Genomic DNA, 55,310 nt, shown 5'->3' with positions numbered 1-55,310 from the left:
CCGGTGTCCAGCGCCTCGGCCTCGTCCCACTCGCCGTCCTTGGCGGTGAGCATCAGGATGCCGGCGTCGCTGCCGGCGGCCCGCAGGCGCGAGCACACCCGGTAGCCGTTGAGGCCGGGCAGCATGATGTCCAGCACCACCACGTCGTAGGAGTGGTCGGTCGCCCGGGCCAGGCCGGAGAGGCCGTCGTGGGCGACGTCCACGGTGAACCCTTCGGCGGTCAGCCCGTGCTTCAGCGCCAGGGCCAGCCGGCGCTCGTCCTCCACCACCAGTACGCGCATGCCTCCAGGGTGGCAGGTCGCCGGACCGGACAGCTGAAGGCACCTTCAGGTCTTCAGCAAGCCTTCAGCTGCCCCGGGCCATGCTGGGCCTATCGGCACCGGGCGCACGGCCCGGGCCTTGCCGGACGATCGGGGTGGGTGCAGTGAGCGAGCCCATGGAAGGTACGCAGCCGCCGGAGCAGCCGGGCACCGGGAGCCCTCGCAAGGGGCTCGCCGGACGGCGGTGGCTGCGCGGGCGGCCGGCGCGCTGGGCGGTGGCCGGTGCGGCCGCCGTGGTGGTGGTCGGCGGGGGTGCGGCCGCGGTGGCGGTGCACCACGAGGGCGAGGGGCACGACAGACGCGCGGTGGCCTCCGATGACGGCCGCCAGGACGGGCCGGACGGGCGCTCCAGGAAGGGCCACGACGGCGGGCACGAAGGCGGCGGGCATGAAGGCGGCGGGCGCGGCGGCCAGCAGGCCACACCGGCGCCGCTGCCGGCACTGGACGCGGCGGACGCGGTCGTCAAGGCCTCGTCGGGGGTCGCGGGCGGCAAGGTCGAGTCGCTGACCCCCGTCACCGAGCAGGGCGGCGGCCGGGCGTGGCGGGCCGTGGTGCTCGGCCCGGACGGCGTGCGGCACCTGGTGACCGTCGACGGGGCCACCGACACCATCACCGGCAACACGGTCCTGGGCGGCTGAACCATCGGGTCGGCGCGGCCGGGCCGCGCCACGCAGAAAGGAGTGCCGCCGTGACGGGCAGCACCACCGCAACGCCTCCCGCGGCCCGCCGCCGGACCGGGCCCGCCCGGCCGCTGTGGAGCAAGGTCCCGCAGGTGACGGCCGCGTTCTGGGCCGTCAAGATCCTCACCACCGGGATGGGCGAGACCACCTCCGACTACCTTGCCCGCGCGCTGGGTCCGATTCCGGCGGTCGGCTCGGCCGGCCTGCTGCTGGCGGCGGCGGCGCTGTACGCGCAGGCCCGTACCCGGCGCTACGTGCCGGCGGTCTACTGGGCGGCGGTGGTCATGGTGAGCGTGTTCGGCACCATGGCCGCCGACGTCGCGCACGTCGCCCTCGGCGTGCCGTACGCGGCGTCCGCGCTCGCCTTCGCCACTGCTCTGGCCCTGGTCTTCCTGCTCTGGCACCGCAGCGAGGGCACCCTCGCGGTCGAGAGCGTCTTCGGCGGGCGGCCCGAGGTCTTCTACTGGTCGGCGGTGATGGCGACCTTCGCCCTCGGCACCGCCGTCGGCGATCTGACCGCCGCCACCTTCGGCTGGGGCTACCTGGCCTCCGGGCTGCTGTTCACCGCCCTGATCGCCGTACCCGCGCTCGGGCACCGGCTGGGGCGCGTGCCGTCCGTGCTCGCCTTCTGGTGGGCCTACGTCCTCACCCGCCCGCTCGGCGCCTGCTTCGCCGACTGGGCCGGTGTCAGCCGTCAGCGCGGCGGCCTCGACCTCGGCACCGGCCCGGTGAGCCTCGTGCTCGCCGTCGTCATCGTGGCCGCCGTCGGGCTGCTGGCGGCCGGTGCGCGGCGTGCGCCGCGCACCGCGCTCTGACCACCCCCGTTCCGGCCCCGTCCGAACCGCTTCCAGGAAAGGCGCAACCGTGATGCTCTCCTCAGCCGCTCTGCTGGCCGTCAACCCGCTGGACGCGGGCTCGCTGCTCGGGGCGTTCGGCGCCCTGGGCATCGCCGTGGTGCTGTTCGCAGAGACCGGCCTGCTGGTCGGCTTCTTCCTGCCCGGCGATTCCCTGCTGTTCACGGCGGGCCTGCTGTGCACCACCGGGGCGCACAGCGGACCGCATCTGGACCTGGCCCAGGTGCTGGGCGCGGCCGCGCTCGGGGCCCTCGCCGGCGCGCAGGTCGGCTACCTCATCGGGCGGCGTGGCGGCGGCGCCCTGCTCGCCCGCTCCCGCAACCGGCACCTGCACGAGGGCGCCGTGCGCGCGGAGGAACTCCTCACCCGGTACGGCCACGGCAAGGCCGTCGTCCTCGCGCGGTTCGTCCCGGTGGTCCGCACCGTGCTCAACCCGCTCGCCGGCGCCCTGGGCGTCGGCGTCCGCACCTTCACGCTGTGGCAGGTCGTCGGCGGGCTCGTCTGGACCTTCGGGCTGGTGCTGGCCGGCTTCGCGCTCGGCTCCTCCGTGCCGAACGTCGACCGCTACCTGCTGCCGATCGTCGGCGTGGTCATCGCGCTCTCGCTGCTGCCGCTCGCACTGGAACTGCTGCGCTCCCGGCGCCGCGCGGGGGCCCGATGAGCGCCGCCGGCACCGCGCTCGCCCTCGACGGCCGCCCGATCGACGGCGGCCTCTACCTCCGGATCGACCACTGGGTCCACCAACTGCCCGCTCCGGTCCAGCACGCGATCGCCGCGTTCTCCGCCTACGGGCTGGGGCTGCTGGCCGTCCTGATGATCTGGGCCTGGTGGCGTGCCCGCGCCGCCGACGGCGCCACCATGGCCCGGGCCCTGGCCGCTCCGGCGGTGGTGATCGTGGCCTTCGCCGCCGACACCGCGTTCAAGGCGCTGCTGCGCGAGCCGCGGCCGTGCCAGGTCCTGGACGCCGGCTCCACGCTGGAGGCCTGCCCGGGCGCCGGTGACTGGTCGCTGCCGAGCAACCACACCGTCATCGTGTTCGCGGGCGCCGCGGTGCTCTGGCAGGTCGACCGTCGCATCGGGGCGCTCGCGCTGCTGCTGGCCGCCGCGATGGGCGTCTCCCGGGTCCTGGTCGGGGTCCACTACCCGCACGACGTGGCGCTGGGTGCTCCGCTCGGCGCCATCGCCGGGTACGGGCTCGCGCTGCTGGCGGGCCGGGGGCGGGGCCTGGTGGAGCGGGCCCGGACGCGCGGCCCGCGCCGGTGGCTGCTCTCGCCCTGAGCACCGATCGCCTCGGCCGCCTGCCGCGGGACCGCCCGGCTCAGCCCGAGCGGTCCCGCGGCAGGTGGGCCGAGGCGCAGACCCGTCGCAACAGGGCGTTCAGCTGGGCCCGTTCGCCACGGGTCAGGCGGCTCAGCAGGTCGTCCTGGACAGCTGCGACATCGGCGTAGAGGCCATCAAGTGCCGACCTCCCGGCCGGAGTTATCAGCACCACCTCCTGCCGGGCGCCGAACTGCACCTGCATCCGGTCCACCAGGCCGGCCGCCTGCAGATCGTCGAGTGCGCGAGCCGCGTCGGCGGGGTCGCCGTCCGTCCGGGCCACCAGGTCGGGCCGCGCGTGCGGGCCCAGCTCGGCGAGCGTGGAGAGGATCGACAGGTGGGCGAGGCTCCGGCCCTGTCCCTCGAGCCGCTCGGCCAGCCGCAGGCGGGCCTGGCCGCCCGCCAGTGACAGCAGATGAACCGTCTGCTGGAGCGGACTCGATGAACCCTTCCGCCCGTCGTACATCCGAACTCCGTCCACCGGCCGAACCCCGCGTTGCTGCCCCCGGCCGTGCGCCGGCCGGTCGGCACGAGCGCCCGCCGGCCTCAGCGGTGGCGTACCGACCCCTGGGGCACCCCCATGCCGGTCGACAGTACTGTAGACAATTGCGGCAGGGCCAGCCGGAGCCGGCCGTACCCCGCCGCGGTTCGGGGCGTCCGCCCCGCCGGCCTGGGGCGGGGCGCAGGGTGCCGGGGTCGGTCAGAGGCCGGCGGTGTACAGCAGCGCGTTGGGCGAGCTCTTGCCGACCTCGGCCAGGACGTCCTTGGTGGATTCGGTTTCGATCCAGTCGGCGATGTCGGCGGGTGTGGAGTCGAGGTGTGCGGCAAGGTAGAGGGCGGCGGCGCCGGTGACGTGCGGGGCGGCCATGGAGGTACCACTCATGCTGATGCCGCCGCCGCCGAGCTTGGCGGAGGTGATGTCCTCACCGGGCGCGTAGAGGTGCACGCAGGTGCCCCAGTTGCTGAAGTCGGTCGGCGGAGGCGGGGGAGACACCACACGCGCTCTTGGCGCCGTTGCCGGCGGCGATGACGGGCAGGATGCCCGCGTCGGAGAGCGCGGTGGCGGCCTTGTCGAGTGCGTCGTCCTTGTCCCCGCCGAGGGAGAGGCTGGCGACGGCGGGCTTCTTGGCGTTGGCGGCCACCCAGTCGCGGCCGGCGATGAGCTGCTCGACGGTGCCCTTGCCGTCGCAGCCCAGGACGCGCACGCTCACCAGGTTCACCTTGCGGGCGATGCCGTAGGTCTTGCCGCCGACGGTACCGGCGACGTGCGTGCCCTGGCCCTGGCAGTCCGCGCCGTCCTTCCCGTCGCCGATCGTGTCGGTGCCGAAACTGGCGCGACCCTCGAACTCGTCGTGGGCGTAGTCGATACCGGTGCCGATCAGGTAGGCGGTGACACCGGCCCCGTCGCCCTTGACGGTGAAGGACCCGTCCAGCGGCAGCTGCTGCTGGTCGACGCGGTCCAGCCCCCAGCTGGAGGCGGCCTCCCGCTTCGCCGAGGCGGGCGTCCTGGTGGCCTCCGGCGCGCTCGCGCGTTCTCCTGCACGGCCTGCACCCCGGGCAGGGCTCGCACCTGCTCCAGCCGGGCGGCGTCCAGCCGGGCGGGGAACCCGTTCAGGACGCTGCGGTAGGTGTGCAGGGGCTCGACGCCCCGGAGCTTTCGGGCCGTGGCGGCCGGGTCCAGGCCCTTGTGCACGCTGACGATGTACTCGCCGGGTACCGCTTTGGCGGCCCGGTGCAGCGGGGCCGGAGCGGACCGCCCGGATGCTCCGTGGGCCACCGCGCCCTAGCGGCGCACAGGGGAGCGATCAGGACGAGTGCGGCGGACGCGCAGCGCGCAGCCAGTCGCATGGGATCTCCGTTCACGAGGTGACCGCTCCCAGCGCCGGCAGGCCCTGCAGATGGCGGTCACCTGAGACTTCGTCCGTCGACGCACGTTCCTTGAGCCCTGGCACGGTCGTGCCGCGGAGCGGCCCGGCCGTGCTTCACCCGGCTGGCCGCTCCTCCGCTCGGGTCAGGCTCGGAGCCCGCGGTCGCTCGATCGGGTTGTCATGGCCCGCACCGGCGAGCGCTCCGGGCGGGGGCGCGAATGAATGGGTGCCATGTGCTGGAGCGCCGGCCCCTGGCGGGCGGCGCCACGACCCCGAGGCAGGTTTCGCATGACCCACAGCACCCGTACCCGCACGCTGCTCGTCGCCGGCGCAGTCCTGGTGACGGCGATGGCACCCGCCATGGCGGCCCGAGCGGCGGCCCCGTCCCGTTCCGATCTCACGGTGGTCCGGCTCGATCCCGATCCGGCGCCGCCCGGCGGCGGGACCACCGTGCACGGCTTCGTCGCCAACAACGGCCCCGACACCACTGCCAACGCCTTCGCCGTGACGATCGAGATGCCGCCGGGCGCCCGGGCGGTCGGACCGTTCTTCCCCGACAACTGCCAGGCCGGCCCCCTCGGCCACACCGTCCGCTGCGTCTTCCCGGCCGGACTGCCCCAGGGGCGCACGGCCACCGCGCTGATCCCGGCGCGGATCTCGGGCCTGCTCGGCAGCGGAACGGTCCTCACCGGAGGCAGTGTCACGGTGACGGGCCCGGACGACACCGACCCGGCGAACAACCGCGCGCCCTTCACCATCACCGTGGCCTGACCGGCCGACGAGCGGCTCGGCGATCACCGCCGGGCCCCCTGCTCCAGTGGTCAGGGCCGTTCAGGGGCGCAGGCGTTCGAGCTCGTCGGCGCGACGGTGGTCCTTCGGGCGGCCGATGGCGCGCCGCATCCGGATCAGGTCGTCCAGCGCGACGTAGCGGATGGTGATGCCAGAGCGATCCACGGTGCTCAGGGCGCGGGCCAGGCAGGCCGCCGTGTCGAGGCCGCCCCACGGCACGGCCGGGGTGCACAGGTCGCCGCTGACGCCGCTCACCCGGTAGCCGGCCTGGGGAAGGTCGAGGTCGGGCAGGTCGGTGCAGCCGGCCGCGGTCAGGGCGGCCCGCAGCGCGCCGGCCTCGGTGACGGAGCCGTCCCAGAGCAGGTCGAGGTCGCCGGTCAGGTCGGTCGAGCCGTGCAGGATGCCGGCGACCTGCCCGACCACCGCGGCGCGCGAGCCGGCCTCGTGCAGGGCCCGCAGGAGCGGGAAGGGGTCGAAACCGAGCGCCCCGTCGGAGGCGAAGGTGCCCTCGCGGTCGTCGGCCTGCTCGGGGCGCAGGCCGGTCGGTACGCGGTCCCGGGTGGCCTCCGCGATCCGGCTGACGGCCTCGCGGAGCCGCTCGGCGGCAGTGTCGGTCATGCGGCCATCCAACCGCAACCGGCGGGCCGGCGGAGTAGCGGGGTGGCGGCCCGTGAGGTGCCGGGCCGCGAGCCGGGACGGCTACGGTCGCAGTCCTCGTAGGAGCAGGTCGACCAGCCTGCGCGGGTCGTAGCGCGGGTCGCCGTCCCGCCCGATGCAGAGGTTGCCGATGCCGCGCATCAGCTCGTAGGCGTGCGTCCCGGGCCTGATCTCGCCGGCCTCCTGCGCAGCCTCGAGCAGGTGCGCGCAGACGGGCACCAGCCGGTCCAGGAAGTAGGCGTGCAGCGCGTCGAATCCGCTGCTGTCCGACTGCATGGCGTTGGCGAGGCCGTGCTTGGTCACCAGGAAGTCGACGAAGAGGTCGGCCCACGCGCGCAGGGCCGCGAACGGGGAGCCGGTGTCGGCCAGCAGGCGCGGGCCGGCCTCGGCGCACGCCTCGACCTGGTGCCGGTAGACCGCGACGACGAGATCCGCCCGGGTCGGGAAGTGGCGGTAGATCGTCCCCATCCCGACGCCGGCACGGGCCGCGATCTGGCGGATCGGCGCATCGACGCCGGAGGCGACGAAGACCTCGGCGGCGGCGGCGAGCAAGGTCTGCTGGTTGCGCACCGCGTCGGCCCGCTTGCTGCGGGCCGGCACCTCCCCGGAGGGGCTTGCAGCGGGCACCACGTTCTCCTTCCGGCGGTCGTTGACAAAGCGGAACAGCGCTCCGTATCGTAATCGGAACAACGCTCCGCTTGAATCGTAGCGGACGCCGCCCACTCCTGCCCGCCTCGCCCGCCACCCGCAGAACGCGGCCGGCGCTCGGCAGAGGCCGCCGAACGGAGACCCACCCCATGAGTGCATCGATCCGCCCCGCCGACCCCTGCGGCGCACCCGCTCCCGTCCTCTCGATCAGCCCGGTGGTGCTGCCGATCCCCGGTCGCGCCGTCGACCTGGAGATGCGGATCTCCGCGCCCGCGACCGGGAGCGACCTGCCCATCGTCCTGCTCTCGCACGGCCAGGGCTTCTCGCACCACCTCTCCTCCCTGAACGGCTACGCACCGCTGGTCGACCACTGGGCGGCGCACGGCTTCGTCGTCATCCAGCCCACCCATCTGAGCTCCACGACCCTGGAGCTGCCCCCCGAGACCCCCGGCGCACCCATGTACTGGCGGTCGCGGGCCGAGGACATGACGCACATCCTCGACCGCCTCGACCTGATCGAGGCCGCCGTCCCCCACCTCCGCGGGCGGCTGGACCGGAGCAGGATCGCCGTGGCCGGGCACTCGATGGGCGGGCACACCGCGAGCCTGCTGCTGGGCGCCCGACTCACCGATCCGCTCGACGGCGCGGTCGCGAGCCTCGCCGAGCCCCGGATCAAGGCGGGCGTCCTGCTGGCCGCGCCCGGCCGGGGCGGCGACGCCCTCACCGGGTTCATCGCCGAGCACTACCCCTTCCTCCTGACCACGGACTTCAGCGGGATGACGACACCCGCCCTGGTGGTCGCCGGCGACCAGGACGCCTCCACCCACCTGACCGTCCGGGGCCCCGAGTGGCACGCCGACCCGTACACCCTCTCCCCCGGCCGCACGTCGCTGCTCACCCTGTTCGGCGCGGAACACGGGCTCGGCGGGATCTCCGGGTACGACGTCGCCGAGACCACGGACGAGCACCCGGAGCGGGTCGCCGCGGTCCAGGAACTCACCTGGGCCTACCTCCGCACCGAGCTCTACCCCGGGGATCCCGCCTGGCGGACGGCGTGCGACCGGTTGGCGGCCGGGCCCGACCCGCTCGGCCGGGTCGAGTCCAAGGAGGCCGACCGGCTACCGGCCATCGGCGATTGACGCGCTCCCGGTGATTCCCGTGATTCCCGTGATTCCCGCGAGGATCAGGTCGATCCCGGCCAGGAACTCCACCCGGTCGTCGTGATCGCGCAGCCGGCCGGCGACGCCCCGGGTGAACGCGTACTCCTCGGGGTCGAGCTCGGCCCAGGCGGTCGCGGTGGCGTCCAGGAACGCGGTCCGGTTCGTACCCGGCCGGGCCCCACGGGCGTTGGCCGCGTTCTGGCCGCCCACCCCGAGGATGTAGTTCAGCAGCGCGGACGCCGCGGTGAACCGGGCGGCCTCGGGCACTCCGAGCGCTTGGACCTGGCGGCCGATGTGCTCGAAGACCCGCAGCATCGGTGACCGCGCCGGGGCGCGGGCGATCTGGGTGCCGATCCACGGGTGGGCGTCGATCGCGTCGAACACGCCGAGCGCCAGGGCGCGGATCGCCTCCTGCGGCGTCGCCCCGGCGGCCGCTGCGGCCATGCCGCCGGCGATGACGGCGCCGGTGGCGGCGTTGAGCAGCTCGTCCTTGCCGGAGACGTGCCAGTAGATCGCCCCGGGCCCGGTGGCGAGGCGCTCGGCCAGGGCGCGGAACGTGAGCCCGCCCTCACCCGCCGCGTCGAGGATCCCGATCGCGGCCTCGACGATGCGCTCCCGGGAGAGCGGTTCCTCCCGGCGCTCCGGTCGACGCGCCCTGGTTGCCATCCGGCCATCCTGCCACAGCAGTGGAACCCCGTTCCAGCTTGACATCGTTGGAACGCCGCTCCAGGCTGGCACTGGAACGCTATTCCAGAGTGTTCCGGAACGGTCCATAGCCGCAAGGAGCCCCCATGACCACACCCGTCACGATCATCGGCGCCGGCCTCGGAGGCCTGACCCTCGCCCGCGTCCTGCACGTCCACGGCATCCCGGCAGCCGTCTACGAGGCCGAGGCCTCCCCGACGGCGCGCTCACAGGGCGGGATGCTCGACATCCACGAGAACAACGGCCAGGCGGCCCTCCGGGCGGCGGACCTGATGGAGGAGTTCCGCGGCCTCGTCCTGGAGGGCCGCGAGGCGACCCGGGTGCTCGCCCCGGACGGGAGCGTGCTGTACGAGGACGACAGCGAGCGCGGCCGTCCCGAGGTACTGCGCGGCGAGCTGCGGCGGATCCTGCTCGAATCGCTCCCGCCCGGCACCGTCCGGTTGGGCCACAAGGTCAGCGGCGTGCGCGCGCTCGGCGCGGGCCGCCACGAGGTGGCCTTCGCGGACGGCAGCACGCTCGCCACCAGCCTGCTGGTCGGCGCGGACGGCGCGTGGTCGAAGGTCCGGCCGCTGCTCTCCGACGCGGTGCCCGAGTACCTCGGCCGATCGTTCGTCGAGACCTACCTGTTCGACGGCGACACCCGGCACCCGGCGAGCGCCAAGGTGGTCGGCGGCGGGTCGATGCTCGCGCTCGCACCGGGGAAGGGGATCCAGGCCCACCGGGAGAGCGGCGGCACCTTGCACACCTACGTGGCGCTCTCCGCGCCGCAGGACTGGTTCGCCGGCATCGACTTCGCCGATCCCGCCGCGGCCGCCGCGCGGATCGCCCGGGAGTTCGACGGCTGGGCGCCGGAGCTCACCGCGCTGATCACCGACGGTGAGACCGCACCGGTCCTGCGCACCCTCAGCGCCCTGCCCGCCGAGCACCGGTGGGACCGGGTGCCGGGGGTGACCCTGCTCGGCGACGCCGCCCACCTCTCGGCCCCGAACGGCGAGGGCGCCAATCTGGCCATGTACGACGGCGCCGAGCTCGGCCGCCTCCTCGCCGCGCACCCCGGCGACCTCGAGGCGGCGCTCACCGCGTACGAGCGGGAGTTGTTCCCCCGCAGCGCCGCGGCCGCCGTCGACGGCAACCTCCTCCAGGAGCTCCTCTTCGGCGACAACGCGCCCCACAGCCTGGTCGAGATGTTCACCGGGCACGAGTAGCCGCCACGGAGCACTCGCCGGACGGCCTACGCGATCTCCTCGGCGGCCGCGGCGACGAATGACTCGACCGTCTGCCGGCACGCGGTGGACAGCGCGACCGACTCCGCCTCGTCGGCGGCCTCGCCGAGCGGCCAGTGGGACTCGAACGCGGCCCGGGCCGCGTCCTTCACCCGCTCGCTCCCGGCCACCAGCTGCACCCGGAACAGCGCCTGACGCGCCGTCGAGCGGTGCTGGAAGACGGACAGCCGCGCCGACTCCGCCTCCTGGCCCGGGCTGTCGCGCTGCTGGTGCCAGCGGTTCAGCTGGGCACGGGACAGCTCGGCCATCGCCGCCGCGAATCCGCTGTACGCCTCCACCCGCTGGCTCCTGATGTAGCCGGCCCGGCCGTTGTTCTCGGTGCGCTCCGCCAGGCGGAACTGCAGGAAAGCGGTCAGCCCGACCCCCAGCAGCGTCCCCAGCACGGCCACCGCCGCAGTCCCGATCTCCCCCACGGCCCCATCGAACCACGAGCCGCGGCACCTTCGCACACCCGTACGCCGGCCGGGCCGTCCGCCGTCCGCCGTGCGCCGTGAGCCGTGCGCCGCCGCGAGCCGGGCCGGAACTGCGGCAGCAGGCGGAATGGCGACGCCGGACGGGATCGTTGGTCCTACCGATGGGTGATTCGGGCCGCGGTGCCGCACTCCTCCTCGCGGAGGAGCGGGCCCGCACGCTCGCGCGGATCTCCGGACTGGGCCGCGAGTACGCCGAGATCGTCGAGGCGAACGCCTTGGTCGCGATCGACGACGAGCACGATCCGGAGGGCTCGAACACCGCCTTCGAGCGGGCCCATGTGGCCGCGCTGCTCGCCGAGGCCCGGGAGCAGTTGGCCGATCTGGAGCTGGCCGCGGAACGGCTGCGCCGCGGCACCTACGGACGCTGCGAGCGGTGCGGTGAGCCGATCCCGCCGGAGCGCCTGGAGGTCCGCCCGGCGGCGAGGACGTGCGTCGGCTGCGCCGCTCCCCGCCCCCGCTGACCACGACCGAGCGCTCGGGTCGGCTCCGCGGCGGGCCTGCCGAAGGCGCGGGGCCAGGAGCGGCGTGCTCCTGGCCCCGCGCCTTCGGTGTCAGGCCGAGGTCGCCTCCGCAGGGCTCCGCTCGGGGGCCCGCAGGTACGGCGGCTCCTCGAACAGCTCCTGGTACCGGCTCTGCTCGCGAAACCAGGCCCAGGCCAGCACCCCGGCCGCGGCGAGCGCGGCGATCGCCGCCACGGAGCCGGCCCGGCGCCTGCCGCGCTGCCTGCGGGCCTGCTCGATCTCCGCCGCGCCGACCTTGCCCCGCAGCGCGGCCAGCGCGGCCGCGCTGCGGCCGGGGACGGTACGGGACGCGGTGACGGCGGTGCTGCGGGCCCGGTCGACGGCGTGGCCGGCCTCGGTCGCCAGTGCGTCGAGGTGCGGGGCGATCCGCTGCCAGGCCTGTTCGGCGCCGTGCACGGCCGCGTCCTTGGTGCGGTCGAGGTCGGTGTCCAGGACCTCACGGAGCTTCTCGGCGGCGCGTCGTGGTGCGGTGCTGCGGTTCACGTCTACCTCCAGGTCGATGCCGGCGATCGGTCCGACCGCCGGGGCTGGGCGCGGCGGCCCGTCCTACCAGCGGTACCAGCGGTGGCGGCTGCCGGAGGAGTGCGTACCCCGGGCCACGAAGCCGAACAGCCAGACGACCAGCACCACGATCGCCACCCACCAGAGGATCTTCACCGCGAAACCAACCCCGAACAGGAGCAGTGCCAGCAGCAGGACGAGGAGAAGGGGAACCATGGGAACCTCCGTGGTGATCGGCAGTGTCGAGGAGCGACTGCCCCGGATCCCGGAACACATGCGCGGCACCGGGGACTTGCACCGCCGTGTGCTCGATGCAGGACGCCGGCCGCACGGGCGATCACCAGCGGCGAGGCCGGATCGTGGATCAGCACGCCCAGGGTGATCAGGTTGCCGGCCCCGATCGGCAGGACCAGCAGCCGGCCCGGGCCGGTCACCTCGTGCGCGGCACCGGGGTCGCCGATCTACGTCGTATGCCTACGGTGAACTCCTGGACTACACTGGTGTCTACAGCGCAGGTCTACGAACTTGTGGGTCGCCGGCACCGACCCCGGCGAGAGAAGGCGCAGACATGACCCCGCCCCCGGTCGATCCGGCCCTCGAGGACTGTGACCCACCCACGGGCGGGAAGCTCAGCCGGGAGCGGATGCTCGCGTGTGCGCTGGAGATCATCGACCGCGAGGGCATCGAGAAGATGTCCATGCGCCGGCTCGCCCGCGCGCTCGGTCACGACCCGATGAGCCTCTACCGGTACGCACCCAACAAGGCGGCCCTGCTCGACGGCGTCGCCGAGACCGTCCTCGACGACCTCACCGTGGACCCCACCGACCCCGACTGGGCCGCCCAACTCCGCGCCGTCGCCCGCCAGTACCGCCGAATCGCGCTGGCTCACCCGCACGTCGTGCCGCTGCTGGTCACCCGCCCGCTCGCCACCCCGCTCGCCCTACGACCCCTGGGCACCCTCCGCCCCCTCGAAGCCATCCTCGCGTTACTCACCCGGGCCGGCTTCAGCAGCTCCGACGCCCTGCACATCTACCGCGCCCTGTTCGGGCTGCTGCACGGCCACATCCTCAACGAACTCCAGGAACTCGTCGACAACCCCGAGGAGACCGACGACCTGCTGCGCCTGGGCCTGCACCGCCTGCCGATCGGTGAATTCCCCCTCCTGCGCGGCCTCGCCACCACCCTGGCCACCTACGACGGCGCCGCCGAGCTGGAACGCGGCCTCGACATCCTGCTCACCGGCCTGACGACCACACTCACCCCGACCCCGTAGCGCCGACCCGGGCGGCGCCACCACCTCCGCCACGGGCCGGGGACCTGGCCGTCGCGGACAGCGCGACACCACCCGCAGGGCTTCGGCGGTCACCCGGCCAGCGCGTCGAGGTCCTGAAGGAAGTCGCCGAATCCGCCGCGGACGTGGGAGCCGCGCCGCGCGGACGTGGCCACCGGGCACCGGGTCGTGCGTTTGACCCGGTGCCCGGTGGCCTCCAAACCGGCGACCAGGGCTCGGTCCTCACCGACGGTCAGCGGCTCGAAGCCGCCGGCCGCCCGGTAGGCGTCGGCCCGCACGGCGAGGTTCGCACCGTGGATGTGCGGATGCCCGGCGAACCACCCACCCTGCCGGTAGTGCCGTCGGAAGGCGGCGGCGGTGCTGTCGGGGTGACCGCTCCAGTCCGTCACCCGGACGGTGCCCACCACGGCGTGCCAGCCGGCGGCCGCATGGGCGAGCTGCTGGGCGAGCCAGCCGACCGGGACCAGGGAGTCCGCATCGGTGTGCGCCAGCCACACGCCGTCGGGGGCAAGACCGGGCCGGGACGCGAGAGCGGCGTCCAGGGCATGGTCGCTGCCGGCCGCGCGGGCCGCGCCGACGTTGCCCGCGGCCAGTTCCAGCGGTTCCGCGCCGTGCCGGCGGGCGATCGCCGCGGTGCCGTCCGTGCAGGCATCGGCGACCACCACGACCCGCACCGGCAGGTCCCGTACCCGCGGATGCCGGGCGGCCCGGTGCACCGCCTCCAGACAGCCACCCAGCAACTCCTGCTCGTCGCGGGCCGGCACGACCACGGCCAGCGCGCGGATCACGACAGCCCCTCGCCGGCGGCGACCGACAGCAGCTCCGCCGGGGTGCCGGGCCGCTCGGGCCGGGTGAACACGTCGAGGAGGAAGTCCGGCTCGGTGTGCGCGGCGATCCGCACCAGGGCCGGATGGGCGCGGGCCTGCCGGTGGACGGCGTCGGCGCTCCGGACGTGCTCGGCGACCTCGTGGCGCCAGTGGACCAGGAGCAAGGTCCCGCCCGGGTCCAGGGAGCGCACCGCGCGGTCCAGCAGGTCGGCGCAGTCGGCCGCGGCGAAGTAGTACAGCAGCTCGGAGAGGACGACGAGGTCGAAGCGCTCCTCGGGCCAGTCCGCGGGCAGCACGCGGTGTTCCACCCGGACCTGCGGCAGGTGCGCGAGGCGTGGGCGCGCCTGGGCGAGGGCGCGTTCCTCCCGGTCGCAGCAGAGCAGCGCCCGGCAGCGGTCGGCGAGGAGCGCGGACAGCACGCCGACCGAGCAGCCGGGTTCGAAGGCGCTGCGGTGGACCGGCTTCGGCAGGGCCGCCAGCGTGAGGGCGTACTTGCGCCGCTCGTACCAGCGGTCGGCGAGCTGCCACGGATCGGACCGTGCGGCGTACATCCGGGTGAAGTACTCCCCCGGCGTACCCGCGGGCTGCTGCGCGCGGCGGCGGGCGGCGGTCATCGCCAGATCGTCTCGAAGTCGCGGCGGAAGTGGGCGAGTTCGGCGGGCGGCAGGATCGCCTCGTCGCCCGGCCCGGCGCCGAGCGGCCGGGTCTGGCTGCGGAAGCACTCCAGCGCGGCGTGCTTGCGGGCCAACGCGCCGGGCGGGAGCTGGATACGGGCCGCCCGGTGCCAGGGCAGCCGGGCATCACCCGGTGCGGCCCAGTGCCATGCCCACACCGGGTACTCCCACACCGGCACGTCCCGTGCCGCGCCTGCCGCCAGGGCTGCGCGGCCGGCGGCCTCGTGGTCCGGATGCAGATCCTGGCCGAACGGTGCCACGCACAGGTCGCAGTCCCGCAGTTGGCCGGCCAGCAGGCCGGTCAGCTCGTGCTCGTACCGGGCGACCCGGCCGTCGGGGATCCCGAGGCTCACCGCCTGTACGTCGGCGCCCAGCCGGCCCAGGGCCTGGCGCAGCTCGCGGGTGCGGACCGGCGCCAGGTCACGGGCCACCGGGGTGTCGCTGTGCGGGTGGGAGGCCTCCCCCTCGGTGACGGACACCAGGCGCAGCCGGATACCTGCCGCCGCGAGCAGGGCGATCGTGCCGCCGAAGCCGAGCACCTCGTCGTCGGGATGGGCCGCCACGACCAGGACCCGCGGTCGCCGGCCCGGGCCGGCCGGCAGCCGGCTCAGCGGGTCGAGGACGGGCAGGCTGCGGAATCCGGGCCAGGCCTGCCACTCCTGTTCCGGTGTGCCGGCCGCCTGGATCGGATCGGCCGGGTACGGCGGCGGGGAAGGCCGCGGTGCCGGCTCGGGAGCGGGACGGGGCCGGGCCGGGCGGCTCCTCACCGGTCCTCCCAGTCCAGGTGGGCGGCGCGGGCCGCGGCGCCGAGGGCGGCGAGGTCGCGCTCGGCGTGGTGCTGGCGCAGGTAGACGGTCAGGTCGGCGACGGCTCGCGCGTGGACGGCGTCGTGGCCGAGCGGTGCCGCCCCGAGCGCCCGGCCGACCCGGCCGAGGACCTCGCCGGCGGCGCTCTCCACGGCGGCGCGCACCCGCATCGTGCGCAGATGCGCCGCGCCGGCCGTGTCGTGGGGGTCGGCGTCGACGGCGGCGGCCGCGCCGTCCAGCAGGGCGTCGACGGTGGCCAGCCGGGCGTCGACGGCGCCGAGGTGCGCCAGGGCGTGCGGATCCAGCTCCCACGTCCGGGCGGCGGACAGCAAGGTGCGGGCGACGGCGCGGGCACCGCCGAGCCAGCACGCGGCGACACCGATCCCACCGTGGTGGAATCCGGGGCGCTCCAGGTAGGCCCCGGGCTCGCCGACCGGGACGGCCCGGACTGCGTCGAACTCGACGTCCAGGGTGTCGCTGCCCGCCATCCCCGGGCCGGGCCAGCTGTCGGGCAGCGGCGCGATCCCGGGCTGCGCGACCTCGACCTCGAACAGGCGCCGTCGCTCCCCTTCACGCGCGGTCACCAGCGCGTGCGTACACACCCGGGCGCCCGAGCAGAACGGTTTCACCCCCGACAGGCGCCACCCGGCCGGGACCTTGCGTGCCTCCAGCCGGTAGCCGGGCGGCTCGGCCGCCCACACCCCCCACCGAGCGCCGTCCCGGCCCGCCGGGAGATCCGCCGGGCCCCGGGTACCGAGTTCGGCGAGGATCGCCACCGCGTCCGTGTGCCCCTCGGCGAGCCGGGCCAGCGAGAGGTCCCGCTGGGCCCAGCGGGTGAGTGCTTCCCAGCGGGCGCGGGTCCGACCACCGCCGGGCATCGGCAGCTCCAGGTCACCACGGACCGCCATCCGGGTGAACGCCTGAGCGACGCTCCGGCGGTGGTGCTCCGCGTCGGCGCCGGGACCGCGGAGCTCGCTCGGGTCGGTCGGCGTGTCCGTGGGCGCGGCGCCGGTGCTCACCGGATGTCCGCCGGGCGCGGGTCGGGCCGGCGCGGATCGGGCTGGCGCGGCAGGCGCACGGGCCACGGCGGCAGGGTGGACGGTCGGAAGGACGGCCCAGCGGTCACGATCTGCTCCTCGCTTCGGGCCGGGTGGGCCCACGGAACAGGCACCCGGCTGCCCTCCGACTCTGCATCGCGAGCAGGCCCGCCGCACGCCCAGCAGCACCGCCACGCCGGGGGCGGTCGGCCCCTGCCCCCGGGGCCGCAGCGGAGCGGTGCGGGTGAACTCCCGTCGCCGGCCGCCGGATCCCGATGGATGCGCCCGGCGAGCACGGGTGCCCGTGCCCGGTCTTGCCCCGCCCGACATCGCGACGACAGGAGCGAGCGGCTGCTGTTCGGCGACCCGATGAGATACGACTACGGCTGGGCCGAGCACGAACTGGCCGGCGGGATGTGACGTTCCGGGCGGTGGCCCGGCAGATGCCGCGCTTCCTGCGGCTGGCCGGGCAGGCCGACCCGCAGGGCTCTGGTCGTCCTGGTCGGCGCCGAGGTGCTGCGCGGCCTGGCGGCGGCCCTCCTGGGGATCGACCGACCCGACGCCCCGGGCACCCCGGGCGGCGGATCGAGCATCCTCCAGCCGTGCGATCCCACCATACTGGCGGCGACCGTCGCTCAACTCGCTTGGGCACGACGGACCTTCCACCCTGATCCGCCGGAAGATCCTCGCGCTCCTGCGCGGCGCCGATCCGCACCCGATCGGGGCGAGGATCACCGAGCTCCGGCGAGCCCGGGCCACCGCACCGGCCGCGCTCCGGGACGTCATCCCGCTCGCTTCGGCACCACTAGCTGGCACACCTCCGAGGGCGTGTCCTGAATGGACCATGCCCCGGCGGAGCGCGCGCGAGTCGCTCAGCCCCCGATGTATGACCCGGAACCGTACTGCTCGACGTCGCGGCGGTACTGGTCCTGCCAGTGCAGGAATTCGTGGCTATTGCTGTCGAACCTGCATTGCAGTTTGCGGGGAAGACCTCCCGTACAGGCTCTGGCCAGGAATTCAACAATGCCGTAGGGCAGGACCGTCATTTCTCCCTCCTCGTACACGCACACCGGCCACTCGGCGCTCGACTCGCCCTCGACCCGCCACAGATAGGAGACAGCGCCGTCGTCCAGGCCCCATTGGATATACGCCTCGGCGTCACCCACCACTTCGGCGACGTGCGACTGGACGGCGGCCCGGCGGAACGCCTCGGTGGTTTCCATCAAACTGGTGCTGTACCGATGGCCGGTCGCTTCTGCCGGAGCCGCGATCAGCAGGAAGTCGTCAAGCGACCCGGCGCCGTAGACCGCGAGGAAGTCCAGGTAGTCCGGCGGCAACCGGACCCCCAACGCGGCCTCGGCCTCCGCGACCCCCTGCAGGTCCAGTGCCGCCCCGGCCGCGCTGGCCGGCGATGGGGGGAGAACCCGCAGTAGACGTTCGAGCGCATCGCTTGCCGTCATGCTTCTCTCCACTAATCTGTCGGGCCCGTCGGAACGGGGCTCACCGGCTTCATGCGGTCATCGAATACACGCCCGAGGTTGTACCACTGACTGTTCTTGCTACTCCATATCTTGTTCTCAATCAGGACGCTCTCCTTGTCGATTCCCCGAGTTCCGTCGCGGTAGACCCCTCGGGCGGTGATCACGAACTCGTACGGGACTGTCCTGTTCCCGGCGTAGTGCGGTGTCACCGTATAGCGGACCACCTGGTCCTCCTTGGTGATCGCGTTGAAGACCTCGCGCTCAAGGTCCTCCATGTGCGGAGTCATCCCTGGGTCCTTGGGCGTGCCAGGGGCGGCGTTCGCCGCCCTGGAACAGGTGGCGAGGTTGTCCAGGTCGGTGCCGCTCCCACTCAGCCGGTTGGCGAGCAGGTGGCAGTTGTTGATCCAATACCGCGGATCGCCATTTCCCAGGTAGCGGCTGTAATTCCTGGCCCAGTTGTACCCGGGCGGGCGGGGGTCCTGTTGGACACTGCTGCCCTCGTGCGTGTCGAGGTAGTCCTGGTCGAGGCAGGCGTTCATCTGTGTCGCCCGGTTCCCGTTCGCGCTGTCGCGCTTGCCGTAGTCGACCCATCCCTTGCCGGCGCGTCGGCAGTCTTCGGGGTCCGGACGCTCGTCTCCTGCCTGCGGATCGGCGCTCGGTGGGGACTCCGAGGAGGCGGCTGCTTCCTGGATTGTCGTGATCCCGTCGATGGGGAGCTGTTCGCCGTTGCGGTACGCGACGAGCCCTCCGGATGCGAAGACCTCTGGTGCCGGGACCGCGGCTGCGGTGGGCGCTTGTAGCCGTAGCGCCGTGTAGTGGCCGTTGGGCTTGCGGGCCAGCCCGTCGTAGGTGACGGCCGGGCTGCCGAGGGTGGCTGCCTGCGCGGGGGAGAGCCGCCGGACGGCGTCGGGCGTCAGGTACGCCGTGCCCGGGCGGGTGTCGACGGTGGTGTCGTGTTGCTTGGCGTACTGCGTCAGTGCGGCAGTCCGGGGCCGGCGGTAGGGGCTGTCGCCGGTGTCCTGGTCCTGGCCGGCGAGCCGGTTGCCGGTTTGTGGAGGCGGAGCGGGCGCGTCACCGCCCTGGTCCATGGCCGCTGCGGGGTTCGACGGAACGGAGGCGAAGCTCTGGATCGCCTGCGCCATCTGCGCGAGCAGTTGCTGGCCCCGGGATTGGAGCTGCTGTTTCTTCGTCTTGAGATCGGAGGCCTTCGAGTCGTTGGCTTTGGAGGCGGCGTCGAGCTGGGAGGACCTGGCATCGACCTGGGACGCCTCCTGCCGGATCTGGCTCTCCTCGCCCTGGATCTTGTCCTCCACGGCGTTTTCCTGGTTCCTCCTGGCCTCCAGTTGGCGTGCTTCGTCGTTGAAGGCGGCGGCTTCGCGTGCCTCCGCGGGCATCTGGAACGTGTGCTGCCTGGCGTTGTGGGCGGCGATCTCGTCGTCCACGGCCTTCGCGTGCTCGTTGTGGCTGCTGATCTCCTGGTTCATCGCGGCGACCCTGGCGTTGAGGGCTGCCTTGCTGTCGCGGATGGCGGCGGACTCCTTCGTGATCCGCTCCGCCTCGGCGACCACGTCCTTCTCCTGCTGCGCCAGCTGCGCCGCTTGTCGGTTGGCGTCCTCGACCTCCACCAGCAGGGTCGCCAGGGCGGCCTCGAAGCCCCGGGGCGCCACCAGCGGAACGGGGGCGAGCGTGCCCGCCTGCGCCGTCACCGCCACAGCAGCGGTCGCCGCAATCGTCTGCGCTCCGATCGCGACAATCGGTGCCAGGAGGGCCACCAGTACGAGGTGGACGACGCGGGGCAACGTCCGCCGGCGGCGCGCAGCCGCCATGCGCGCGGGCGCGGTCATCCGGTCACCTTCCCAGCGAGCTCGTCGGTGATCTTCGAGGCGGTCGACGTGCCGTCGCCCTCCTGGCAGACGGCGACCTGGACCAGGGTTGCGCCCTTCACTCTCGCCTGGTGGACGCAGGCCCAGCCGGCGGCTCCTTCCTGCGCCGCGGCCCACACCAGTGCGTTCTCTGCAGCGGGGCGCGCCGTGTAGGCCCATTTCGAGCTGCGGCCGCTCTGGTTGGCGACCGTGGCGGACGGGCACGTGGAGAGACCGTCGGTGAGCCTTTGGAAGGCGGTGCCGGCCGTGTCGGTGTCCGGGAAGACCCCGAACGTCTGGTTCACGGTGTAGGCGCCCGTACCCCCGGCGTCTTGGTAGGTCGCCGAGAGGAACGCCTTCCACCCCTGCCCGAAGACCGACTGCGTCGTCGGCCCCGCCGCGATGGCGCAGTCCGACGGCGCCACGTTCAGCGCGGTGTGGGGCCGGTCCGACTGCGGTCCGGCGACCACTGTCGTTCCGGCAAGCCGGCTGACGCTGTCGGCGCTGAGGAGGTCCGCCTGAACCGTCCCAGCAGCGACGTGTGGTGGAAGACCTGTGGGCTGCTGCGGCCACACCCACCATCCGATACCGGTCAGCCCCAGGCAGGGCACCACTGCGGCCACCAGCAGCTGCCAGTGACGGACCCCGGTTCCCCGGCGCGTTCCCCGCCCCGCCGTTGCCGGCTGCGTGCCCGGCCCGGCACCCGGCTGTCCGGGCACCGACGGCGCCGCAGCAGACGGGGTGGCGGGCGCAGGCCGGCTCGGAGCCGGTGCCGCAGCCGGGCCGCTGCGGCCGAGCTGGGGCGGCACCGCGCGTGGTGTCTGCTGCCAGGTGGGCGGGGCCGGTGCGGCCGGGTCCTGGTTCCGGTAGTGCTTCGTCATGACGTCCTCCTGGTCGCGGTGTTCGGGGCGGTGCCGTTCATCGGCCGCACGCGGCGGCGAGGACGAACAGCAGGAACAGCACGGCGAGGGCGCCGAGGCAGCCGAGGCAGCCGCCGCCGTCCGGGTTCTTGGTGTTGGTCTCGACCGTTCCGCCGGGGTGGAGGCCGGGGTGTCGGCCGGCGTAGTGCGCGATCTGCGCCCGCTCGCCCTGGGACTCGGGGCCCCAGGAGGTCTTGAAGCCGCACTCGCCGCACCGGTAGCGGTATGCCATGTCAGGTCCTCGGACTGTGTCGGTGGGATGGTGGATCGCTCGCCGCGCGGCGGGTCAGCGCCAGCGCCAGCAGACGGTGTAGCCGACGTCGGGGAACTCGTTGGAGCGCCAGTAGACGGAGGCGTCCTGTCCGCAGAACGCGGGGTAGTTCGGCGTACTGGTGCGTCCGGTGACGTAGACGTTGGAGCGGTCGCAGCTGCCGACGTTGGTGAAGGTGGAGCCCGACTTGGACAGGCATTCGCGGACGGTGGCGTAGCCCGCGTCGTCGGGGAACACCATGGACAGGCACTGCAGGACGTCCCGGTCGGCGCCCTGGGGGCCGGAGGCGGTCCGCCACTGGTTGTAGTGGGGCCAGCTGTCGCACTTGGAGTGGTCGCCGGTGCCGTAGTAGACGGCGAGGACCTTGAAGGCGCCGGTTTGGCAGGACTGCAGCGACCACGGGCCCGCGCCGTTCGGCCCGAAGACGCAGTCGCCCTGCCGGGCGTGGTAGGAGTCCCCGCCCGGGCTCTGGTAGCTGAGGCACAGGACCCGCGAGTAGCGCTTGGAGCTGACGCTCTCGTCGTTGCCGGGCACGTTGGCGCAGCCGTCCAGGTCGGTGCTGCCCTCGTTGGTCCGGACGACCTCGAACGTCCCGGTGGTGCAGGTGGTCGGGGTGAGATCGGGGTGATCGGTGGTCCCGGTGACGAGAAAACAGTCGCCGACGCCAGCGGTGGCGACCGGATCGGTCGGACTCGGGCTCGGGGTGGGCGTCGGGGTGGGCGTGGGCGTGGGTGTCGGGGTCGGTGTCGGGGTCCTCGGGCGGGTGCTGCTGATGGTCGGATCGGGTTGCGGGGGCCGGTACGAGCTGCCGACGGAAGGCGGCTGGTAGCTGCCGGCGGGTTGGGGATCGTCGGGGTGGGCCGCGTACAGCAGCACTGCCACGATGGCGGCCACGGCGGCGAGTACCTTGCCGACCCCGGCCGCCGCCCTGCCCGCTGCCGCGCCCGCCGAACCTGACCTGCTGTTGACGTGCGGCCGCGAGGTAACCGACCCGGTCGGCGGCTTCTGCTGCGAGCGCCCGCCCGGTTTCGTTCCCCCGGCGGCTTTCGGCCCGGGGTCGGGCTTCAATTTCCCGGAAGCGGAGGCCAGTTGCTCGGCCCAGGCGGCGGGCGTCGGCCGGGCGGCCGGGTCTGTTTCGAGCGAGGCGCGGGCCAGGGCGCCGAGGGCCGGGTCGATGGCCGCCAGCGCGGCGGGGTCGGTCGTGTTCTGGTGGCGGGCGAAGAGGCGGACGGCGAGCAGGGCGAGCTTGTAGGTGTCGCTGTGCCGGGTCGCTCGTTCCTCGCCCGCGGGGACGTGCCAGTCCGGGGTCTCGGCCTGCGGCAGCACCGTCGCGCCGTCGGTGCGGGCCGCGTCGCAGTCGATGAGGAAGCACTCGGGCTGCGGTGCGAGGGCGAAGAGGAGGTTCTTCGGCGAGAGGTCGCCGACGGCGACGCCGAAGCCGTGCAGCCGGTCGAGGGTGGTCGCCAGGTCGGCGAGCAGCAGGAGCCGGTCCCGGTCGGTGACGGTCAGTCCGATTCCGGCGACGTAGGCGTCTTCGTTGAGGAGGTACTCCAGGGTGGCGAGCCGGGGCGGGCCCTGGTTGCCGCTCGCCAGGGTCCGGAGCGTGAAGTGGAAGCGGTCGGGGACGGCCCGCATCAGGAACCCGCAGGTCTGTCCGCCGCGTTGGACCACGGCGGCGGGCCAGGCGGTCTTCTCGCACAGCCACCGCGCCTGTTCGCCGGTCAGCCGCGCGGGCAGCGCGACCGCGGCGGCCAGCGCGGCGGTGTCCACCCGCGGCAGCACCGCGGGGGTGTACTCCTTGTGGACGACCTCCCAACCGCCGTCGGCCGCCGACTCGTTGATGCGCTTGTTGCGCACCCGGTGGACCGATCCCTGACCCCCTCGGCCGAGTTCCCCGTCCAGGGTCAGCGCGGCGAACTCGACCGGGGCGGCCGACCCCGCGCTCACCCGTGTCCCTCGGCCCGGGGCCAGACCGCCAGCAGGGTGCGGTCGTCGTCGAAGGTCTCCCGGGTGAAGTCCAGTACGTGGGCGAGCCACAACGGCGGCGGGGCCGAGGCTAGTTGACTGGCGAACAGTTCTCCGACCCGGCCGTCTCCCTCGCCGAGCGGGTCGCCGAACCCGTCGGTGCCGACCAGCAGCGTCCACGGCTCGGCCAGCCGTCCGACGGCGGTCTCCGGACGGTCGGGGACCAGGGGGAGCGGGGAGACCTCGTTGCCGACCAACGGCGTGCCCGGCACGGCCTTGCCACCGAACAGCGGGCGATAGCCGCCGCCGGCCCGGTCCAGGAGCCACGCCCCGGAGTCGCCGATCCGGAACACTTCGACTTCCAGGGCGTCGCCCGCGGCACGGACCGCCCCCGCCACCAGGGTGGTCGCGTACAAGCGGGTCACCTCGGCCGGCTGCGGCGCGGCGGTGCCGAGCCGCCACCGCGCCAGTTCACGCAGCCGTTCCGCGGCGTGGGCCGCGACGTCGGCGCCGTCGAGCCGCTCCGCGCCCCGGTCGAGCAGGTGCAGGATGCGTTCGACGGCGGCCCGGCAGGCCTCCAGCGCGCCCTGGTGGGACTCGGTGGCGCTGGACACCCCGTCGGCGACCGCGAAGACGACGCTCCCGGTGGCCTCGTGCACGGCGGCGCGGGCCGCGTCCTGGCGGGGCTGCCGGTAGTAGCGGTGCTTGGCGCCGCGCACCGAGGCGAACCGCAGGGTGAGCCGGTCGGTGGACCAGCCCTCGCACTCGCTGTCGGGGAAGTCGAAGGCGTACTGGCTGGGCGGCCGGGCCTCGAACTCCAGGCCCGGCACGTCCACCGTGATCCGCCGCCACGGCACCGGGTCCGGCCCGGTCGCCGGGGGCGGCCCGGCGGGCTTCGGAAGCGTCGCCGGCGGCGCGGGGTCCGGGTCGCCCCGGCGGGCGGGCGTCACCGGCCGACCTCGTCGATGGCCATGGTGAACTGGTCGGGCCGGTTCACCACCAGCTGCGGGTCGGCCGAGTTCAGGGCGTGTCCGGAGGCGACCAGGCTCATGGTGAGCGAGTGGAAGAACTCCGAGATCGCCCGGCCGACGTCCGTGCCGGACTTGGCGAGGAAGGCGAACTCGGGACGGGTGGCGACGTCGACCATGGTCTGCGCCCGGGCGTCGCCGAGACCGCAGGCGATGATGTTCGGCGCGGTCGGCGTGCGGTCCCGGTCGGTCAGCTCGGCGTGCGGCGCGTGCCAGGACGAGCCGTCGGTGGGCTGGCCGTCGCTGAGCAGGAAGACCACCGGGCGGTGCACCCGGTAGCCCTCGCCGCGCAGCCACTTCACGTCGCCGGGTATCCGCCGCAGCAGGTCCTCGAAGACGGCCCGGTAGTTGGTCACCCCCCGGATCACCAGCCGGGGCACCGCGGTCTCGGTGCGCATGTCGGCCACCGCGAGCCGGACCTGGACATCGTCGGAGAAGCCCAGCACGGCCAGCCGGAGCTTGGCCGCGACCATCGGCTCCGCCCGCAGCCCCTCGCACAGCGACGCCACCCCCTCCCCCAGCTCCCGCTGGTACGGCGCCATCGAGCCCGACTCGTCGGCCACCACGTAGGCCGGCAGCAGGACGCCCCTCGCCTCCGCCATCGCAAACACCGCCTCTCTCAAGTTCACGCAACCGGTGTCGCGGACGGGTGTGGGCCAGGGCCTCGTGACGGGGTGCGCCACGGGGCCGTGGAACCGGTTGTCCGCACCGCCGATACTGGCGTCGTGCCGGGCGAGTGCACAGGTCACAGCACCGGTCATAGGTGACCGGTCGTCAGCGGTAGGCTCGCCCCTGCATGCGGAACCCAGGGGAGGGGCGGGGCGTGGCGGAGACGCTTGGAGGCGTGGTGCGCCAGTTACGCAAACAGGCCGGTCTGACGCAGTTCCAGCTCGCCGAGCGGGCAGGGCTCGGCGAGAGCACCGTCCGCCGGATCGAGACCGACCGGACCTTCGACCACCGGCTCGGCACCATCCACCGCATCGCGGAGGCGCTCGACGCCGCCCCAGAGGACCGCCGGCGGTTGAGCGCCCTCGGCGGCGGCACCGTCCAGGCCGTGCCGGAAGCCCCGGCCCTCCCACCGGAACCACCACCGCCGCCGCCCCGGGACCACGGCCCGCTCGCCGACGCCGCCGAGGAGCTGGCCCGCGAGAGCCGGCGGCGCTGGCGGCGCGAGGAGGCCCAGCACCGGGTCCACCACCCGTTCGCGCTGCCGGTGCGCTGGCAGCACGTGTCGGCGGGGGTGGCCGACCAGTCGGCGAACGCCCACCTGCTGGCCCCCGGCGAGACCCGCACCGCACCGGACCTCAGCGGCGACCTGCGGCGGGTCGCCGAGGTCTACGGGCGAATACCGTCCGGGCGGCTGGTGGTCCTCGGCCGGGCCGGCTCCGGCAAGTCCATCCTGGCGGTCCGCTTCGCCCTCGACCTGCTGGACGCCCGGACCCGCGCGGACCGGGTGCCGGTGATCTTCAGCCTCGGCTCCTGGGACCCGACCGGCGTCACCCTCCGCGACTGGCTGATCGGCCTGCTGCTGCGCGACTACCCGCACCTGGCCCGGCGCGTCCCCAGCGGCAAGACCCTGGCCGCCGACCTGCTGGACGACGACCTCGTGCTGCCGGTCCTGGACGGGTTCGACGAACTCGCCGAAGGCCTGCGCGCCCCGGCCCTCGAAGCGCTCAACCTCTCCCCGCTGCCGCTCGTCCTGACCAGCCGGCACACCGAGTTCACCGCCGCCGTCCGGACCGCCCACGCCCCGCTGGCCGCCGCCGCCGTCCTCGAACTCCGCGACCTCGACCTCGCCGACCTGCGCGACTACCTGCCCCGGACCGACCCGACCTTCCCCAAACCCGCCGGCACCGACGGGCAGGACACGACCTGGGAAGCCGTCCTCGACCCCGCCCGGACGGCGGAGAACACCGGCCGCACCAACATCGCCATCGCGCTACGCACCCCGCTGATGATCGCCCTCGCCCGCACCATGTACAGCGACCACCCCGAACGCCGACCGGGCGAACTCCTCGACACCGCGCGCTTCCCCACCCCGGACGCGATCGAGGAACACCTGCTGGCCGGCTTCGTCCCCTCCGTCTACCGGCCCCGCCCCGCCGAACGGACCGACAACAGCTCTCGGCGGCACCGTACTTGGGACGCCGAGCGGGCCGAACACTGGCTCGGGCACCTCGCCCGCCACCTGGCCCGGCTCGACCGCGAACAGCAGGACCTCGCCTGGTGGGAGATCGGCACCAGCATGGGCCGCACCCCGCGCACCCTGATCGTCGCCTTCCTGGCCGGCCTCGCCTTCGGCGTCACCACCGCGGTCGGCAACCTGCCGGTCGACCTGGTCGCCACCTCGCACAGCCTCCGGTTCGCCGTCGTCCGCGGCCTGCTGGTCGGCCTCCTGCACGGCTCCGTCGCCGGGGCGCTGTTCGGCCTCGTCTACTGGCACGCCCGCGCCCGCGCCGCCCTCCGGCCCTCCCCCGTCCGGCTGCGGCTGAGCGCCGGCACCCGGCGCACCCGCCGCAACGCCCTCATCCGGTTCCTGATCGGCCTGGGCTGCGGAGCAGTCGGCATGGCGCTGCTCATCCTGGTCGACGAGGGCCTGGTGGCCCCGATCGGACTCGCCGACGGACAGGGCGCCGACCTCGCGGCCGGACTGCTGTTCATTCCGCCGATCGCCCTCGCGACCGGGCTGGTCTTCGGTCTGATCGCCCTGTTCGAGGCCCCGGTGCGCACCGAATCCGTCGTCAGCCCTGCCGACCTGCTGCACATCGAGCGCCGCAACGTCGTCTTCCACATGATCACCTGGGCACTCGTCCTCGGCATCGGTGTCGGCCTGCTCAACGGCCTCGTGTACGGGCCGCTGCGCGGCTTCGAAGTCGGCCTGGTGTTCGGGCTGGAGGCCGCGTTCGGCGCGGGGCTCAGCTACGGACTGAGCCTGACCGCCTGGGGCCAGTGGGTGGCACTGGCCCGCATCTGGCTGCCGCTCACGGGGCAACTGCCCTGGGCGCTGATCGCCTTCCTGGACGACGCCCACCAGCGCGGCGTGCTCCGCCAGGTCGGCGCGGTCTACCAGTTCCGCCACGCCCGGATCCAGAGCCACCTGAGCCGCAGCCACCAACGGCGCCACGGCCGCGAACAGCACCGCCACGACCACTCGACGGAAGGGACACGATGAGCGCCGAACCCCGTACGCACCGCCCGAGCAGGCGCACACGGCGCGCAGCCGTCGCCGCGACCGCCACCGCCCTCGTCGGCACCCTCGCCGCCGCCCCCGCGGCCGCCCGGCCCGCCGCCCCCACCCTCCACTACACCTGCGTCTTCCCGACCATCGGCGGACAGGCCGTCACTGCCAGGATCTCCGCCGACATCCCGGCCACCCTGCCGGCCGGCGAGTCCAGCCCCGCCTTCGCCATCCAGGCGGCCGCCACCGTCGAAGCGGCCTTCACCCTCGGCCTGCGCTACGTCCTCGGGGTGCGCACCATCGAGGGCTCGGTCGACGCCGAGACCCGCGTCCTCGCCCCGCAGGGCGAGACCGCCGTCCCCGTCCACCTCGCCATCACCCGCACCCCCGTTCCCGCCTCCGGCGCCTTCGAGATCCCCGCCACCGGCAACGCGCCCCGGCTCTCCTTCACCCGCTCCGGCACCGGGCGCGTGACCGCCGGCAACTTCACCCTCCACCTCGTGCCCAAGGACGCCGACGGCAACCTGGCCGGGCCCGGCCGGGTCGACGTCCCCTGCACCCTGAACGCGGGCCAGGACAACACCGTCGCCCCCTTCGAGGTCACCGCTGCGAAAGCCTCTCCCACCCCGTCCCCCACCGCCGCTCCGTCCACCCCACCCCCGTCCTCCGCAAGCCAGGCCACCACCCCGCCGGGAACAGACGCCCCCGCCGTCGCGAGCACCGCCTCCGCCAGCATCACCCCGCTGGCTCCCCCACCGCCAGCGTCCGCCCCCACCACGACCGCCCCCACCACAACCGACGCACCGCAGGCGCCGACTGCCCACCTCCAGGCCGCCGGCCCGCTCGCCGCAACAATCGCCGCAGTCCTGGCCGCCATTGCCTCAGCCGCCGTCCTCTACCGGCGGTCGAAGCGCCGTGGAGCATCCGACACCTCAGCCTGACCATCCGCGATGCTCGGCCAAGCCCGGCCCGACGAATGCTGCCGCTGTCAGAGCGCGCCGATTGCCCACGCGGTATCGACAGAATCAGTGCCCATCGGGCGTGGAAGCTCGCATTCCCACAGGACCCAGCGCCCATCGAAGCGCGGAGCCCACAATCCCGCACCAGGGCGGGGCGCCGGACGGCGCCGCCGCGCATCCGACTACGGCGCAGTCCCGTACGCACGGCATGTTCCGCCGCGGGTCCGTGACCTCCGCCGGCGCCGTTCGATCGTGCCCGGGAGCTCGCCCAGCTCGCCGCCCCGGGTCCGCCGTACTCACCGGACAAGGACGATCGACATGCCCGCCCCTGCCCTTGACGCAACTCCGCCACCGGCCGGCTACCTGCGGTACTACCCGTACAGCTGCTCGGAGTTGAAGCGCCACTGCGAGGCGCTGCGCGGTTTCGCCGCCCGGCTGGGCCTGCCCGCCCCAGCCCTCTACCTCGACAACGGCTATCCCTCCACCGCGCCGCGGCCGGGCCTTCGCCGGCTCGCCCGCGTGCTCACCGGCATCGGTGGCCTGCGCGTACTCTGCCTGCCCCGGCATGACCTCACCCCGCTGCGCGACGCCCGCAGATCATCTGATCGATATCCCGACGATTGATACGATCCGATCCAGCACGGCCACCCGCCCCATGCCGTCGACCTGCGGCCCACTCGCCCGTCCGGCAAGCCAGGAAGACCGGCCCTGCCCTCCGTCAAACCCTCTGGAACCTCTCGATCATTTGATCATTTGATCCATTGCTCTTGACTCTGATCCGCGGCCGACCCACGATGTCCGGTACCCAGCTCCGGCCGGCGTCCCCGATATCGGACGACCGCCCCGAGTCTGCATGGAAACGGCCGCATTCCTCGGTATCGGAGCACTGCGCTCACCCCCACCCATCTGTGGAAAGGCCCCCCGATGAAAATCCTCGGACGCACCACGACCAGCCTGCTCGGCACCGCTGCCCTGGTCGCCGGCCTGGTCCTCGCCACCGGCACCACCGCCTCCGCCACCGGCACGGCGTACTTCCTCGACTGCTCGGCCGGCTCCGCCGGCGCCGGCACCCAGGCCAGCCCGTGGAACTCCCTGAGCAGCGCCAACGCGCACGTCTTCGGCCCCGGCGACACGCTCGGCCTCAAGACCGGCACCACCTGCACCGGCACCCTGCAACCCAAGGGGTCCGGCGCCTCCGGCCAGCCGGCCACCATCACCTCCTACGGAGGCGGCGCCGCGCCGGTGGTCGACGGGGCCGGTGCCACCTCCGCCGTGCACCTGGTCGACCAGTCCTACTGGACCATCAGCAATCTGCACATCAGGAACACCGCGAGCGACCGCGCCCTGCGCGACGGTGTGCTGGTGGAGTCCACCGGCAGCGCCCACAAGGCCGGCATCGTCATCACCGGCCTGGAAGTGTCCGACACCTCCGGGTGGGGCGACAAGACCGGCGCCAACGCCTCCTGGTTCTCGGCCTCCGCCGGCATCGTCGTGAAGGTGGTCGGCGGCAGCGGCCACTTCGACGGCATCACCATCACCGACAACGACATCCACGACACCGGCGGCGGCGGCATCAAGCTCGCCGGCGACACCAGCACCAAACACACCGCCGTGTACATCGCCCGCAACACCATCGACCGGGCCGGCGGCGACGGCATCGTCGTGCACAACTCGGCCTCGCCGCTGGTGGAGCACAACACCGCCACCGACCTCGGGCTCGGCAACTACCCCTTCGTCGCGGGCAACTTCGCGGGAATGTGGCCCTACAACAGCAGCAACCCCACGTTCCAGTACAACACCGTCGGCGGCAGCAAGCCCTCCACCTTCGACGCCACAGCCTGGGACTGCGACATCAGCGTCACCGGCACCTGTACGTACCAGTACAACTACTCCTACGGAAACGCCGGCGGGTTCTACCTCAACTGCGTGTCCGGCTGCGTCTTTGACCCGGGCAGCGCCGGAACGAGCAGCACCGACGTCGTCCTGCGCTACAACGTCGCCCTCGACGACTGCCGTCTGGTGCTCAGCAGCGGCACCCCCGGGACGCACTACATCTACAACAACACCTTCTACTGCCCGTCCCGGCCCATCGTCGACACGATCGGCAACAACAAGGTCATGAAGAACAACATCTTCGTGGCCCCCTCCGGCTCCTTCGCCACGGGCAGCGGCGTCGTCCTCGACTCCAACGTCTACTACGGCGGCATCGCCGCGCCCGCCGGGGACGCCCACGCCGTCACCACCGACCCGAAGCTCACCGGTGACCCGGCCACCGCGGGTCTGCGGCTCAGGTCGGGCTCACCCGCCCTGGGCAGCGGCGCCGTGGTGGCGAACAACGGCGGTCAGGACTTCTTCGGCAATCCCGTCTCCGCCACCGGCGCCCCCAACCGCGGTGCCTACAACGGCGCCGCCGCCGACGAGGCCCTGCCGATCACCAGCCTCTACAACGAGATCGGGGTCACCGCGGACAACAACGCCACCGCGGGCGGCCTGGCCTCCGCCACCCTCAGCGGCCGCACCTTCTCGGGCAACGCCCTGGAGGCCGGCGGCCTGGCCCCCGGTCAGCGGGTCACCGCCGGCGGGGTCACCTTCACCTGGCACCCCGGCCGCTACGGCACCCCCGACAACATCCACGCCACCGGCCAGACCGTCGCCGTCGGCGGTACCGGCTCCACCCTCGGGATCGTCGGCTTCGCCACCAGCAACGCCCCCTCCGCCCAGGGCACCCTCCGCTTCTCCGACGGCAGCTCGCAGGCCTTCACCCTCGCCCTGACCGACTGGTGGAACACCACCGCCACCAACGGCAACACCCTGGTCAGGCAGGTCTCGTACCAGAACCAGCACGACGCCCCCTACAACGACGCCAGCACCCCCGCCTACGGCCACACCGCCTCGCTGTGGCTCACCAAGGTGGCGCTGCCGGCCGGAAAGCAGCTCACCTCGGTCACCCTCCCCGCCGGCACCGGCACCTCCGGCACGGCGCAGCACATCTTCGCCATGGCCGTCGCCCCCTGACCGGCCCTGCCCGCCGCCTGCCGGACGCCCAGCGCCCGGCAGGCAGCGACTCATGCCCGGGCCTCAGGAGTTGTCGACGGCCGTGGGGGAGAGTTGGTCGCCGTAGCTGCGCCGCCCGCGGGGGGCGGGGCGGTCGAGGCCGAGTTCACGCAGGGCCTGCTGGCAGCGCGCGGCGATGGCGCCGAGGGCCGTGTAGGTGGCGGTGGCTTCGGTGAACTGCCGGGCGGCGGTGTGCGGTTCGGCGGGGGCGAGCGGCCCCGGCCTCGGCGCCCTCGGCCTCGCCGATGTGCCGGTGGTTCACAGGTCCGCCCAGTTGGTCGCGCCGTGGCTCTCTCGGCGGTGACCGTGGGCGGTGGCGAGTCGGGCGACGATGCCGCTGCCGCGACCGTGCTCATCCGGCGCACAACTGGCCGTCCAGGCAACGCTCTTGGGGGCGCGGCTGCCGTCGTCGACCTCGATGTGCAGGGCGTTGCCGGGGGCGTCGTGGGCATCGGGTGCCGACTCGGCCCCGGGGCACGGAAGTTCGCACCGCTCCAGCCCTTGACTCCCCCGCGCGCCAACTGCCACGGTTTGCTCGAAGCTGCTCGGACACCCCTGACTTCGAGCAGATTACTTCACTCTCCCCCATGCTTGGAGCATCGCATGAGATGGCACCAGCGCCTGGTCGGACTCGGATCGGCGGCCGTCATCGCCGCCGGCCTGGCCGCCACCGCCCCCACCGACGCCGCGGCCGACACCGTCGCCGCCAACACCAGCACCGCCATCGGCGGTAAGCCGATGATGGGCTTCAACAACTGGGCCCGCTTCACCTGCGCCGCCCAGGCCAGGCTCGACGGCACCAGGACGGGCTACTCGTTCCAGCAGTTCATGCAGGACCAGGCCAAGGCGATGAAGGACACCGGCCTGGTGGCGGCCGGCTACACCAACCTCACCGTCGACGACTGCTGGATGCAGCGCACCGGCGCCGGCTACCTGCACGGCGCCGCGGCCTGGAGCGGCAGCAGCCAGCCCGGCTTCGACTGGGAGCTCACCGACTACGCCGCCTACGTCCACAGCCAGGGGATGCAGGCCGGCCTCTACAGCACCTCCGGCGTGAACACCTGCCAGGGCGTGCCCGGTGGTGTCATGGGGCACGAGCAGGCCGACGCCAACTCCCTGGCGTACTGGGGGATCGACTCCCTCAAGCTGGACAACTGCGGCACCACCCTGAGCAATCGTCAGCAGGAGTTCACCGCGACGGCGAACGCCCTGAACACCGCCACCGCCGGCAACCCGCGCAAGATCCTCTTCAACGAGTCCGCACCCGCGGGCGTCGGCCCCGACAGCAGCGCCAAGTACCAGACGATGGAATGGGTCCGCGGGCTCGGCCAGATGTGGCGGGTCAGCCCGGACATCGCGGTGTGGCACAACACCAACCCGGTCGCCTCCGCCTGGGACTGGCCGCACGGCGGTGACTACTACGAGGGCGGGGTGCTGCAGAACTTCGCCGACACCGTCGCGCTGGCCCGGTACAACGGCTCCGGCAACCACAACGACGCCGACATGCTCCTGATCGGCGACAACAACCAGCTGACCCTGGCCGAGCAGCGCAGCCAGTTCGCCCTCTGGTCGGCCATGGGCTCCCCGCTGATGATCAGCTCCGACGTGCGGAAGATGGCCGCCGACCCGACCACCTACGCGCCGCAGCTGGACATCCTCAAGAACGCCGACATCATCGCCGTGGACCAGGACACCACCGCCGGCGGCTACCTCGCCTCCCGGCAGGGCACCACCAGCGGCTCCGGCGTCGACGTGGTCGTCAAACCGCTCTCCGACGGCTCGCGGGCCGTGGTCGTCCTCAACAAGAACTCCACCGCCACCAGTTACACCCTGGACCTGGCGCGGGTGGGCTTCGCCAACCTCACCTGCGCACGCACCGCCAAGGACCTGTGGAGCCACGCCACCAGCACGGTGACCGGGTCCGTCACCGCCACCATCGGCGCCCACGACAACGCGATGTTCACCATCGCCCCCGGCGGCTGCGGCGCCGCCGTCCCGGTCGGCCAGATCCAGGCCGCCCAGCCCGGCTTCCAGCAGGCCGCCTACTGCCTCGACGCCTACGGCGGAGCCACCAACGGCGCCACCGTCGGGCTGTACGGCTGCACCGGCAACGGCAACCAGCAGTGGCAGCGGCAGACCAACGGCCAGGTCACCTCGCTGGCCGACAGCACCCTGTGCCTCTCGGGCGAGACCACCGGCCTCAAGCTGCGCACCTGCGCCGGCGGCGACGCCAAGCAGATCTGGAGCTACAACCGCGCCGGCCAGCTCAAGGCCAACGGCCTGTGTGCCGACATCGCGGGAGGAGCCCTGAACAACGTCAACGCCGCCGTCGCCACCTACGCCTGCGGCAGCTACCAGCCCAACCAGACCTGGAGCGCTCCCTTCGCCGCCGCACCGACCTCCTGAGCCCCTGGGTCCCGTGTCCTGGGTCCTGTGGTGATGACGCGCCGACCGGCGTACCGCGTCGGGCGGCGCGTATCCGCGAAGCTGTGCGGGTGGCGGAGCGACTACGGATCCGGGGCGACCGGGGGCGAGAAAATCCGGGCGGAGGTGTCGGACCGGGGCGGAGCCGTTCGTCGTACGGGTGAGCGGTCGCCCACGAGGGGCGTCCCCGAGTGCAGGAGATGGTGCGCGATGCAGTACCTGGTTTCCGTGATCACCGACTCGACCGACCTCGCCACCCCGGACGAGGAGGCCGCGATCGACGTGTTCAACGAACGGCTCCAGGCCGACGGCCACTGGGTCTTCGCCGGCGGCCTCGGCGGGCCCGACACGGCCACCGTGATCGACAACCGCGGCGCGGAGGCGTTGCTCACCGACGGGCCCTTCGTGGAGTCCAAGGAGTTCCTCATCGGCTTCTGGATCCTGGAGGCCGCCGACCTCGATGTGGCGCTCGCACTGGCGGCCGAGGGGTCGAAGGCCTGCAACCGGAAGGTCGAGGTGCGGCCGTTCCTGTGAGCGGGATCGACGCCACGGCGGCGATCGCCCGGGCCCACCGCGAGGAGTGGGCCCGGGTGGTCGCCGCCCTGACCGGACGCTTCGGCGACCTCGACATCGCCGAGGAGGCCGCGGCCGAGGCGTTCGCGACCGCCGTCGAGCGGTGGCCGGTCGACGGCGTACCGCCCAACCCCGGCGCCTGGCTGACCACCACCGCCACCCGCAAAGCCATCGACCGGCTCCGGCGCGAGAGCAAGCGCGGCGGCAAGCAGCAGGAGGCCCGGCTGTTGTACGACGACGCGCCGCCCGAGCCGCTCGGCGCCGTCGACGACGAGCGGCTACGGCTGATCTTCACCTGCTGTCACCCGGCGCTGGCGATGGAGAACCGGGTGGCGCTGACGCTGCGGATGGTCGGCGGACTGACCGTGCCCGAGATCGCCCGTGCCTTCCTGGTGCAGGAGACCGCCATGGGCCGGCGGATCACCCGCGCGAAGGCCAAGATCAAGGCGGCTCGCATCCCCTACCGGCTGCCGTCCGCGCAGGATCTCCCGGCCCGCGTGTCCGGCGTGCTGGCCGTGCTCTACCTCGTCTTCAACGAGGGATACCTGGCAACCGGCCCCGGCACCGATCCCGTACGCCAGGACCTGACCGCCGAGGCGATCCGGCTCACCCGCCTGATCCGTGCCCTCCTGCCGGCCGACGGCGAGGCGGCCGGGCTGCTGGCGCTGATGCTCCTGATCGAGGCCCGCCGTACCGCCCGGGTCTCGCCGGACGGCGAACTGATCGCCCTCGGTGAGCAGGACCGGACGGCCTGGGACGCGGCGCTGATCGCCGAGGGCCACCGGCTGGTGCGCGAGCGCCTGGCCGCCGGCGCGGCTCCGGGCCGCTACCAGCTCCTCGCCGCGATCAACGCCGTGCACACCTCCGCCCGCGAGGTGCGCGACACCGACTGGTCGCAGGTCGTCGCCCTCTACGACCGGCTCGCCCGCCTCGACCCCTCCCCGATCGTCGCGCTCAACCGCGCCATCGCGGTCGCCGAACTCGACGGCCCCCAGGTGGCGCTCGCGACCGTCGACCGCCTCGCGGACCAGCTGGCCGACTACCACGCCTTCCACGCGACGCGCGCCGACCTGCTGCGGCGCCTGGGCCACGACCGGCAGGCCCGCGCGGCCTACGACCGGGCCATCGACCTGGCGGGCAACACCGCCGAGATCGCCTACCTGACCCGCCGCCGCGACCAGCTGGGGTAGCACCGGCGCAGCCGGCTACATCTCCTCGATGCGCTGTTCCCGGGCACCGAGCGTCCGGCCCCCGGCCGGGCTCGTCGCCCGGGTCCTCGTTGCCCCAGGGGTCGGCCGATCCGTCCAGGTAGCCGGCCGCGTACATCGTCGCCAGGACGAGGTGTTCGTCCAGCAGGAGCCACGCCTCGTGGAGCCAGTTCCGGCAGTAGAGGTCGTTGGTGTACTCGTCGATGTCGTCGCCGTAACCGCGCTCTGCCGGCAGGACGCACAAGGCCGTTCTCGGGCTTGCGACCCGCGGGCGTCACCCACCGGCTCCGCCGCCTGCGCCGTTACGCGGGCCACTGCGGGAAGGCTCTGGCCAGGGCGACGAACGCCTCCTCCGGCGGGGTGAGGACTCGGTCGGCGCGCCTCACCAGGGAGATGGTGCGGTGGGGCGGCGCCGGCACGACGGTGAGTGTGGCGAGCCGCCCGGAATCGCTCTCCTGGCGGATGACGTGTTCGGAGACCACCGTCATGCCCAGACCCTGACAGGCGGCCTGCTTCAGGGTGTCCAGTCCCCACATGTCCCACTGCTCGGCGCGCTCCAGGCCCCACGTCCGCAGCGCGGACTCCTGGAGCCGCCTGGTCGCGGATCCGCTCTCGCGCATCAGAAACCTCTGTCCGGCCAGGTCGGCCGGGATCAGCGACCGCCCGGCGAGGGGCGAGTTCGGGGCGGCCACGAGCACCATGGCCTCCTCGAACATCCCCTGGGCAACGAGCTGGTCATCGCGCGGCGGACCGGCGCACAGGCCGAGCGCGACCTCGCCGCGCACCAGCCATGACTCGACGGCATCCGCGTTCCCCACCCTGATCTGGCAGGCGACCTTGGGAGCCCGCGCGGCGAACTCGGTGAGGAGATGAGGCAGAAGGTAGGTACCCAGCGTGCTGGTGCCCGCCAGAACCAGCCGCCCGGCATCCGGGCCACGGCATTCGGCGACAGCCCGTTCGAGATCGTCCAGGATCTCGAAGATCCGGCGGGCATGCTCCACGACGATCTCCCCGGCCGGGGTGGGACGGGCACCGTGGCTGGTCCGGTGGACAAGCGGGACACCGAAGGAACCCTCCAGGTTCCGGATGTGGTTCGACACCGCCGGCTGGCTGGTGAACAGCGACTTGGCGGCACCCGAGAATCCCTTGGACTCGATCACCCTTACGAGAACTTCCAGCTGGTGCAGGGTCACCATGCTGCGCACCTCCACCCTCGGGCCGTCCCTCGACCCAGGAGGCCACCCGGACGCAGAAGGGATATCGGACACGGAATCCGCGCAAGACCCATTGGAGCGTGGATTCCGACACCGACGCAAGGGTCGTCGCACACTCAACCAGGAGAAACCTCCCAGGATGTCCGTCCGGGCGGCCCGCCGACCACGACCCGCCGACCGCGGTCAGCACCCGTCGGCCAGCTCCTGGGCCATCATGGCGACACCCAGGGAGGCCGCTCGGCAGCCCAGTTCACCCGCGACGACCTCGGGCCGCCGCCCCCCTTCCGTGACCCGGTCGAGGGCGTTGCCGAACATCTGCACAAGCGCGGCGCCAACCGGGGGCCCCGACCCACCGATCACCACCCGCTCCGCCCCGGCCGCCGTGATCATTCCTGCGAGCACTCCGGCGTCCTCGCTTCGAAGCGCCCCTGTCCCCGACCCTTGCGGGCTCCACGCGGCGCTGAAGGTCACCTCCTCCGCCGGCCGGCCCCCGCGCACCACCGCAACCACGAGCGGGTCTCGCGACGTCACGAAGGCGAATGCGGCACAGCCACGGCCGGCCCCCAGACGGCTCTCGGCCACAGCGCCCGCGTGCCCCGCGTGCCCGAGCGCGACCGGCACCTCGAGGTGTTCCTCCAGCCAGGAACGCAGCGGCAGATCGACCCACCCCAGTTCGACGGACGACACGGTGCCCGCACCGCGGTCGACGGACCCGAGGACCGCGATGCCGGCGGCGGCCGCCGCCGTCCCCCGGCGGGCGGCCAGGTCCACGAGGTGGGCCGCACAGCCGAGCACGGTGTCGACAACGGCATCCGGCCCCCTGTCCGGCCTGGTGTACCAGCGCTCGGATTCCCGTACCCGGCCGTCGGCGGTCATGACGGCCCCGCTGATGAAGCCCACGCCGATGTCCAGAGCGATGACGCTCGGGCCGGCCGCCGCCCTCTGCCGCGGTACCCCCGGCACGACGACCTCCGGGACGCTCCTCCCGGCACGGACGGTGGGTGCGCCCACGACGGCGGCACTCATGCGGTGCCTCGGCACAGCGGCCGGGCCCGGGTGGCAGGAGAGCGGGTGACAGCCATGACCACCTTGCCTCTGTGTAGTCCTGGGATTGCGTGCGGGGCGCGGGCCGCGCGCGGGTCGGCGGATCGGCCGTCCGTCCCACGGACCGGGACAGCTGGGGCGCTTCCCGGTCGGCGGCGGACCTCGCGTTCCGATGGTCGTCGTGCGCGGGCGGCGCGACAAGGTGCGATGTGCTGATACGGCCCATAACCGGAGCGTACGAACCCGCTGTTCACGGGCCGTCCGGATCCGCGAAATCGTCGGCGCGCGGATTGTTGGTGCAGAGATCTCGAACTCCGTCGCCGGATGCGGTACAAGCCCGCCCCGCCGGTTTATGGAGGGGATAACCGGATCGGGGGTTCCTGCCGGCCGCCCCCGGTACCACCCTCGTGTTGCACGCAGATGACAAACACTTATCGCACCGAGGAGCTGCTGTGACATCAGGGACGTTCACCGTCAACGGCAGGACATACGCCAGGCCCGCCAATCCTGTCGTGGTGATCTGCATCGACGGCAGCGAGCCGGACTACCATGTCGAGGCGATGGCGGCCGGGCGGATGCCCTGGCTGAGCAAGGTTCTCGACGGCGAGGGAAGCTCCTGGCCGGCGCACTGCGCGATGCCCGCTCTCACCAATCCGAACAACGTGTCCATCGCCACCGGGCGGCCGCCGGCCGTACACGGCATCAGCGGGAACTACATCTTCGACACCGGGCTCGGTGCGGAGGTGCTGATGAACGACAAGCGGTTCCTGCGCGCGCCCACGATCCTGGCCGCGGCGAACGAGGCGGGTCTGGACGTCGTCGTGGTCACCGCGAAGGACAAGCTGCGCAGGCTGCTCGGCGCCGGCCTCGTCGAGGAGGGCCCCTCGCTCGACGGATCCGGTGAGTTCGTCGCCCCCTCACGCCGGGGTATCTGCTTCTCCGCGGAGAAGGCGGACCAGGCCACCGTCGGGGACAACGGCATCGACGATGTCCTGGCCCTGGTCGGAAAGCCGCTGCCGAACGTCTACTCGGCCGACCTCAGCGAGTTCGCCCTGGCCGCCGGTGTGCGGATCCTCGAAACCCGCGGCGCGGACCTGATGTATCTGTCACTGACGGATTACATCCAGCACAAGAACGCACCCGGCACACCGGCCGCCAACGACCTCTACGAGAAGATCGACCACTACGCCGGGCGGTTGGCGGAGCTCGGAGCGACCGTCGTGCTCACCGCCGACCACGGCATGAGCGCCAAGACCGACGCCCAGGGCCGCGCCCAGGTCGTCTACGTCGAGGAGGAGGTCCGACGGATCCTGGGCGTCCCCGAGGGCGCCGATGCCGAGGGACTGCGGGTCATCCTTCCCATCACCGATCCGTACACGGTGCACCACGGTGCGCTCGGCTCCTTCGCGAGCGTGTACCTCCCTGCGGGCGCCGACCGCGCCGCCACGATCGAGGCCCTGCGGGCCATCGGGGGTGTGGAGGAGGTCCACGGGCGTGAGGAGGCGGCCGCCCGCTTCGCCCAGCCCGCCGATCGGATCGGCGACATCGTGGTCCTCGCCGAGGCCGGCACCGCCCTCGGCCGGTTCCCCGCCTGGCACGACCTCAGTGGGCTGGACGCACCGCTCAGGTCCCACGGTGCGCTGGGCGAGCTCCAGATCCCGTTCCTGATCAATCGCCGGCTGCCGCAGCCCGAACTTCTCGACGAGCCCTTCGGCGACCCCGCCGTGATCCACAACTACGACGCCTTCTGGGTGGCCACCACGCTGGTCGCCGAGGAGGACCGCGACAGCGCTCGCGCGCGATGACACCCCGTGGCCACCCCTCCCGGGAGTGGCCACGGCACCGCGGCAGCTGCCGCCTCGACCTCACGCCGCGTGCCCTGCGGCGCTCACCGGCACTCCCCCAGATCGGTTGAGAACCATGTCGAATGCCGAAAACCTCAGACCCGACGCCAAGCCGCCGGGATCCTGGAACCCCACCCCAGAACTCCTGGAGGAGGGCACCTACGACCGGCTCAAGTGGCGCATGCTGCTGGCCGCGATGTTCTGCTACTTCTTCTTCTACACCGGCCGGCAGACGTTCGGCTTCGCGATCCCCGGCATCCAGGCGGACCTCGGCCTGAGCAAGGCGACCCTGGGCGGGATCAGCGGCATCCTGCTCTGGTCGTACGCCGCGGGCCAGATGATCAACGGCAATCTCGCCGACAAGTTCGGCGGTCGGCGCATGATGACCGCCGGCGCCATCCTGTCCACACTCCTCAACTGGTGCACCAGCTTCTCGACCGGCCCCAGGGCGTTCGCCTTCCTGTGGGGCGCGAACGGGTTCGCGCAGTCGCTCGGCTGGCCCTCCGGCGGCCGGGTCATCTCGAACTGGTGGGGCCCCTCCGAGCGGGGCAAGAGCTTTGGCTTCTACACCTTCGCCGCGGGCATGGCCTCGGTCCTGGCCTACGTCACGTCCACGATCGTCGTCGACACCCTCGACCTCAACTGGAAGTGGATCTTCCGAGCCCCCGTGCTGCTGATGCTCGTCGGCGGCATCACCTTCTACCTCGTCGCCAGGGACAGCCCCGAGCAGGCCGGTGTCACCCTGCCCGCCTCCGCCACCGCGGAGGAGACCGACGAGGCCCAGGGCACGGCCGCGGCCGGCGCCGGGGAGACGTCCTTCCAGCGGTACAAGGCCGTGCTGCGCAACCCCAAGATCTGGTCCGCGGGCATCGCCATCGGTTTCCAGAACGCGGCCCGCTACGGCCTGCTGATCTGGGTGCCCGTCTACTTCCTCGGCGACAACTGGAAGAAGGGCGGCGGCGGCATCAGCCCGCTGTGGATCTCGGTCGCCCTGCCCGTCGGCATGGCGATGGGCGCGCTGGTCAACGGTCAGATCTCCGACCGGATCTTCGGCGCCCGCCGGGACCGCCCGATCATCCTGTTCATGGTCATGGGTGCCCTGATGTCCCTCACCATGTACGCCGCACCGCTGAGCGTCACCACCGGCATCGTGGTCCTCTTCCTCACCGGGTTCTTCGTCTACGGCCCGCAGTCGTCCTTCTGGGCGCTGTGCCCCGACATCGCCGGCCGGCGCATGGCCGGCACGGCGACCGGCGCGGTCAACTGCTTCGCGTACCTCTTCGCGGGCGCGGCCGAGCCGCTGATCGGCAGCCTCATGGACCAGACCGGCAACACCAGCCTCATCTTCCTCATCGTGGCCGGCGCCTGCGGATGCAGCGCCCTCGTCGCCCTCACGATCCGACGCTAGGCGGAACCGGACATGACGCAAACCAACACCGCGAACCCCGCACTCCGGACGCCACCCCCGCCGACCGCGGCCATCTGGTCAGGGCCGACGAAGGGCTTCAGCGTGGAGCAGCAGCCGCTGCCCCGGCTCCTGCCCGGCGAGGTGCTGGTCCGCGTCGAACTCGCCACCGTGTGCGGCAGCGACCTGCACACCATCGCCGGCGACCGGCCCACCCCCCTGCCGACCGTCCTGGGACACGAGGCCGTCGGCCTCGTCGAGGCGGTCGGCGGCCAGGTCACCACCGCCGACGGCCGGCCCGTGGTCCCCGGGCAGCGGATCACCTGGACGATCGGCACCTCCTGCGGCACCTGCCGGCGCTGCACCCGGGGCGTCCCGCAGAAGTGCGAGAGTGTGCGCAAGTACGGCCACGAGGCCATCACCGACCACTGGCGCCTCAACGGCGGCCTCGCGACCCACTGCCACCTCGTCGCCGGCACAGGGCTGGTCACCGTGCCGGCCGCGCTCCCCGCCGAGGTCGCCGCGCCCGCGAACTGCGCCACGGCCACCGTCGTGTGTGCGGCCCGGCGTACCGAACTCACGGCCGGTGACACCGTGGTCGTGATCGGCTGCGGAATGCTCGGGCTCACCGCCATCGCCTACGCCCGCGACCTCGGCGCCGAGCACGTCATCGCCTGCGACGTCGACGCGTCCCGGCGGGAGCTGGCACTGGGGTTCGGCGCCACCGTGGTCTGCTCCCCCGGCGCACTGGAAACCGCGGTCAGGGAGTTCGGATCGGACGTCGTCCTCGAACTGTCCGGCAACCACAAGGCCGTCCAGTCGGCTCTGGACCTCGTCGGGTTGGACGGGCGCGTGGCACTCGTCGGCTCGGTGTCACCCGGGCCGACGGTGGCCTTCGAGCCCAACACCTTCGTCCGCAACCTCACCCACGTGGTCGGCAGCCACAACTACGCGGTCGAGGACCTGGCCGAGGCCGTCAACTTCCTCGTACGCACCCCGGTACAGGACCGGTTCGCCCAGCTCGTCCCCGATTCCTTCCCGCTCTCGGACATCGACGCGGCCGTCGCCGCGGCCCGCACCGGGGCGGCCCCGCGAATCGCGGTGCGCATGGGCTGACACCGCTGCCCCGCACGGCGACATCCACCCACCACCCGGCAGAACGGCGCTCATCCGCACCCCTGGTCACCCACGGGCCCCCGGGCCATCACTCTTCCTACGGAGTTCTCCATGTCGCAGCCGATCCCTGACCATCTGCTCAACCACATCGGCGGCCGCTGGTTGCCGTCGCGGACCGCAACGACACGACCGAATCTCAACCCTGCGGACCTTTCGGACGTGATCGGCGAATTCACGGAGTCCGACACCAAGGACGTCACGGCCGCCGTCGACGCGGCGGCCGCGGCCCAGCAGGAATGGGATGCGGCCGGACCCATCGATCGTGCCAAGGTCCTCTCGGCCGCGGCCCGTCTGATCGGTGAGCGCTCCGAAACGTTCGCCGAGGCGATCACCCGGGAACAGGGCAAGCGCCTGTCCGAGGGCAGGGGTGAGGTCGCCCGGTCGCTGGCCATCCTGGACTTCACGATCGGGGAGGCCCGCCGTATCAACGGGGTCACCACGCCGGCGGAGGAGCCCCGCACGCTGGCCATGACGTTCCGACGGCCGCTCGGCATTGTCGGTCTGATCACCCCGTGGAACTTCCCGGTCGCCATTCCGATGTGGAAGGTGGCCCCCGCCCTGCTCGCCGGCTGCACGGCGGTCCTGAAGCCCTCGCCGCTGACCCCCTGGACCTCGGCCTTGCTGGTGCAGGCGTTCGCCGACGCCGGGTTGCCCGCCGGCGTCCTCAACCTCGTCCAGGGCGACCGCGACCCCGGCGAGGCACTGGTCTGCGACCCGCGGGTCGCCGGCATCTCCTTCACCGGATCGCTGCCGGTCGGGCAGGCCATCAACCGGGCGGGCGCGAGCAGGCTGATGCGAACGCAGCTCGAACTGGGCGGCAAGAACGCGCTCATCGTGCTCGCCGACGCCGACCTCGACGCGGCCGCGGACGCCGTGATCCACGGCGCGTTCGGCCAGAGCGGCCAGCGGTGCAGCGCCACCAGCCGTGTCATCGTGGACGGTTCGGTCCACGACGAGCTGCTGCGGCGCCTCGTCCCGCGGGTCCGCGCCATGCGGATCGGACGCGGCGACCAGGACTGGGCGGACATCGGCCCGGTGGTCAACGAGGAGCGGCTGAGGGCGTGCCTGTCCGCCGTACGAACGGCCGTCGAAGCCGGTGCCACGCTCGCCTGCGGTGGCGGGGAGGCGACCTTGGACACACCCGGCTACTTCATGGAGCCCACCGTGCTGACCAACGTGGCCTGGGACAGCGAGATCGCCCAGGAGGAGGTCTTCGGCCCGGTGCTCTCCGTCATCGCGTGCGACGGGTACGAGGACGCCATGCGGATCTCGAACTCGGTGAAGTACGGGATGTCGGGCACCATCTTCACGCAGAACCCGTCGCGGATGTTCCAGGCGCTGCAGGACTTCCAGGCGGGCATGCTCCACGTCAACCGTCCGGGTGTCGGCGCCTACTCCCACCTGCCGCACATGGGCGCGAAGGCGTCACAGCTCGGCGCCCCCGAGTGCTCCCTGGACGTGTGGAACTTCTACACCGACCTTCGATCCGCCTGCATCAGGTACTGACGCCCCGGCGACCGCCCGGCCCGTGCGATCCACGGGGTCGCCGCTGCGGTGGTGCCGCCCCGCCGGACCCGAGGACGATCGGGTGGCCGGACGTCCGCCGGCGATGCTTCACCGCAGCGGCGCCGTGGCCGCGGTCAGGACCAGGCCGTCCGAGACCAGCCAGCGTCCGGTGAAGCCGCGGGGGTGCGGGGCGCCGGGCGGGTGCGGCAGCCGCAACCGGGCCCACCAGGTGCCGTCCGGGGTCAGCACGACATCGGCGTCGGCGAAGTCCAGCGGGCGCCCGGTCATCGGGTACCAGGCCTTGAACACCGCCTCCTTGGCGCTGAACAGCAGCCGGTCCCAGTGGATCCCGGGGTCGGCCCGGCGCAGCGCGTGCCGGCGGGAACGCTCCTGGGGCAGCGAGACGGCCGTCAGGACGCCGGGTGGGAGCGGCTGGTGGGGCTCGGCGTCGATGCCGAGCACCGGCAGGTCGCTGCCCCGGGCCACCGCCGCGGCCCGGTAGCCCGCGCAGTGGGTCATGCTGCCGACGATGCCCCGGGGCCAGCGCGGCTCGCCGCGCGGGCCGGGCAGGATCGGCACCGGCGGCAGTCCGAGCCGGCCGAGCGCCTGCCGGGCGCAGGCCCGGACGGCGGTGAACTCGGCGCGCCGGGCCGGGACCATGGCGGTGGTGAGCCGCTCCTCCTGCGGCAGCAGGCGGCCTTCACCGTGCTCCCCGAACGACTCCGCCCAGGCGACCGCACCGGGCAGGACCAGGCTGATCATGCCGGCTCCGGAGCGGGGCCCCGGCGCGGTCGGCCGGGCCGGTGCGCCGGTCACCCGGCCGCCCGGGCGGGGAGGGCCGCCGGGAGCGCCACCGGGAGGGCCGCCGCGAGCAGCCTGCGGGTGTAGTCGGCCTCGGGGTGGGCGAGGACCTGGTCCACCTCTCCGGTCTCCACCAGCCGGCCGTCCTTCATCACGGCGATCCGGTCGGCGAGGTGGTGCACGACGCCGAGGTCGTGCGAGATGAACAGCATCGCCAGGCCGAGGTCGCGGCGCAGGTCGGCGAGCAGGTCGAGGATCTGGGCCTGGACGGAGACGTCGAGCGCGGAGACCGGTTCGTCGCAGACCAGGATCCGCGGGGCCGGCGCCAACGCCCGGGCGATCGCGACGCGTTGGCGCTGGCCGCCGGAGAGTTCGGTGGGGCGGCGCCCGAGCAGCGCGGACGGCAGGCCGACCTGGTCGAGCAGGTCGGTGACGCGGCTGCGGCGCTCGCGGCCGCGGGGGACGCCGGTGCGGGCCAGGGCCTCGCCGATCAGCTGCTGCACGGTGTGGCGGGGGTCGAAGGAGGAGAGCGGGTCCTGCTGGACGGCCTGGATGCGCAGCCGCTCGCCGCGCCGCCGCCGTTCGGGCAGGGCGCTCCACGCCCGGCCGTCCAGCCGGACGGTGCCGGAGTCCGGGTGCTCCAGGCCGAGGACGATCCGGGCGACCGTGGTCTTCCCGGAGCCGGACTCGCCGACCAGCCCGAGCGTCTCGCCCGCCGCCAGCCGGAGCGAGACCTGCTGGACCACCGGGCGGCCGCCGAAGGACTTCGAGATCCGGTCGACCTCGATCAGCGGCACCCCGTCACCTTCGGGACCGGCCGTGGGCGAGGTGCCGGGGGCGGCCACCGGGGCAGGAGCGGGAGCCGCGACGGACAGCGCCGCGGTGGCCACCTGCGGGTGCCAGCACCGCGCGCCGTGTCCGTCGACCGGCGGCACGGTCTGACGGCAGGTGCGGTCGGCGGCCGGGCAGCGGCGCGCGTACGGGCAGCCGTCCGGCCCCGGCGGGGTGCCGTCGGGGTGCGGAGCCGCCAGCCGGGAGCCCCGGGTGGCGGCGCCGGGGACGGCGGCGAGCAGGGCCCGGGTGTACGGGTGCCGGGGGTGTGCGAGCAGCCGCGCGGTGGGGCCGGACTCGACGATCCGGCCGCCGAGCATCACCGCGACCCGGTCGGCGAGCCGGGCGACCACGGACAGGTCGTGGCTGATCAGCAGCAGCGCGGTGCCCTGCTGCCGGAGGCCGTCCAGCAGGTCGAGCACCTGGGCCTGGACGGTGACGTCGAGCGCGGTGGTCGGCTCGTCGGCGATCAGCAGGTCGGGGCGGCCGGCCAGGGCGGAGGCGATCAGGGCCCGCTGGCGCAGTCCGCCGGAGAGCTGGTGCGGGTACTGCCCGGCGCGCCGCTCGGGGTCGGGGATGCCCGCGTCGGCCAGCAACTCCCTGACCCGGCGCGGCCGTTCGGGTCGACCGGCGAGCCGGTGGACCCGGAGCGGTTCGCCGACCTCGGCGCCGACCGTGCGCAGCGGGTCGAGCGAGGTGAGGGCGTCCTGGAGGACCAGCCCGATCCGGCGGCCGCGGACGGTGCGCCACGCGGACTCGGTGAGGGTGGTGAGGTCGTGGCCGTCGAACTGCAGCCCGCGGGCGGTGACGGTGGCTCCGGCGCCGGTCAGACCGACCAGGGTGCGGGCGGTGACGCTCTTCCCGGAGCCGGACTCGCCGACCACGGCCAGGCACTCGCCCCGGTCGAGGGTGAAGGAGACGTCCCGTACGGCGTGGACGGCGCCGAAGCGCACGTCCAGGCCGTCGGCGGCAAGCAGCGTCATACCGGGGTCCTTTGGGTGAAGCGGCGCTGCGCGCGGCGTCCGACGGCGCCGGCGGCGAGTGCGGTGAGGGTGATGGCGGCACCCGGGAAGACACCGATCCACCAGGCGGTCTGCAGGAAGCTGCGCCCCTGCGAGAGCATCGCGCCCCACTCGGGGGACGGTGGCTGCGGGCCGAGGCCGAGGAAGCTCAGCCCCGAGACGGCGATCAGCGAGGCACCGAAGCCGACGGTGGCCAGCACCAGCATCGGCCCGATCGCGTTGGGCAGCACGTGCCGGGCGATCAGCAGCGGGCGCGGCAGGCCGAGCAGCACGGCGGACTCGACGTAGCCGGACCGGCGCACCACCAGGGTCTCGGCGCGGACGATCCGGGCGTAGCCGGGGACGAAGGCGACCGCGATGGCGATCATCACATTGACCGAACCGGTGCCGAGCACGCTGACGGCGAGCAGCGCCAGCAGGATCGGCGGCAGGCTGAGCAGCACATCGGCGAGCCGCATCAGCACCTGGTCGGCCGTGCGGCCGCCGAGCGCCGCGGCCAGGCCCAGCACGGCCCCGCCGACCACGGCGAGGGCGGTCGCGCCGAGCCCGAGCAGGAGGGAGGGCCGGGTGCCGTGCAGGACGCGGGCGAACAGGTCGCGGCCGAGCTGGTCGGTGCCGAACCAGTGGCGGGCGCCGGGCGGGGTCAGGGCCCCGGCCGGGTCGGTCTCGACCGGGGAGGCGTGGGTGAACAGGCCGGGCGCGAGGGCGGCCAGCACGATCAGGGCGAGCAGGGCGGAGGCGAGCACCAGGGTGGTGCGGCCGGCGGCGGGTCTGGCCATGGGTCACCGGCTCCTGAGTCGGGGGTCGACGGCGAGGTGGAGCAGGTCGACCAGGGTGGAGATCAGCACGAACACCAGGGCGGAGAGCAGGACCAGGCCGATCACCAGCGGCATGTCCTTGTTGGTGGTGCCCTGGAGGCTGAGCGCGCCGATGCCGGGGCGGCCGAAGACGCTCTCGACCAGCACCGCCCCGCCGAGCAGCGAGCCGGTGAGCCAGCCGGCCAGGGTGAGGGTGGCGGCGGCCGCGTGCCGCAGCGCGTGGCGCAGCAGCACGGCGGGCCGGCCGAGCCCGCGGGAGCGGGCGGTGAGCGTGAACGGCTGCCCGAGCGCGCTCTCCAGGCCCTCCCGGAGGACCTGGGCGAGGACGCCGGCGACCGGGAGGGCGAGTGTGACCGCGGGCAGCACCAGGGCCGGTAGGCCCTGGTCCCCGGCGACCGGGAAGATCTGCAGTTGGAAGGAGAAGGCGGTGAGCAGCAGGATCCCGGTCCAGTACGAGGGGCTGGAGACGGCGAGCAGCTCGGCGAGCGATCCGATGGTGCGCAGGGCGCCCCGGCGGCCGGCCGTCGCCACCGCGCCGAGCAGCGCGAGGGCGGCGGCCAGCAGCAGTGCGGCCAGGGCGAGTTGGACGGTGGGGCCGAGCTGGTCGCCGATCAGGTCGGCGACCGGCCGCTGGAGCTGGTAGGACTCGCCGAGGTCTCCGGTGGCGAGCCGCTCCAGGTAGTGCAGGTACTGCACGGCGACCGGCTGGTCGAGGCCGAACTGGGCCCGGATCTGCGCCTTCACCTCGGGGGTGGCGGCGGTGCCCGGGCCCAGCATCACGGTGACCGGGTCACCGGGGATCAGCTGGAGGGCGGCGAAGGCGACCGTCGCGGCCCCGAGCAGCACCGCGAGGGCGCCGAGCAGTCGTCGTGCCGCCCCGCGCAGCAGCCCGGGGAGGGCGAGGTCGGATCGGCTCATCTCACTTACCGAGCCAGGCGTCGTGGAAGTTCAGCCAGGTGTTCGGGTCGGCGGTGAGGCCCTGCACCTGGGCGGAGCGGCCCACCACGGAGGTGCGCACGTAGAGCGGCACGATCAGGCCGAGGTCGATGGCCCGCTGCTGGGTCTTGGCGTAGAGGTCCTGGCGGACCGTCTTGTCGAAGGTGGCCTTGCCGGCGTTGGTCCACTCGTCCAGCTGGGCGTCCTGGTAGAAGGTGGCGTTCTGGCCGCCCTTGGCGGGCTGGCTGGCGCTGTTGAAGTACAGCCGCAGCACGTCCGGGTCGAAGCGGGCCCAGCTGTAGTCGGCGATGTGCTCCTTGCCGCCGTAGACGTTGGAGATGTAGGTGCCGATGTCGAGCCGGGGGCGGGTGACCTCGATGCCGATCTTCTTCAGGTCGGCCTGGATCGCCTGGCCGAGGGTCTCGCGCTGCTCGCGGACGAACTCGGCGGGCGGCAGCGGCCATTCCAGGGTGAGCCGCTGCCCGCCCCGGGTGCGGTAGCCGTCGGCGTCGCGGGTGGTCCAGCCGGCGTCGTCGAGCGCCTTGTCGGCGGCCGGCCGGTCGTACGGCCAGGAGTTCTCCAGCGACTTGGCGTAGCCGGGGGTGGTCGGCGAGATCGGGCTCCAGGCGCGCTTGTAGACGCCGAAGTACACGCTCTTGATGTCGGTGTCGAGGTCGATGCCGCGCTGGACGGCCTTGCGCACCTGCGGGTCGTCCAGCGGCGCCTTGCTGGCGTTCAGCACCAGTGCGTAGTTGGCGCCGGGCGCGTCGGTGGAGAGCAGCTTCAGTCGCGAATCGGCCTGCACGGTCTTGACGTTGGCCGGCGGGATCGGGTCCGCGACCTGCACCTGGCCGCTGGTCAGGGCGCCGAGGCGGACCGAGTCCTCGGTCAGGAAGCGGATGGTCAGCTTGTCGAGGTACGCGGGCCCCTGGTGGCCGGCGCCGGTCGGCGCCCAGGCGTAGTCGGGGTTGCGGCTGAGCACGACGTTCTGGCCCTTGGTGTAGCTGGTGAAGACGAACGGGCCGGTGCCGACGTCCACCGGGCCGCCGGAGCCGAGCTTGGTGCCGTTCTCCTTGATCGTCTTCGGCGAGTAGAAGCCCAGGTAGGCGGTGCTGGCCGCCTGCAGGAAGGGCGCGAACGGCTCGGCGAAGGCGATCTTCACGGTGTGCGGGTCGATCACCTCGGTGCCGGTGTACGGGCCGAGCAGGCTGGCCGCGTACTGGGACTTGGTCTCCTTGGCGACGATCCGGTCGAAGTTGGCCTTCACCGCCTCCGCGTCGAACGGCGTGCCGTCGGTGAACTTCACGCCGTCGCGCAGGTGGAAGGTGTAGCTCTTCAGGTCGGGTGCGATCTCCCAGGCGGTGGCCAGCCAGGGCTGGAACTCGCCGGAGGCGTCCTGGTGGACCAGCGAGTCGAAGACGTTGCGCTGGATGGCGCCGGTGATGTCCTGCTGGCTGACGTGGATGTCGAAGGAGATCGGCTCGACGTCGGTGGCGTAGGTGAGCGAGCCGCCCTGGACGGGTGCGCCCTGGGCGGTGTCCTGCGCCGGGCCGGCCCCTCCGGAGCCGCAGCCGGCGATGAGCAGCGCTCCTGCGGTGAGGACGGCGAGCAGCGGAAGGGGCCGGGGCCCGGTTCTGGGCATGCTGGTGACTCCATTGCGAATGGCGGGGGTTGAGCTGGGCGAATGCCGAAAAACTATCCGCGGGCCGGGCTCCCGGGCACCCCTACCCGACCCCTAGCGCACCCCTGACGGGTGCCCCCGGCGCACGGGGCTCAGAGCGGATAGCGGGGCACCGAGCGGCGGTGGGCGATCCGCCAGCCGTCGGGGGTGCGTACGAACGCGTCGAAGTAGTCGCCGTTGTGCACGCTGCCGTCGGCGAGGATCGCCAGATAACGGCTGCGGCCGCGGACCGTGCCGTCGGCCTCGAGGGTGAGCACCGAGTCCAGCGTCTGGTGGTCGGGAGACTGCGGGCCGAGCTCCTGGCTGAACCTGCGGATCTCCGCGAGCCCGTTGAACACCGCACCGGTGCGGGCGAGTTCGATGGTGCCGTCGGCGGCGAACACCTCGCCGAGGGCGTCCGCGTCGGCGTTGTCGAAGGCGTGCGAGAAGCGGGCGAGCAGCTGCCGCAGCTGCTCGGCGTCGGACGGGGTCGGCCGGGCGGGCACGGGGGCCTCCTGGTGGGTGCGGGACAGGCCCGGCCGGCGCGGTACGCCGGGCCGGGCCTGTCCGGGCGGGGTGGGTGTTACGGGGATCGCGGGGTCAGACGGGCACGGCGGCGAGCTGCCGGATGATGCCGAGCCGGTCCGGCAGCACGTTGTACCGGACGACCTTGCCGTCCCGGATGGTCAGCGTGCTGATGCTGTGGCCGGTGAAACTGCGTCCGGTGGCGGGGACACCGAAGACCGGGCCGACGTGGACGCCCTCGATCCGCCAGAAGGCGATCACCCGGTCGCCCTCGGCCACCAGGTCCTCGACGGTCGCCTTGACGTCCTGGACGTTCGCCCAGAGCCCGCGCAGGTGGTCCCGGAAGTCCTCCCTGGTACCACTGCCGCCCGGGCCCACCAGGGTCTCGTCGGCGGCGTCCTCGGCGATCAGCTCCTCCACCAGGTCGATCCGCTGCTCGCTGACCAGCTCGTGGTAGTAGCGCTCGACCAGGGCCTTGTTCGCCTCGATGCTCATCTCTGTTCTCTCCTAGGTTGGTTGGAACGGTGGTGGTGGGTCAGGTACGGGCCGGCGGGGGCAGCAGGATGCCGCCGTTGGCGCTCAGGCCGCCGTCCACCGGAATGGTCACCCCGGTCACGTAGGAGGCGGCGGGCGAGGCGAGGAACCAGAGCACCTCGGCCTGCTCCCGCGGGTCCGCCCAGCGCTGGGCGGGGATCCGGCGGGTGATGAAGGCGGAGAACTCGGGGTCGGCGACCTGGCCGGCGGTCATCGCGGTGACCGTCCCGCCGGGCGCGATGGCGTTGACCCGGATGCCCTCGGCCGCGTAGTCGATCGCGGCCGCCCGCACCAGGTTGATCACCGCCGCCTTGGTCGTGTTGTACGCCCAGGTGCCCGGGTCGCCGCGCAGGCCCGAGACCGAGGAGGTGGCCACCACCGACCCGCCGCCGACCGCCCGCAGGGCCGGCACGACGGCCCGCAGGCCGAGCACCACGCTGCGCACGTTGACCGCGAACAGCCGGTCGAAGCGCTCCACCGCGCCCGGCGACTCCAGCGGCCCGCCGCCGCCGATGCCGGCGTTCAGCACCGCGGCGTCCAGCCTCCCGAACCGCTCCCGGGCCAGCTCGACGGCGCGGGTGTTGGTGTCCTCCTGGGCCACGTCGCCGGCCAGCGTCACCACGCCGTCCAGTTCGGCGAACTCGTCCAGGCCCGCCTTGTCGATGTCCACCGCGACCACGCGGTGACCGCGTTCGGCGAACAGCCGGACCGCCGCCGCGCCGATGCCCGACGCCGCTCCGGTCACCAGGACTACCGGGTCGACCATGCCTGCTCCTTCGTCTCGATCCACTGCCGGACGGCGTCCGCCGTCGTCGGGGTGTGCTGCTCCAGCACGGTGAAGTGGTCGCCGGGGATGTCCCGCACCTCGTGCGGCACCGGCCAGTAGGCGCGCCAGTCCTGGCGGCCCGTCGGGTCCAGCACCGTGCCGCGCAGCGGGGTGTCGGCCCGCAGCGCCAGCACCGGTGCCGCGACCGGGCCGGGGTGCCAGCCGTCGAAGACGGTGTTGTAGCCGCCCATCGAGGTCAGGCTGGCGTCGCTCCACACCATGTCGTACTGCTCGATCCGGTCGAGCATGCCGCCGAGCATCGCGGTCAGCCACCACTCCCCCATGCCCTCGCGGACGGCGCTGTCGATCGGGTAGGAGTCGACCAGCACCAGCCCGGCGACCGGACGGCCCTGGGACTCCAACCGCTCGGTGACGGCGTGCGCCACGCAGCCGCCCATCGAACGGCCCACGATCACGAACGGCCGCTCCGTCCCGACCAGGTCGAGCACGGCCTCGGTGTGCAGCGTCAAGAAGGTGTCGAGGCTGTCCGGCAGGTGCTCGCCCGGCGCCCAGCCGGGCGAGGGCAGCACGAACACGTCCCGCTCACCCTCGAAGGCGTGGCCCAGGCGGGCGTACTCGTGCGGACCGGAGATGGCGCTCAGCGCCGGGAAGGCGACCACCGCCAGCGGGCCGTCCCCGGTGGCGAGCCGGATCGGGGCCAGGGCGTGCGCGGACCGCTGGGGCCCGGTGAACCGCGGCCGCAGGTGGGAGGCGACGCCGATCAGGGCCGAGGCCTCGGCGAAGCTGCCCTGGGCGGCGAGCCGCCGGTAGAGCGTCGACAGCGGGTGCCGCGGGTCGTCCCCGCTCGCCGGCACCGGCTCGGGTCCGCCCCCGACCGGCCCCTCCCCGATCAACTCGGCCAGGTGGCGGGCGAGTTCGGTCGGGTCGGGCCGGTCGAAGGTGATCGTGGGCGCCAGCCGCAGGCCGGTCGCGGCGGTGAGCCGGTTGCGCAGCTCGACCGCGGTCAGCGAGTCCAGCCCGAGGTCGTTGAACGGGCGGCCGGGCGCGACCGCCGCCGGTTCGGTGACCAGCACGGCCGCCACCTCGGTGCGGACCAGCTCCAGCAGCGCCGCGGTCCGCTCCTCGGCGCCCAGCGCGGCCAGCCGGGACCGCAGCGCCCCGTCGCCGGCGGCGCCGGATCGGGCCGCCGTACGGCGCGGTGCGGGCGCCAGGGCCCTTAGCAGCAGCGGGAGTTCGGCCTGGGCGCGGAGCGCCGGCAGGTCCAGCGGGGCGGCCACCAGATAGCCGGCGTCGACCCGGCCCGCGGAGTCGAACAGCCGGGCGCCGCGCGCGCCGGGGATCGGCCGCAGGCCGGCCCGGGCCGCCCGCCGGTGGTCGGCCTCGGTGAGGTGGGCGGTGACGCCGCCGACCTCGGCCCACTGGCCCCAGGCCAGCGACTGCGCGGGCAGGCCGATGGCGCGGCGGTGCGCGGCGAGCGCGTCGAGGTAGGTGTTGGCCGCCGCGTAACTGGCCTGCCCGGGGCCACCGAGCACGGCGGCGACGGAGGAGTAGAGCACGAAGGCGGCCAGGTCGTGGCCCCGGGTCAGCTCGTGCAGATGCCGGGCGCCGTCGGCCTTGGGGGCCCAGACGGTGGCCAGCCGCTCCGGGGTGAGGGCGGTGAACACGCCGTCGTCGACCACGCCGGCGGTGTGGATCACGGCGGTGAGCGAGTGCTTCGCCGGGATCGCGGCGATGGCGGCGGCGAGCGCCGCACGGTCGGCCGCGTCGGCCGCCGCGATCGTCACCTGTGCGCCCGCCGCTTCCAGCTCGGCGCGCAGTTCGGTGGCGCCGGGGGCGTCGGGGCCGCTGCGGGAGAGCAGCAGCAGCTGACGTACGCCGCGCTGCTCGACCAGGTGTCGGGCCAGCAGCGCGCCGAGCACGCCCGTGCCACCGGTGATCAGCACCGTGCCGTCCGGGTTCCACGGCCGGGCCGTGCCGACCTCGGGCACCTCCGCCCGGGCCAGCCTCGGCACCCTGATCCTGCCCTCGCGCAGGGCGAGTTGGGGCTCGCCGGTGGCGACGGCCGCGGCCAGCGCCTGCTCGGAGGCCGGGTCGCCGTCGGTGTCCACCAGCACGATCCGGCCCGGGTGCTCGGACTGCGCGGAGCGCAGCAGCCCCCACACCGGCGCCACCACCGGATCGGGCGAACCACCCGCCACCGCCACCGCGTCCCGGGTCACCACCACCAGCCGCGCATCCTCCGCAGCGTGCCCCAGCCAGGACTGCACCGCGGCCAGCACCTCCGGCAACACCTCCTGACCGGCCGCGACCGTGAGCCGCTCGAAGTCCTCCGCCGCGTCGGCGGGCCGCGCCGACTCCGGCCAGGTCAGCTCGAACAGGGCGTCGCGGTCCTCGTCGCCGGCCGGGGCGAGCTGCTCGGCGGAGACCAGGCGTGCCCGCAGCGCCTCCACCGAGGCCACCGGTGCGCCGGTCGCGTCGGCGACCTCGACCGAGATGGCCTCCGGCTCGGTGTACCGCAGCCTGACCCGCAGCGCCCCGGCGCCCGCGGCGTGCAGCCGCACCCCGGTGTACGCGAACGGCAGCCGGCTCGCCCCCGGCGGGGTGTCCGCCAGGCCGTGGTGGGCGGTGATGTGCACGGCGGCGTCCAGCAGCGCCGGATGCAGGCCGAAGCGCCCGGCCTGGTCCCGGTGCTCGGCGGGCAGCTCGACCTCCGCGAAGAACGTGTCGCCGTCCCGCCAGGCCGCCCGCAGGCCGCGGAAGGCCGGTCCGTACGCCAGACCGGCGGCGGCCAGCTCCGGGTAGACCTCGTCCACCGGCAGTGGCTCGGCACCCGGCGGCGGCCAGGCCGTCAGGGCCTCGCCCGGGTCGGCCGGGCCGCTCAGCAGGGCACCCGACGCATGGCGGGTCCACTCCTCCTGGGTCCCGGCGGGGCGGGAGTGCACGGTGACCGCGCGGGCGCCGGTGGCATCCGGCTCCTGGACCGCGACCTGGACGTGCACGGCGCCGCGCTGGGGCAGCACCAGCGGGGCTTCCACCACCAGCTCGTCGAGCACGGTGGCGCCGACCTCGTCGCCGGCCCGGATCGCCAGCTCCAGCAGCGCGGTACCGGGGACGATCACGGTGCCCTGCACGACGTGGTCGGCCAGCCACGGGTGGGTGGCGAGCGAGAGCCGTCCGGTGAGCAGCGCACCGCCGCCGTTCGGCAGGCGGGTGGCGGCCCCGAGCAGCGGATGGCCGGCATCGACCAGGCCGAGGCCGCCGGCGTCGGCGGTGCGGGTGGCGGTCTCCAACCAGTAGCGGCGGCGCTGGAACGGATAGGTCGGCAGCACCACCCCCACCGGCCGCTCCGCACCCAACAGAGCCGTCCAATCCACCGGATGACCCTCCACATGAACCCGGGCCAACGCCGCCAACACCGTCGACACCTCACCCCGGTCCCGACGCAGCGCCGCCGCCGTGCGGGGCCCCTCCAGCGCCGCCTCGACCAAGCCGCTCAGCGTGCCGTCCGGACCCAACTCGATGAACGTCGTCACCCCCTGCCCGCCCAACTCCCCGACCACATCCGCGAACCGAACCGCCTCCCGGACCTGCCGCACCCAGTAACCCGGATCCGTGAGCTCCCCCACCGAGGCCACCCGGCCCGTCAGATTCGACACCACCGGGATCGACGGCGCCCGAAACGTCAACGACGACGCCACCGCACCGAACTCCGCCAACATCCCGTCCAGACGCGCCGAATGGAACGCATGACTCACCCGCAACCGACGCGTCCGCCGACCCGCGAACCGACCCACCACCTCCAACACCGCACCCTCGTCCCCCGAGAGCACCACCGACCGCGGCCCGTTCACCGCCGCCACCTCCGCCCCCGGC

General features: G+C 73.4%; 54 protein-coding genes (1 of these 54 running past the window's edge). 20 read left to right on the top strand and 34 right to left on the bottom strand.

The genetic code is table 11. The annotated features are described in order from the left end of the window. Positions 1-281, bottom strand: the start of a protein-coding gene (locus AB0K43_RS23390) for a response regulator transcription factor (RefSeq protein WP_363642768.1). The gene continues 397 nt to the left of window position 1, outside the view; 281 of the gene's 678 nt are visible here — the first part of the coding sequence; its start codon is at positions 279-281; the stop codon falls past the left edge of the window. Positions 282-436: 155 nt separating this feature from the next. Here AB0K43_RS23390 and AB0K43_RS23385 point away from each other — a divergent pair, with 155 nt between their 5' ends. The 4 genes from AB0K43_RS23385 (at position 437) to AB0K43_RS23370 (ending at position 3,132) form a co-directional block, all read left to right on the top strand. Continuing rightward, the gene (locus AB0K43_RS23385) at positions 437-958 is read left to right on the top strand and encodes a hypothetical protein (RefSeq protein WP_363642766.1); all 522 of its coding nucleotides are present in this window, start codon (positions 437-439) and stop codon (positions 956-958) included. A 113-nt stretch (positions 959-1,071) separates the two neighbouring features. Beyond that, positions 1,072-1,815 carry a hypothetical protein gene (locus AB0K43_RS23380; protein ID WP_363642808.1) on the top strand — a complete coding sequence of 248 codons (744 nt, stop codon included), beginning with the start codon at positions 1,072-1,074 and terminating at the stop codon, positions 1,813-1,815. A gap of 52 nt (positions 1,816-1,867) precedes the next feature. Further along, positions 1,868-2,515, top strand: a complete 648-nt coding sequence (locus AB0K43_RS23375; RefSeq protein WP_363642764.1) for a DedA family protein — start codon at positions 1,868-1,870, stop codon at positions 2,513-2,515. Beyond that, the gene (locus AB0K43_RS23370; RefSeq protein ID WP_363642762.1) at positions 2,512-3,132 is read left to right on the top strand and encodes a phosphatase PAP2 family protein; all 621 of its coding nucleotides are present in this window, start codon (positions 2,512-2,514) and stop codon (positions 3,130-3,132) included. The genes AB0K43_RS23375 and AB0K43_RS23370 overlap by 4 nt, the downstream gene beginning before the upstream one ends. A 40-nt stretch (positions 3,133-3,172) precedes the next feature. Here AB0K43_RS23370 and AB0K43_RS23365 read toward each other — a convergent pair whose 3' ends face one another. From AB0K43_RS23365 to AB0K43_RS23350, 4 genes are all read right to left on the bottom strand, one after another. Further along, positions 3,173-3,637, bottom strand: a complete 465-nt coding sequence (locus AB0K43_RS23365) for a MarR family winged helix-turn-helix transcriptional regulator (protein WP_363642760.1) — start codon at positions 3,635-3,637, stop codon at positions 3,173-3,175. A gap of 234 nt (positions 3,638-3,871) precedes the next feature. Then, positions 3,872-4,165 carry a S8 family serine peptidase gene (locus AB0K43_RS23360; RefSeq protein ID WP_363642758.1) on the bottom strand — a complete coding sequence of 98 codons (294 nt, stop codon included), beginning with the start codon at positions 4,163-4,165 and terminating at the stop codon, positions 3,872-3,874. Next, complete coding sequence (locus AB0K43_RS23355) at positions 4,095-4,538, bottom strand: S8 family serine peptidase (RefSeq protein WP_363642806.1); 444 nt, start codon at positions 4,536-4,538, stop codon at positions 4,095-4,097. The genes AB0K43_RS23360 and AB0K43_RS23355 overlap by 71 nt, the downstream gene beginning before the upstream one ends. A gap of 11 nt (positions 4,539-4,549) precedes the next feature. Continuing rightward, positions 4,550-4,864, bottom strand: coding sequence for a protease inhibitor I9 family protein (locus AB0K43_RS23350; protein WP_363642756.1), 315 nt, complete (start codon positions 4,862-4,864; stop codon positions 4,550-4,552). Between the two features lie 463 nt (positions 4,865-5,327). Here AB0K43_RS23350 and AB0K43_RS23345 point away from each other — a divergent pair, with 463 nt between their 5' ends. Then, positions 5,328-5,810 carry a hypothetical protein gene (locus AB0K43_RS23345; protein ID WP_363642754.1) on the top strand — a complete coding sequence of 161 codons (483 nt, stop codon included), beginning with the start codon at positions 5,328-5,330 and terminating at the stop codon, positions 5,808-5,810. Positions 5,811-5,870: 60 nt separating this feature from the next. On the opposite strand, the gene AB0K43_RS23340 is transcribed toward AB0K43_RS23345, so the two are convergent. Both AB0K43_RS23340 and AB0K43_RS23335 read right to left on the bottom strand, forming a co-directional pair. Next, on the bottom strand, positions 5,871-6,446 hold the full coding sequence (locus tag AB0K43_RS23340; RefSeq protein ID WP_363642752.1) for a hypothetical protein: 576 nt from the start codon (positions 6,444-6,446) through the stop codon (positions 5,871-5,873). An 81-nt stretch (positions 6,447-6,527) separates the two neighbouring features. Next, the gene (locus tag AB0K43_RS23335; RefSeq protein ID WP_363642750.1) at positions 6,528-7,112 is read right to left on the bottom strand and encodes a TetR/AcrR family transcriptional regulator; all 585 of its coding nucleotides are present in this window, start codon (positions 7,110-7,112) and stop codon (positions 6,528-6,530) included. Between the two features lie 170 nt (positions 7,113-7,282). On the opposite strand from AB0K43_RS23335, the gene AB0K43_RS23330 reads away from it, so the two are divergent. Beyond that, the gene (locus AB0K43_RS23330) at positions 7,283-8,272 is read left to right on the top strand and encodes a chlorophyllase (protein ID WP_363642748.1); all 990 of its coding nucleotides are present in this window, start codon (positions 7,283-7,285) and stop codon (positions 8,270-8,272) included. Here AB0K43_RS23330 and AB0K43_RS23325 read toward each other — a convergent pair. Then, positions 8,252-8,959 carry a TetR family transcriptional regulator gene (locus tag AB0K43_RS23325; protein ID WP_363642746.1) on the bottom strand — a complete coding sequence of 236 codons (708 nt, stop codon included), beginning with the start codon at positions 8,957-8,959 and terminating at the stop codon, positions 8,252-8,254. The two genes, AB0K43_RS23330 and AB0K43_RS23325, sit on opposite strands and share 21 nt — an antisense overlap. A 125-nt stretch (positions 8,960-9,084) precedes the next feature. On the opposite strand from AB0K43_RS23325, the gene AB0K43_RS23320 reads away from it, so the two are divergent. Beyond that, positions 9,085-10,203: an NAD(P)/FAD-dependent oxidoreductase gene (locus AB0K43_RS23320; RefSeq protein WP_363642744.1), complete on the top strand. Its 1,119-nt coding sequence runs from the start codon at positions 9,085-9,087 to the stop codon at positions 10,201-10,203. Between the two features lie 26 nt (positions 10,204-10,229). Here AB0K43_RS23320 and AB0K43_RS23315 read toward each other — a convergent pair whose 3' ends face one another. Then, positions 10,230-10,694 (bottom strand): hypothetical protein, encoded by a 465-nt coding sequence (locus AB0K43_RS23315; RefSeq protein WP_363642742.1) that lies wholly within the window; start codon positions 10,692-10,694, stop codon positions 10,230-10,232. Between the two features lie 161 nt (positions 10,695-10,855). Between AB0K43_RS23315 and AB0K43_RS23310 the strand changes: the two genes are divergently transcribed. Continuing rightward, positions 10,856-11,215 carry a TraR/DksA C4-type zinc finger protein gene (locus AB0K43_RS23310; RefSeq protein ID WP_363642740.1) on the top strand — a complete coding sequence of 120 codons (360 nt, stop codon included), beginning with the start codon at positions 10,856-10,858 and terminating at the stop codon, positions 11,213-11,215. 90 nt (positions 11,216-11,305) lie between these two features. Here AB0K43_RS23310 and AB0K43_RS23305 read toward each other — a convergent pair whose 3' ends face one another. Then, positions 11,306-11,758 (bottom strand): DUF5324 family protein, encoded by a 453-nt coding sequence (locus AB0K43_RS23305; protein ID WP_363642738.1) that lies wholly within the window; start codon positions 11,756-11,758, stop codon positions 11,306-11,308. A 63-nt stretch (positions 11,759-11,821) separates the two neighbouring features. Continuing rightward, positions 11,822-11,992, bottom strand: coding sequence for a hydrophobic protein (locus AB0K43_RS23300; protein ID WP_363642736.1), 171 nt, complete (start codon positions 11,990-11,992; stop codon positions 11,822-11,824). A gap of 352 nt (positions 11,993-12,344) precedes the next feature. Here AB0K43_RS23300 and AB0K43_RS23295 point away from each other — a divergent pair, with 352 nt between their 5' ends. Next, complete coding sequence (locus AB0K43_RS23295; RefSeq protein WP_363642734.1) at positions 12,345-13,049, top strand: TetR/AcrR family transcriptional regulator C-terminal domain-containing protein; 705 nt, start codon at positions 12,345-12,347, stop codon at positions 13,047-13,049. An 89-nt stretch (positions 13,050-13,138) separates the two neighbouring features. On the opposite strand, the gene AB0K43_RS23290 is transcribed toward AB0K43_RS23295, so the two are convergent. The 11 genes from AB0K43_RS23290 to AB0K43_RS23240 all read right to left on the bottom strand — a co-directional run bounded on the left by AB0K43_RS23290 (position 13,139) and on the right by AB0K43_RS23240 (position 24,540). Next, positions 13,139-13,855: a glycosyltransferase gene (locus AB0K43_RS23290; protein ID WP_363642732.1), complete on the bottom strand. Its 717-nt coding sequence runs from the start codon at positions 13,853-13,855 to the stop codon at positions 13,139-13,141. Further along, positions 13,852-14,508: a class I SAM-dependent methyltransferase gene (locus AB0K43_RS23285; protein ID WP_363642730.1), complete on the bottom strand. Its 657-nt coding sequence runs from the start codon at positions 14,506-14,508 to the stop codon at positions 13,852-13,854. The genes AB0K43_RS23290 and AB0K43_RS23285 overlap by 4 nt, the downstream gene beginning before the upstream one ends. Beyond that, entirely contained in the window at positions 14,505-15,335 is an 831-nt protein-coding gene (locus AB0K43_RS23280) for a PIG-L family deacetylase (RefSeq protein ID WP_363642728.1), read from the bottom strand. Before AB0K43_RS23280 ends, AB0K43_RS23285 begins: the two co-directional genes overlap by 4 nt. Beyond that, the gene (locus tag AB0K43_RS23275) at positions 15,332-16,393 is read right to left on the bottom strand and encodes an acyl-CoA dehydrogenase family protein (RefSeq protein ID WP_363642726.1); all 1,062 of its coding nucleotides are present in this window, start codon (positions 16,391-16,393) and stop codon (positions 15,332-15,334) included. Before AB0K43_RS23275 ends, AB0K43_RS23280 begins: the two co-directional genes overlap by 4 nt. Positions 16,394-17,283: 890 nt before the next feature. Beyond that, on the bottom strand, positions 17,284-17,871 hold the full coding sequence (locus tag AB0K43_RS23270; RefSeq protein WP_363642724.1) for an SMI1/KNR4 family protein: 588 nt from the start codon (positions 17,869-17,871) through the stop codon (positions 17,284-17,286). Positions 17,872-17,882: 11 nt separating this feature from the next. Continuing rightward, positions 17,883-19,736 (bottom strand): DNA/RNA non-specific endonuclease, encoded by a 1,854-nt coding sequence (locus AB0K43_RS23265; protein ID WP_363642722.1) that lies wholly within the window; start codon positions 19,734-19,736, stop codon positions 17,883-17,885. Then, positions 19,733-20,635 carry a sensor domain-containing protein gene (locus AB0K43_RS23260; RefSeq protein WP_363642720.1) on the bottom strand — a complete coding sequence of 301 codons (903 nt, stop codon included), beginning with the start codon at positions 20,633-20,635 and terminating at the stop codon, positions 19,733-19,735. The genes AB0K43_RS23265 and AB0K43_RS23260 overlap by 4 nt, the downstream gene beginning before the upstream one ends. A gap of 37 nt (positions 20,636-20,672) precedes the next feature. Beyond that, positions 20,673-20,906 carry a hypothetical protein gene (locus AB0K43_RS23255; RefSeq protein ID WP_363642718.1) on the bottom strand — a complete coding sequence of 78 codons (234 nt, stop codon included), beginning with the start codon at positions 20,904-20,906 and terminating at the stop codon, positions 20,673-20,675. Positions 20,907-20,960: 54 nt separating this feature from the next. Continuing rightward, positions 20,961-22,892, bottom strand: a complete 1,932-nt coding sequence (locus AB0K43_RS23250) for a hypothetical protein (protein ID WP_363642716.1) — start codon at positions 22,890-22,892, stop codon at positions 20,961-20,963. After that, positions 22,889-23,860 carry a protein phosphatase 2C domain-containing protein gene (locus AB0K43_RS23245; RefSeq protein WP_363642714.1) on the bottom strand — a complete coding sequence of 324 codons (972 nt, stop codon included), beginning with the start codon at positions 23,858-23,860 and terminating at the stop codon, positions 22,889-22,891. The genes AB0K43_RS23250 and AB0K43_RS23245 overlap by 4 nt, the downstream gene beginning before the upstream one ends. Then, positions 23,857-24,540 carry a hypothetical protein gene (locus AB0K43_RS23240; RefSeq protein ID WP_363642712.1) on the bottom strand — a complete coding sequence of 228 codons (684 nt, stop codon included), beginning with the start codon at positions 24,538-24,540 and terminating at the stop codon, positions 23,857-23,859. Before AB0K43_RS23240 ends, AB0K43_RS23245 begins: the two co-directional genes overlap by 4 nt. 221 nt (positions 24,541-24,761) lie before the next feature. Between AB0K43_RS23240 and AB0K43_RS23235 the strand changes: the two genes are divergently transcribed. The 4 genes from AB0K43_RS23235 to AB0K43_RS23220 all read left to right on the top strand — a co-directional run bounded on the left by AB0K43_RS23235 (position 24,762) and on the right by AB0K43_RS23220 (position 31,090). Then, positions 24,762-27,110 carry a helix-turn-helix transcriptional regulator gene (locus AB0K43_RS23235; RefSeq protein ID WP_363642710.1) on the top strand — a complete coding sequence of 783 codons (2,349 nt, stop codon included), beginning with the start codon at positions 24,762-24,764 and terminating at the stop codon, positions 27,108-27,110. Further along, positions 27,107-28,057 carry a DUF6801 domain-containing protein gene (locus tag AB0K43_RS23230; protein ID WP_363642708.1) on the top strand — a complete coding sequence of 317 codons (951 nt, stop codon included), beginning with the start codon at positions 27,107-27,109 and terminating at the stop codon, positions 28,055-28,057. The genes AB0K43_RS23235 and AB0K43_RS23230 overlap by 4 nt, the downstream gene beginning before the upstream one ends. Positions 28,058-28,393: 336 nt before the next feature. After that, positions 28,394-28,699, top strand: coding sequence for a hypothetical protein (locus AB0K43_RS23225; protein ID WP_363642706.1), 306 nt, complete (start codon positions 28,394-28,396; stop codon positions 28,697-28,699). A gap of 300 nt (positions 28,700-28,999) precedes the next feature. After that, on the top strand, positions 29,000-31,090 hold the full coding sequence (locus AB0K43_RS23220) for a right-handed parallel beta-helix repeat-containing protein (protein ID WP_363642704.1): 2,091 nt from the start codon (positions 29,000-29,002) through the stop codon (positions 31,088-31,090). 297 nt (positions 31,091-31,387) lie between these two features. Here AB0K43_RS23220 and AB0K43_RS23215 read toward each other — a convergent pair whose 3' ends face one another. After that, the gene (locus tag AB0K43_RS23215) at positions 31,388-31,657 is read right to left on the bottom strand and encodes a hypothetical protein (protein ID WP_363642702.1); all 270 of its coding nucleotides are present in this window, start codon (positions 31,655-31,657) and stop codon (positions 31,388-31,390) included. 75 nt (positions 31,658-31,732) lie between these two features. Here AB0K43_RS23215 and AB0K43_RS23210 point away from each other — a divergent pair, with 75 nt between their 5' ends. The 3 genes from AB0K43_RS23210 (at position 31,733) to AB0K43_RS23200 (ending at position 35,316) form a co-directional block, all read left to right on the top strand. After that, positions 31,733-33,535 (top strand): ricin-type beta-trefoil lectin domain protein, encoded by a 1,803-nt coding sequence (locus AB0K43_RS23210; RefSeq protein WP_363642700.1) that lies wholly within the window; start codon positions 31,733-31,735, stop codon positions 33,533-33,535. A gap of 228 nt (positions 33,536-33,763) precedes the next feature. Continuing rightward, positions 33,764-34,087: a YciI family protein gene (locus AB0K43_RS23205; RefSeq protein WP_363642698.1), complete on the top strand. Its 324-nt coding sequence runs from the start codon at positions 33,764-33,766 to the stop codon at positions 34,085-34,087. Then, positions 34,084-35,316, top strand: coding sequence for a DUF6596 domain-containing protein (locus AB0K43_RS23200; protein WP_363642696.1), 1,233 nt, complete (start codon positions 34,084-34,086; stop codon positions 35,314-35,316). Before AB0K43_RS23205 ends, AB0K43_RS23200 begins: the two co-directional genes overlap by 4 nt. A 320-nt stretch (positions 35,317-35,636) precedes the next feature. On the opposite strand, the gene AB0K43_RS23195 is transcribed toward AB0K43_RS23200, so the two are convergent. Then, a complete protein-coding gene (locus AB0K43_RS23195) occupies positions 35,637-36,530 on the bottom strand; it encodes a LysR family transcriptional regulator (protein ID WP_363642694.1) in 894 nt (297 codons plus the stop codon). 201 nt (positions 36,531-36,731) lie between these two features. Further along, complete coding sequence (locus tag AB0K43_RS23190; protein ID WP_363642692.1) at positions 36,732-37,574, bottom strand: ROK family protein; 843 nt, start codon at positions 37,572-37,574, stop codon at positions 36,732-36,734. Between the two features lie 470 nt (positions 37,575-38,044). Here AB0K43_RS23190 and phnA point away from each other — a divergent pair, with 470 nt between their 5' ends. The 4 genes from phnA (at position 38,045) to AB0K43_RS23170 (ending at position 43,523) form a co-directional block, all read left to right on the top strand. Then, the gene (phnA, locus tag AB0K43_RS23185; RefSeq protein ID WP_363642690.1) at positions 38,045-39,397 is read left to right on the top strand and encodes a phosphonoacetate hydrolase; all 1,353 of its coding nucleotides are present in this window, start codon (positions 38,045-38,047) and stop codon (positions 39,395-39,397) included. Positions 39,398-39,512: 115 nt separating this feature from the next. Then, positions 39,513-40,844, top strand: a complete 1,332-nt coding sequence (locus AB0K43_RS23180) for an MFS transporter (protein WP_363642688.1) — start codon at positions 39,513-39,515, stop codon at positions 40,842-40,844. A 12-nt stretch (positions 40,845-40,856) separates the two neighbouring features. After that, a complete protein-coding gene (locus tag AB0K43_RS23175; RefSeq protein ID WP_363642686.1) occupies positions 40,857-41,957 on the top strand; it encodes a zinc-binding dehydrogenase in 1,101 nt (366 codons plus the stop codon). Between the two features lie 111 nt (positions 41,958-42,068). Further along, complete coding sequence (locus AB0K43_RS23170; RefSeq protein ID WP_363642684.1) at positions 42,069-43,523, top strand: aldehyde dehydrogenase family protein; 1,455 nt, start codon at positions 42,069-42,071, stop codon at positions 43,521-43,523. Between the two features lie 108 nt (positions 43,524-43,631). Here AB0K43_RS23170 and AB0K43_RS23165 read toward each other — a convergent pair whose 3' ends face one another. The 9 genes from AB0K43_RS23165 to AB0K43_RS23125 all read right to left on the bottom strand — a co-directional run bounded on the left by AB0K43_RS23165 (position 43,632) and on the right by AB0K43_RS23125 (position 55,243). Next, positions 43,632-44,285: a 4'-phosphopantetheinyl transferase superfamily protein gene (locus AB0K43_RS23165; RefSeq protein ID WP_363642682.1), complete on the bottom strand. Its 654-nt coding sequence runs from the start codon at positions 44,283-44,285 to the stop codon at positions 43,632-43,634. 50 nt (positions 44,286-44,335) lie between these two features. Then, on the bottom strand, positions 44,336-46,138 hold the full coding sequence (locus AB0K43_RS23160) for an ABC transporter ATP-binding protein (RefSeq protein WP_363642680.1): 1,803 nt from the start codon (positions 46,136-46,138) through the stop codon (positions 44,336-44,338). Further along, entirely contained in the window at positions 46,135-46,956 is an 822-nt protein-coding gene (locus AB0K43_RS23155) for an ABC transporter permease (RefSeq protein WP_363642678.1), read from the bottom strand. Before AB0K43_RS23155 ends, AB0K43_RS23160 begins: the two co-directional genes overlap by 4 nt. Positions 46,957-46,959: 3 nt before the next feature. Continuing rightward, positions 46,960-47,913 carry an ABC transporter permease gene (locus AB0K43_RS23150; protein WP_363642676.1) on the bottom strand — a complete coding sequence of 318 codons (954 nt, stop codon included), beginning with the start codon at positions 47,911-47,913 and terminating at the stop codon, positions 46,960-46,962. A 1-nt stretch (position 47,914) separates the two neighbouring features. Continuing rightward, entirely contained in the window at positions 47,915-49,573 is a 1,659-nt protein-coding gene (locus tag AB0K43_RS23145) for an ABC transporter substrate-binding protein (RefSeq protein ID WP_363642674.1), read from the bottom strand. 131 nt (positions 49,574-49,704) lie between these two features. Then, positions 49,705-50,097 carry a nuclear transport factor 2 family protein gene (locus tag AB0K43_RS23140; protein WP_363642672.1) on the bottom strand — a complete coding sequence of 131 codons (393 nt, stop codon included), beginning with the start codon at positions 50,095-50,097 and terminating at the stop codon, positions 49,705-49,707. 94 nt (positions 50,098-50,191) lie between these two features. Beyond that, positions 50,192-50,611 carry an ester cyclase gene (locus AB0K43_RS23135; RefSeq protein WP_363642670.1) on the bottom strand — a complete coding sequence of 140 codons (420 nt, stop codon included), beginning with the start codon at positions 50,609-50,611 and terminating at the stop codon, positions 50,192-50,194. Between the two features lie 40 nt (positions 50,612-50,651). Then, on the bottom strand, positions 50,652-51,416 hold the full coding sequence (locus AB0K43_RS23130; protein WP_363642668.1) for an SDR family oxidoreductase: 765 nt from the start codon (positions 51,414-51,416) through the stop codon (positions 50,652-50,654). Next, positions 51,401-55,243, bottom strand: a complete 3,843-nt coding sequence (locus tag AB0K43_RS23125) for an SDR family NAD(P)-dependent oxidoreductase (RefSeq protein WP_363642804.1) — start codon at positions 55,241-55,243, stop codon at positions 51,401-51,403. The genes AB0K43_RS23130 and AB0K43_RS23125 overlap by 16 nt, the downstream gene beginning before the upstream one ends. Positions 55,244-55,310: the final 67 nt, after the last annotated feature.

Source organism: Kitasatospora sp. NPDC049258, assembly GCF_040678895.1.
In the GTDB taxonomy this organism is placed as follows: Bacteria; Actinomycetota; Actinomycetes; order Streptomycetales; family Streptomycetaceae; genus Kitasatospora.
The sequence above is the reverse complement of the archived record's forward strand: the minus strand, read 5'-3'. Positions and strand labels throughout refer to the sequence as shown.

Excerpts from the sequence above, each read along its gene's own strand:
- AB0K43_RS23385 (WP_363642766.1), top strand. The coding sequence starts at position 437 with ATGGAAGGTACGCAGCCGCCGGAGCAGCCGGGCACCGGGAGCCCTCGC.
- AB0K43_RS23375 (WP_363642764.1), top strand. The coding sequence starts at position 1,868 with ATGCTCTCCTCAGCCGCTCTGCTGGCCGTCAACCCGCTGGACGCGGGC.
- AB0K43_RS23370 (WP_363642762.1), top strand. The coding sequence starts at position 2,512 with ATGAGCGCCGCCGGCACCGCGCTCGCCCTCGACGGCCGCCCGATCGAC.
- AB0K43_RS23365 (WP_363642760.1), bottom strand. The coding sequence starts at position 3,637 with ATGTACGACGGGCGGAAGGGTTCATCGAGTCCGCTCCAGCAGACGGTT.
- AB0K43_RS23345 (WP_363642754.1), top strand. The coding sequence starts at position 5,328 with ATGACCCACAGCACCCGTACCCGCACGCTGCTCGTCGCCGGCGCAGTC.
- AB0K43_RS23340 (WP_363642752.1), bottom strand. The coding sequence starts at position 6,446 with ATGACCGACACTGCCGCCGAGCGGCTCCGCGAGGCCGTCAGCCGGATC.
- AB0K43_RS23330 (WP_363642748.1), top strand. The coding sequence starts at position 7,283 with ATGAGTGCATCGATCCGCCCCGCCGACCCCTGCGGCGCACCCGCTCCC.
- AB0K43_RS23325 (WP_363642746.1), bottom strand. The coding sequence starts at position 8,959 with ATGGCAACCAGGGCGCGTCGACCGGAGCGCCGGGAGGAACCGCTCTCC.
- AB0K43_RS23320 (WP_363642744.1), top strand. The coding sequence starts at position 9,085 with ATGACCACACCCGTCACGATCATCGGCGCCGGCCTCGGAGGCCTGACC.
- AB0K43_RS23310 (WP_363642740.1), top strand. The coding sequence starts at position 10,856 with ATGGGTGATTCGGGCCGCGGTGCCGCACTCCTCCTCGCGGAGGAGCGG.
- AB0K43_RS23300 (WP_363642736.1), bottom strand. The coding sequence starts at position 11,992 with ATGGTTCCCCTTCTCCTCGTCCTGCTGCTGGCACTGCTCCTGTTCGGG.
- AB0K43_RS23295 (WP_363642734.1), top strand. The coding sequence starts at position 12,345 with ATGACCCCGCCCCCGGTCGATCCGGCCCTCGAGGACTGTGACCCACCC.
- AB0K43_RS23285 (WP_363642730.1), bottom strand. The coding sequence starts at position 14,508 with ATGACCGCCGCCCGCCGCCGCGCGCAGCAGCCCGCGGGTACGCCGGGG.
- AB0K43_RS23270 (WP_363642724.1), bottom strand. The coding sequence starts at position 17,871 with ATGACGGCAAGCGATGCGCTCGAACGTCTACTGCGGGTTCTCCCCCCA.
- AB0K43_RS23265 (WP_363642722.1), bottom strand. The coding sequence starts at position 19,736 with ATGACCGCGCCCGCGCGCATGGCGGCTGCGCGCCGCCGGCGGACGTTG.
- AB0K43_RS23260 (WP_363642720.1), bottom strand. The coding sequence starts at position 20,635 with ATGACGAAGCACTACCGGAACCAGGACCCGGCCGCACCGGCCCCGCCC.
- AB0K43_RS23255 (WP_363642718.1), bottom strand. The coding sequence starts at position 20,906 with ATGGCATACCGCTACCGGTGCGGCGAGTGCGGCTTCAAGACCTCCTGG.
- AB0K43_RS23240 (WP_363642712.1), bottom strand. The coding sequence starts at position 24,540 with ATGGCGGAGGCGAGGGGCGTCCTGCTGCCGGCCTACGTGGTGGCCGAC.
- AB0K43_RS23230 (WP_363642708.1), top strand. The coding sequence starts at position 27,107 with ATGAGCGCCGAACCCCGTACGCACCGCCCGAGCAGGCGCACACGGCGC.
- AB0K43_RS23225 (WP_363642706.1), top strand. The coding sequence starts at position 28,394 with ATGCCCGCCCCTGCCCTTGACGCAACTCCGCCACCGGCCGGCTACCTG.
- AB0K43_RS23220 (WP_363642704.1), top strand. The coding sequence starts at position 29,000 with ATGAAAATCCTCGGACGCACCACGACCAGCCTGCTCGGCACCGCTGCC.
- AB0K43_RS23210 (WP_363642700.1), top strand. The coding sequence starts at position 31,733 with ATGAGATGGCACCAGCGCCTGGTCGGACTCGGATCGGCGGCCGTCATC.
- AB0K43_RS23205 (WP_363642698.1), top strand. The coding sequence starts at position 33,764 with ATGCAGTACCTGGTTTCCGTGATCACCGACTCGACCGACCTCGCCACC.
- AB0K43_RS23195 (WP_363642694.1), bottom strand. The coding sequence starts at position 36,530 with ATGGTGACCCTGCACCAGCTGGAAGTTCTCGTAAGGGTGATCGAGTCC.
- AB0K43_RS23190 (WP_363642692.1), bottom strand. The coding sequence starts at position 37,574 with ATGAGTGCCGCCGTCGTGGGCGCACCCACCGTCCGTGCCGGGAGGAGC.
- AB0K43_RS23180 (WP_363642688.1), top strand. The coding sequence starts at position 39,513 with ATGTCGAATGCCGAAAACCTCAGACCCGACGCCAAGCCGCCGGGATCC.
- AB0K43_RS23175 (WP_363642686.1), top strand. The coding sequence starts at position 40,857 with ATGACGCAAACCAACACCGCGAACCCCGCACTCCGGACGCCACCCCCG.
- AB0K43_RS23170 (WP_363642684.1), top strand. The coding sequence starts at position 42,069 with ATGTCGCAGCCGATCCCTGACCATCTGCTCAACCACATCGGCGGCCGC.
- AB0K43_RS23165 (WP_363642682.1), bottom strand. The coding sequence starts at position 44,285 with ATGATCAGCCTGGTCCTGCCCGGTGCGGTCGCCTGGGCGGAGTCGTTC.
- AB0K43_RS23160 (WP_363642680.1), bottom strand. The coding sequence starts at position 46,138 with ATGACGCTGCTTGCCGCCGACGGCCTGGACGTGCGCTTCGGCGCCGTC.
- AB0K43_RS23155 (WP_363642678.1), bottom strand. The coding sequence starts at position 46,956 with ATGGCCAGACCCGCCGCCGGCCGCACCACCCTGGTGCTCGCCTCCGCC.
- AB0K43_RS23150 (WP_363642676.1), bottom strand. The coding sequence starts at position 47,913 with ATGAGCCGATCCGACCTCGCCCTCCCCGGGCTGCTGCGCGGGGCGGCA.
- AB0K43_RS23145 (WP_363642674.1), bottom strand. The coding sequence starts at position 49,573 with ATGCCCAGAACCGGGCCCCGGCCCCTTCCGCTGCTCGCCGTCCTCACC.
- AB0K43_RS23135 (WP_363642670.1), bottom strand. The coding sequence starts at position 50,611 with ATGAGCATCGAGGCGAACAAGGCCCTGGTCGAGCGCTACTACCACGAG.
- AB0K43_RS23130 (WP_363642668.1), bottom strand. The coding sequence starts at position 51,416 with ATGGTCGACCCGGTAGTCCTGGTGACCGGAGCGGCGTCGGGCATCGGC.